Source organism: Xenorhabdus lircayensis, from assembly GCF_016306625.1.
Taxonomy (GTDB): Bacteria; Pseudomonadota; Gammaproteobacteria; order Enterobacterales; family Enterobacteriaceae; genus Xenorhabdus; species Xenorhabdus lircayensis.
On the sequence record NZ_JACOII010000065.1, the window covers coordinates 57,672 to 109,789 of the forward strand.

The 52,118-nt window shown below is 43.2% G+C and carries 52 protein-coding genes and 4 pseudogenes (1 of these 56 only partly in view); 26 read left to right on the top strand and 30 right to left on the bottom strand.

From position 1 onward, the window contains the following. The 4 genes and pseudogenes from H8A87_RS17705 to H8A87_RS17720 all read left to right on the top strand — a co-directional run. Positions 1–913, top strand: partial view of a glycosyltransferase gene (locus H8A87_RS17705; RefSeq protein WP_198691233.1) — the 3' portion only. 83 nt of this gene lie to the left of the window's left edge; only the last 913 of its 996 coding nucleotides appear in the window; its start codon lies beyond the left edge, outside the window; its stop codon occupies positions 911–913. A 236-nt stretch (positions 914–1,149) separates the two neighbouring features. Next, a pseudogene (locus tag H8A87_RS17710) lies at positions 1,150–1,683 on the top strand (DUF4291 family protein). 203 nt (positions 1,684–1,886) lie between these two features. Next, positions 1,887–2,108 (top strand): SEL1-like repeat protein, encoded by a 222-nt coding sequence (locus H8A87_RS20560; protein WP_408646946.1) that lies wholly within the window; start codon positions 1,887–1,889, stop codon positions 2,106–2,108. A gap of 500 nt (positions 2,109–2,608) precedes the next feature. Then, on the top strand, positions 2,609–3,364 hold the full coding sequence (locus tag H8A87_RS17720; RefSeq protein WP_198691234.1) for a hypothetical protein: 756 nt from the start codon (positions 2,609–2,611) through the stop codon (positions 3,362–3,364). 342 nt (positions 3,365–3,706) lie between these two features. Here H8A87_RS17720 and H8A87_RS17725 read toward each other — a convergent pair whose 3' ends face one another. The 3 genes from H8A87_RS17725 to flgA form a co-directional block, all read right to left on the bottom strand. Beyond that, positions 3,707–4,147: a flagella synthesis protein FlgN gene (locus H8A87_RS17725; RefSeq protein WP_198691235.1), complete on the bottom strand. Its 441-nt coding sequence runs from the start codon at positions 4,145–4,147 to the stop codon at positions 3,707–3,709. A 26-nt stretch (positions 4,148–4,173) separates the two neighbouring features. Next, positions 4,174–4,473 carry a flagellar biosynthesis anti-sigma factor FlgM gene (flgM, locus tag H8A87_RS17730; protein ID WP_198691236.1) on the bottom strand — a complete coding sequence of 100 codons (300 nt, stop codon included), beginning with the start codon at positions 4,471–4,473 and terminating at the stop codon, positions 4,174–4,176. 122 nt (positions 4,474–4,595) lie between these two features. Then, complete coding sequence (flgA, locus tag H8A87_RS17735; RefSeq protein ID WP_198691237.1) at positions 4,596–5,267, bottom strand: flagellar basal body P-ring formation chaperone FlgA; 672 nt, start codon at positions 5,265–5,267, stop codon at positions 4,596–4,598. A gap of 216 nt (positions 5,268–5,483) precedes the next feature. On the opposite strand from flgA, the gene flgB reads away from it, so the two are divergent. From flgB to H8A87_RS17795, 12 genes are all read left to right on the top strand, one after another. Beyond that, positions 5,484–5,900 (top strand): flagellar basal body rod protein FlgB, encoded by a 417-nt coding sequence (flgB, locus tag H8A87_RS17740; RefSeq protein ID WP_198691238.1) that lies wholly within the window; start codon positions 5,484–5,486, stop codon positions 5,898–5,900. A 5-nt stretch (positions 5,901–5,905) separates the two neighbouring features. Continuing rightward, a complete protein-coding gene (gene flgC, locus H8A87_RS17745; RefSeq protein ID WP_198691239.1) occupies positions 5,906–6,310 on the top strand; it encodes a flagellar basal body rod protein FlgC in 405 nt (134 codons plus the stop codon). A gap of 13 nt (positions 6,311–6,323) precedes the next feature. After that, positions 6,324–7,019, top strand: coding sequence for a flagellar hook assembly protein FlgD (flgD, locus tag H8A87_RS17750; protein ID WP_198691240.1), 696 nt, complete (start codon positions 6,324–6,326; stop codon positions 7,017–7,019). Between the two features lie 15 nt (positions 7,020–7,034). Continuing rightward, a complete protein-coding gene (flgE, locus tag H8A87_RS17755) occupies positions 7,035–8,255 on the top strand; it encodes a flagellar hook protein FlgE (RefSeq protein ID WP_198691241.1) in 1,221 nt (406 codons plus the stop codon). 21 nt (positions 8,256–8,276) lie between these two features. Next, positions 8,277–9,032, top strand: coding sequence for a flagellar basal body rod protein FlgF (locus tag H8A87_RS17760; protein ID WP_198691242.1), 756 nt, complete (start codon positions 8,277–8,279; stop codon positions 9,030–9,032). A 22-nt stretch (positions 9,033–9,054) separates the two neighbouring features. Then, positions 9,055–9,837 (top strand): flagellar basal-body rod protein FlgG, encoded by a 783-nt coding sequence (gene flgG, locus H8A87_RS17765; RefSeq protein WP_198691243.1) that lies wholly within the window; start codon positions 9,055–9,057, stop codon positions 9,835–9,837. 68 nt (positions 9,838–9,905) lie between these two features. Next, a complete protein-coding gene (locus tag H8A87_RS17770; RefSeq protein WP_232370348.1) occupies positions 9,906–10,673 on the top strand; it encodes a flagellar basal body L-ring protein FlgH in 768 nt (255 codons plus the stop codon). Between the two features lie 14 nt (positions 10,674–10,687). Next, positions 10,688–11,806 carry a flagellar basal body P-ring protein FlgI gene (locus H8A87_RS17775; protein WP_198691244.1) on the top strand — a complete coding sequence of 373 codons (1,119 nt, stop codon included), beginning with the start codon at positions 10,688–10,690 and terminating at the stop codon, positions 11,804–11,806. Continuing rightward, positions 11,806–12,801, top strand: coding sequence for a flagellar assembly peptidoglycan hydrolase FlgJ (flgJ, locus tag H8A87_RS17780; protein WP_198691245.1), 996 nt, complete (start codon positions 11,806–11,808; stop codon positions 12,799–12,801). The genes H8A87_RS17775 and flgJ overlap by 1 nt, the downstream gene beginning before the upstream one ends. Positions 12,802–12,956: 155 nt before the next feature. Further along, positions 12,957–14,597: a flagellar hook-associated protein FlgK gene (gene flgK, locus H8A87_RS17785; RefSeq protein WP_198691246.1), complete on the top strand. Its 1,641-nt coding sequence runs from the start codon at positions 12,957–12,959 to the stop codon at positions 14,595–14,597. A gap of 34 nt (positions 14,598–14,631) precedes the next feature. Continuing rightward, the gene (flgL, locus tag H8A87_RS17790; RefSeq protein WP_198691247.1) at positions 14,632–15,594 is read left to right on the top strand and encodes a flagellar hook-associated protein FlgL; all 963 of its coding nucleotides are present in this window, start codon (positions 14,632–14,634) and stop codon (positions 15,592–15,594) included. A gap of 698 nt (positions 15,595–16,292) precedes the next feature. Next, complete coding sequence (locus H8A87_RS17795) at positions 16,293–16,643, top strand: DUF2645 family protein (protein WP_198691248.1); 351 nt, start codon at positions 16,293–16,295, stop codon at positions 16,641–16,643. A 309-nt stretch (positions 16,644–16,952) separates the two neighbouring features. On the opposite strand, the gene H8A87_RS17800 is transcribed toward H8A87_RS17795, so the two are convergent. After that, entirely contained in the window at positions 16,953–17,282 is a 330-nt protein-coding gene (locus H8A87_RS17800; protein WP_198691249.1) for an antibiotic biosynthesis monooxygenase family protein, read from the bottom strand. A 74-nt stretch (positions 17,283–17,356) separates the two neighbouring features. On the opposite strand from H8A87_RS17800, the gene H8A87_RS17805 reads away from it, so the two are divergent. Further along, on the top strand, positions 17,357–18,067 hold the full coding sequence (locus H8A87_RS17805) for an ArsR/SmtB family transcription factor (RefSeq protein WP_198691250.1): 711 nt from the start codon (positions 17,357–17,359) through the stop codon (positions 18,065–18,067). 18 nt (positions 18,068–18,085) lie between these two features. On the opposite strand, the gene H8A87_RS17810 is transcribed toward H8A87_RS17805, so the two are convergent. Further along, the gene (locus H8A87_RS17810; RefSeq protein ID WP_198691251.1) at positions 18,086–19,012 is read right to left on the bottom strand and encodes a hypothetical protein; all 927 of its coding nucleotides are present in this window, start codon (positions 19,010–19,012) and stop codon (positions 18,086–18,088) included. 249 nt (positions 19,013–19,261) lie between these two features. After that, a complete protein-coding gene (locus H8A87_RS17815) occupies positions 19,262–20,041 on the bottom strand; it encodes a hypothetical protein (RefSeq protein ID WP_198691252.1) in 780 nt (259 codons plus the stop codon). A gap of 415 nt (positions 20,042–20,456) precedes the next feature. Between H8A87_RS17815 and H8A87_RS17820 the strand changes: the two genes are divergently transcribed. Continuing rightward, complete coding sequence (locus H8A87_RS17820; RefSeq protein WP_198691286.1) at positions 20,457–21,212, top strand: SDR family NAD(P)-dependent oxidoreductase; 756 nt, start codon at positions 20,457–20,459, stop codon at positions 21,210–21,212. A gap of 158 nt (positions 21,213–21,370) precedes the next feature. Here H8A87_RS17820 and fliR read toward each other — a convergent pair whose 3' ends face one another. The 13 genes from fliR to fliF all read right to left on the bottom strand — a co-directional run bounded on the left by fliR (position 21,371) and on the right by fliF (position 32,729). Beyond that, a complete protein-coding gene (gene fliR, locus H8A87_RS17825; protein WP_198691253.1) occupies positions 21,371–22,153 on the bottom strand; it encodes a flagellar biosynthetic protein FliR in 783 nt (260 codons plus the stop codon). Positions 22,154–22,155: 2 nt separating this feature from the next. Continuing rightward, positions 22,156–22,425, bottom strand: coding sequence for a flagellar biosynthesis protein FliQ (gene fliQ / locus H8A87_RS17830; RefSeq protein WP_198691254.1), 270 nt, complete (start codon positions 22,423–22,425; stop codon positions 22,156–22,158). A gap of 66 nt (positions 22,426–22,491) precedes the next feature. Further along, positions 22,492–23,208: a flagellar type III secretion system pore protein FliP gene (gene fliP, locus H8A87_RS17835; protein WP_198691287.1), complete on the bottom strand. Its 717-nt coding sequence runs from the start codon at positions 23,206–23,208 to the stop codon at positions 22,492–22,494. Between the two features lie 142 nt (positions 23,209–23,350). After that, complete coding sequence (gene fliO, locus H8A87_RS17840; RefSeq protein ID WP_198691255.1) at positions 23,351–23,878, bottom strand: flagellar biosynthetic protein FliO; 528 nt, start codon at positions 23,876–23,878, stop codon at positions 23,351–23,353. 2 nt (positions 23,879–23,880) lie between these two features. Beyond that, on the bottom strand, positions 23,881–24,288 hold the full coding sequence (gene fliN, locus H8A87_RS17845) for a flagellar motor switch protein FliN (protein ID WP_198691256.1): 408 nt from the start codon (positions 24,286–24,288) through the stop codon (positions 23,881–23,883). Next, complete coding sequence (fliM, locus tag H8A87_RS17850; protein WP_198691257.1) at positions 24,281–25,288, bottom strand: flagellar motor switch protein FliM; 1,008 nt, start codon at positions 25,286–25,288, stop codon at positions 24,281–24,283. Before fliM ends, fliN begins: the two co-directional genes overlap by 8 nt. 5 nt (positions 25,289–25,293) lie before the next feature. Then, positions 25,294–25,770 (bottom strand): flagellar basal body-associated protein FliL, encoded by a 477-nt coding sequence (fliL, locus tag H8A87_RS17855; RefSeq protein WP_198691258.1) that lies wholly within the window; start codon positions 25,768–25,770, stop codon positions 25,294–25,296. 217 nt (positions 25,771–25,987) lie between these two features. After that, positions 25,988–27,376 carry a flagellar hook-length control protein FliK gene (locus tag H8A87_RS17860; RefSeq protein ID WP_198691259.1) on the bottom strand — a complete coding sequence of 463 codons (1,389 nt, stop codon included), beginning with the start codon at positions 27,374–27,376 and terminating at the stop codon, positions 25,988–25,990. After that, the gene (gene fliJ / locus H8A87_RS17865; protein WP_198691260.1) at positions 27,373–27,819 is read right to left on the bottom strand and encodes a flagellar export protein FliJ; all 447 of its coding nucleotides are present in this window, start codon (positions 27,817–27,819) and stop codon (positions 27,373–27,375) included. The genes H8A87_RS17860 and fliJ overlap by 4 nt, the downstream gene beginning before the upstream one ends. 138 nt (positions 27,820–27,957) lie before the next feature. Next, entirely contained in the window at positions 27,958–29,322 is a 1,365-nt protein-coding gene (fliI, locus tag H8A87_RS17870) for a flagellar protein export ATPase FliI (RefSeq protein WP_198691261.1), read from the bottom strand. Next, the gene (gene fliH / locus H8A87_RS17875; RefSeq protein WP_198691262.1) at positions 29,322–30,026 is read right to left on the bottom strand and encodes a flagellar assembly protein FliH; all 705 of its coding nucleotides are present in this window, start codon (positions 30,024–30,026) and stop codon (positions 29,322–29,324) included. The genes fliI and fliH overlap by 1 nt, the downstream gene beginning before the upstream one ends. Next, on the bottom strand, positions 30,019–31,011 hold the full coding sequence (gene fliG / locus H8A87_RS17880) for a flagellar motor switch protein FliG (protein ID WP_198691263.1): 993 nt from the start codon (positions 31,009–31,011) through the stop codon (positions 30,019–30,021). Before fliG ends, fliH begins: the two co-directional genes overlap by 8 nt. Next, positions 31,008–32,729 carry a flagellar basal-body MS-ring/collar protein FliF gene (fliF, locus tag H8A87_RS17885; protein ID WP_198691264.1) on the bottom strand — a complete coding sequence of 574 codons (1,722 nt, stop codon included), beginning with the start codon at positions 32,727–32,729 and terminating at the stop codon, positions 31,008–31,010. Before fliF ends, fliG begins: the two co-directional genes overlap by 4 nt. 283 nt (positions 32,730–33,012) lie before the next feature. On the opposite strand from fliF, the gene fliE reads away from it, so the two are divergent. Next, positions 33,013–33,324 (top strand): flagellar hook-basal body complex protein FliE, encoded by a 312-nt coding sequence (fliE, locus tag H8A87_RS17890; RefSeq protein ID WP_198691265.1) that lies wholly within the window; start codon positions 33,013–33,015, stop codon positions 33,322–33,324. 544 nt (positions 33,325–33,868) lie between these two features. Here the strand turns inward: fliE and H8A87_RS17895 are convergent. The 6 genes from H8A87_RS17895 to fliD form a co-directional block, all read right to left on the bottom strand. Continuing rightward, positions 33,869–34,468 carry a hypothetical protein gene (locus H8A87_RS17895; protein WP_198691266.1) on the bottom strand — a complete coding sequence of 200 codons (600 nt, stop codon included), beginning with the start codon at positions 34,466–34,468 and terminating at the stop codon, positions 33,869–33,871. A gap of 446 nt (positions 34,469–34,914) precedes the next feature. Further along, positions 34,915–35,652 carry a cyclase family protein gene (locus H8A87_RS17900; RefSeq protein WP_198691267.1) on the bottom strand — a complete coding sequence of 246 codons (738 nt, stop codon included), beginning with the start codon at positions 35,650–35,652 and terminating at the stop codon, positions 34,915–34,917. 115 nt (positions 35,653–35,767) lie between these two features. Beyond that, a complete protein-coding gene (locus H8A87_RS17905) occupies positions 35,768–36,190 on the bottom strand; it encodes a hypothetical protein (protein ID WP_198691268.1) in 423 nt (140 codons plus the stop codon). A 267-nt stretch (positions 36,191–36,457) separates the two neighbouring features. After that, the gene (fliT, locus tag H8A87_RS17910; protein WP_198691269.1) at positions 36,458–36,832 is read right to left on the bottom strand and encodes a flagella biosynthesis regulatory protein FliT; all 375 of its coding nucleotides are present in this window, start codon (positions 36,830–36,832) and stop codon (positions 36,458–36,460) included. Continuing rightward, positions 36,832–37,242: a flagellar export chaperone FliS gene (gene fliS, locus H8A87_RS17915; protein ID WP_047964164.1), complete on the bottom strand. Its 411-nt coding sequence runs from the start codon at positions 37,240–37,242 to the stop codon at positions 36,832–36,834. Before fliS ends, fliT begins: the two co-directional genes overlap by 1 nt. A gap of 12 nt (positions 37,243–37,254) precedes the next feature. After that, on the bottom strand, positions 37,255–38,703 hold the full coding sequence (gene fliD / locus H8A87_RS17920) for a flagellar filament capping protein FliD (protein WP_198691270.1): 1,449 nt from the start codon (positions 38,701–38,703) through the stop codon (positions 37,255–37,257). Positions 38,704–38,978: 275 nt separating this feature from the next. On the opposite strand from fliD, the gene H8A87_RS17925 reads away from it, so the two are divergent. The 3 genes from H8A87_RS17925 to fliZ all read left to right on the top strand — a co-directional run bounded on the left by H8A87_RS17925 (position 38,979) and on the right by fliZ (position 41,601). Next, a complete protein-coding gene (locus H8A87_RS17925) occupies positions 38,979–40,061 on the top strand; it encodes a FliC/FljB family flagellin (protein ID WP_198691271.1) in 1,083 nt (360 codons plus the stop codon). Positions 40,062–40,313: 252 nt separating this feature from the next. Continuing rightward, positions 40,314–41,036: an RNA polymerase sigma factor FliA gene (locus H8A87_RS17930; RefSeq protein ID WP_198691272.1), complete on the top strand. Its 723-nt coding sequence runs from the start codon at positions 40,314–40,316 to the stop codon at positions 41,034–41,036. 52 nt (positions 41,037–41,088) lie between these two features. Beyond that, entirely contained in the window at positions 41,089–41,601 is a 513-nt protein-coding gene (gene fliZ, locus H8A87_RS17935) for a flagella biosynthesis regulatory protein FliZ (protein ID WP_198691273.1), read from the top strand. Positions 41,602–41,838: 237 nt separating this feature from the next. On the opposite strand, the gene putA is transcribed toward fliZ, so the two are convergent. Next, a complete protein-coding gene (gene putA, locus H8A87_RS17940) occupies positions 41,839–45,819 on the bottom strand; it encodes a trifunctional transcriptional regulator/proline dehydrogenase/L-glutamate gamma-semialdehyde dehydrogenase (RefSeq protein ID WP_198691274.1) in 3,981 nt (1,326 codons plus the stop codon). Between the two features lie 529 nt (positions 45,820–46,348). On the opposite strand from putA, the gene putP reads away from it, so the two are divergent. Further along, positions 46,349–47,833: a sodium/proline symporter PutP gene (putP, locus tag H8A87_RS17945; protein WP_198691275.1), complete on the top strand. Its 1,485-nt coding sequence runs from the start codon at positions 46,349–46,351 to the stop codon at positions 47,831–47,833. A 115-nt stretch (positions 47,834–47,948) separates the two neighbouring features. Here the strand turns inward: putP and H8A87_RS17950 are convergent, their stop codons facing one another. Further along, positions 47,949–48,107 carry a hypothetical protein gene (locus H8A87_RS17950; protein WP_198691276.1) on the bottom strand — a complete coding sequence of 53 codons (159 nt, stop codon included), beginning with the start codon at positions 48,105–48,107 and terminating at the stop codon, positions 47,949–47,951. A gap of 212 nt (positions 48,108–48,319) precedes the next feature. Between H8A87_RS17950 and H8A87_RS20060 the strand changes: the two are divergent. Both H8A87_RS20060 and H8A87_RS20065 read left to right on the top strand, forming a co-directional pair. Continuing rightward, positions 48,320–48,678, top strand: a pseudogene (locus H8A87_RS20060) (DNA primase); the annotation flags it as partial. Between the two features lie 36 nt (positions 48,679–48,714). Further along, positions 48,715–48,984, top strand: a pseudogene (locus H8A87_RS20065) (transposase); the annotation flags it as partial. A 29-nt stretch (positions 48,985–49,013) separates the two neighbouring features. On the opposite strand, the gene H8A87_RS17960 reads toward H8A87_RS20065, so the two are convergent. The 3 genes and pseudogenes from H8A87_RS17960 to H8A87_RS17970 all read right to left on the bottom strand — a co-directional run. After that, complete coding sequence (locus H8A87_RS17960) at positions 49,014–49,343, bottom strand: type II toxin-antitoxin system RelE/ParE family toxin (RefSeq protein WP_198691278.1); 330 nt, start codon at positions 49,341–49,343, stop codon at positions 49,014–49,016. Beyond that, a complete protein-coding gene (locus tag H8A87_RS17965) occupies positions 49,312–49,548 on the bottom strand; it encodes a ParD-like family protein (protein ID WP_198691279.1) in 237 nt (78 codons plus the stop codon). Before H8A87_RS17965 ends, H8A87_RS17960 begins: the two co-directional genes overlap by 32 nt. A gap of 426 nt (positions 49,549–49,974) precedes the next feature. After that, positions 49,975–50,290, bottom strand: a pseudogene (locus H8A87_RS17970) (antiterminator Q family protein); the annotation flags it as partial. Between the two features lie 330 nt (positions 50,291–50,620). On the opposite strand from H8A87_RS17970, the gene cycA reads away from it, so the two are divergent. Beyond that, complete coding sequence (gene cycA, locus H8A87_RS17975; RefSeq protein WP_198691280.1) at positions 50,621–52,027, top strand: D-serine/D-alanine/glycine transporter; 1,407 nt, start codon at positions 50,621–50,623, stop codon at positions 52,025–52,027. Positions 52,028–52,118 lie beyond the last annotated feature (91 nt).

Sequence of the window (52,118 nt, forward strand, 5' to 3'; positions counted from 1 at the left end):
GGCCGAAAATCCCGATTTTAAAGTTTATTTGTGGGGGACTAAAAAACATTTATTTTTTAATACCATAAATTCTCTGGGTATAGATATTGAACCACAATTAGAAACAGGACTTTCCTTTCATGACTCCAGAGATATTGAAGACGCGTTCCTTTCCTTAAAGCAAAGCCCATATTTTATAGATCAAAAAATCATTTGGCGTTTGCATGCGATATATCACCGACAAATCAACGGATTCTATCATAATTACGCATCAGCCAGTGATATTGTACGTTTAGTTATTCTCTTTGTAGAAGGAGGAATTTATCTTGATGTGGATATAGAGCTTGCTAATGCTGTTCCAAAATTTTCATCAAATAATACGTTTCATAAGATAGACCAACTCCTGAAAAGAAAAGCAATATTTGAAAATATTAATGCTGCTCAGGGGATTGCTTTTGGTGATGTCACAGGTTCTGGATGGACAGTGAATAAGTTTGGTAACGCTATCATTACTGCACCGATTCAATCAAGAAAAATAGCAGAACTTTTGATAGTAATAGATAGAAGGGTGCAAGTGATGTATGAGGGAACATCAAAATTAAAAAATAATGGATGGGAAAATTGGCGTTCAGAACCACAACTTCGCAAGTTAGGTACGCTGTGGACGACAGGGCCTGGACTTTATTGTGGTTGGTTTAACCAAGAAAAAAATCGTCCCAGTGATGCGAAGAGGCCTCGTGTAGTCAATGAGTCAAATAAATATATCCCTTCTGAACATCTGAGGATGGAGAAAGAAGGAGAGATTATGTTTAACAATATTGATGCCAAGGCACAGTGGGGGAAAGTGCGTGAAAAAAATAAGGATCGCCCTGATTATGCCTCCGAAAGCCCTTTTGATTTAAAATCTAGTTATAATGATTTATTTCGTAAGTAGATTATTGTTACTTGTAAAATATAGATTAATTTTTATCAATCTCATCTGCTTGTGTAGTAACGTTATCGTAGATTTTGGAGTTATTTTTTTATCAAAAATCGTTAATGATAGGACATCAATGATATGATTAATATTCCTCAGTCCACTCAGCAATTTTGGGTAGTTGGTCCGATTGCAGAATTGGACTGAGTCTTTCTATAGGATATTATTTATTACGTATAATAAACAAGGATAATATGTTTTCACATAAAAATAACCCAATCAGGGCAAATTACACTGATGAATATATCAGGGTATATCAAGCTTTTTCTGATTCAATTGCTGACAGCGCCATCAAAAATGGCATTTTTGTTTCCCCTCCCTTCAGTATAACCCGCATGACATGGATCAAACCTTCCTTTTTATGGATGATGTATCGCTCTGGTTGGGCAAAGAAGGATGAGGGACAAAAACGAATTCTGGCAATTGACCTGACACATAAAGGATTTAAATAAATTATCCAGAAAGGTGTGATCAACCATTTTGACCCTGAATTTTTCGATTCAATGGAGACATGGAAAGAAAAAGTACAGAACAGCGATGTTGTGATTCAGTGGGACCCTGAACGGGATATTTCATTGAATAAATTAGAGCCGATATACCCGCTCTTCTCTGCTCCTATAGCCAGAAGTTCCAGCAGGGTGGCGACTGCATATAATATCAATATAAATAATATAAATAATATAAATAATATAAAATATATTCTTCCAGTTGTGCTCCCGCATGATTGATATTGTGTGGATACCTCGTTGAGTCATCGACAATGAAGACAACTTTGATCAAAATACTGTAATTTTTTTTCTGGGCACCATTTTGATAGGTTCTAAAAAACTCAAACTACAATGTTAATTTTTCATTATTTGAGATAGCCATTAATATTAATGGTGAGGATTTATCGATAGGCTTTATTTTAAATGCTACCAATCAAGACCATATAAAAGCACAAAACAATATTGGTTATTTTTATAGTAATGGGTTAGGTGTTAAACAAGATAGACAAAACGCACTGGAGTGGTACAAAAAATCGGTAGAAGCAGATCAAAGTCTTACTGAGGCCAAATTTTCTGTGAAAAAATTGACGAAAAAACTTAATCGAGGAAAAGAGACTGAATGCATATTGGCGAGCGAATGCACGTTGTGGAAGCAAATGCGATGATTATGGATGCGATGGAAGAATTGACCCGTACTGGCATGGGGCTGGTTATCGTATGTGATTAGAATGGCAAAGCGGCCAGAATTTTCACTGAGGGTGATTTACGTTGTTCACTGTTGAAAGGTAAAATTCTTCAAGATCAATTAAGTCCGTTACTAATCCGACCGGTATAGCAATTGCTAGAATATTGGAAAGCAACTATGGTGATTAAGAAACTGTATGACTTGCATATCAGCTCTGATTATGTTGTGTATATTAATGGTTATTTTGTGGGTCGATTAATTTCCATGAAATTTATTTGGAAAGTAAATGACTTATATTAATCTATGTAATTTATTTATTCGCTCCTTAATATAAAATATATTTTCTCCATTTTCTATATTTGGTATTGAAAATTATATAAATATAGAGTATATAAATTTTTAAAGGTCAGGTGGGATTGAATTCATAGCTTTTTTAAAGGTGCAGGGTGTGGATTAATAAATTGTCTCAGGAGGATTTCTATGAATCAGAAAATTTTTAGATTTGATCAATTTCTTTGCAGACATAGTCATCACGGACTGACTGAATGTAATCCAATAATTCCTTGTGGATGTGGTAAATGTATAGGTATATCTTTATATATCTTAGCAAATTTATATGAATGTGAATCAGAGAATTTGTCACCTGAAAAGGCATTTGAGTTAACAGAGATGTATGTGAAAATGCTTAAAATGTCAAGAGACCCAATGACTTTAGGGCCGACAGCAATGGGCAATTTTAGTCATCTAGAGCAAATTATTTCAACTCTTCAAATGAAATATCAATCATACGAAAAATACCCTTTTGGTGATTTTATTTATTCTTTTGATAGTGCAGGTGATAGATCAGGTTTTGCTTTGACTTATGTTTATTCATGTTTTTCGAATAAAAGTCTACCGTATAATCATTTATTTTTAAGAAGTTTTAACGATAAACAGGATGCAATAAATACTAATAGATATGTTGGCCCTAATCATGTGGGATTTATTGTTTGGAGAGATTCTAGTTTATTTATTTTTGATCCTAATATTGGTGGTGGGATATTTAAATTTAGTATGGATAAACTTACGCCATTTTTCATCGAAGGGCATATTAATCTGTTGAGTGTTCAATTAAAAAATCCTCAAAGAGTTAGGCTTATATCTATATTTAAACCACGCTTTGATCTTGAAAATAAAAATAAGCATATAATTAATAATGCATTAAAAGATATTTATTCTTTCAAGGGTTTTATGTGAATTAATTTTATATGTTTTTTAATTTGTGATTAAAAACTTTTATTCTATCTACAAATAGAGATACATACTTGTTTTCAAGATAATTATATATACTCAATAAAGTCTTTCTATAACTCAGTATAAATGTACTATATTCGAGCATTTATTTTTATCTATAATTTTGTGAATATAATCACAATATAATTCCTAACAAAGCACTCAAACAAAAATGCTCAATAGTGTAATGAGAATTGTTTTCTTTTGAGCGAGAAGAGAAAATACGAGCATACAGAAACAGACCTCTTATTATTTTTGATAAACCAAGAGGTCTGTAGATATTACTGCTTATCGCAGTATGAACAATCAAACGCTAATCTTGTGACCTGACAGTGCTGAATTATGACGAGCTTGTCCATCAGAACCATAGAGAGAAGGACTATGGTGATTTTTCAGAAAAGTAATTGCTTGACTGTTTAACTCAATATGCTGATCCAGCAAAAATCCATTATGCGCATTCAAATCACGGATACGTTCAACAGTCTGGCTAATTTGGTTCCATAATACAGCCAGTATTTCATGGTCAGCATAAGGTGCCTTTATTTTCAGCGTTTCATTTAATTGCTGACGCTTTCGTTCTGCGTGATCGAGTGCCGAAAGTAAAAATGTTTTTTGTTCCGTCACTCGATGTAAATGATTCGCTTCAATAAAGCCTTCGCTCAATATACGCTGTTCTTCTGCTATAGTTCGCGAAAGCGAATTTAAGTGCGCGCTTTGCTGTTCAAGCAAGAGTTGAAGTTCTTCCATTTATGGCTCTTTATGATCTTGATGGTTTATTTATCATATTCCATGTTTTCAAGGGCTTCTCTGAATAGGGCATCGGCAATTTTACCGCTGTCCATCGCCAGTGTTCCCTTTGCAATGGCTTCTTTCAATTGTTGTACTTTTTGGATATTAATATCCTGGCTGCTTGGCTGAACGAGCTTTTTCTGCGCTTCGCTCAGTTTGACTTGCGTATCGGCGCTTTTTTCTGCGACAGCCACAGTTCTGCGAGTGCTCTGAGCACCTTCATTGGCATTGCGTTGCTGTAAAGCAGCAATGGCCAGTAGAGGTTGAGTGCGTTCAATACTCATAATCGTAATCCTTTAATCAGGCATTATTTATTTGTCTTAGGTAGCAGGCGATATACCGCTGGCATGCCTGTAAATCATGGTCTGTTGGTTATATCGGCTTGAAGAAATAAAACTTTAGCCATTTATAACATCATTTTTACACTGCCATTTTCTTGAGCTTCACCAGTAATAACCTGTCCGGAGTCCAGACGAACACGGATATTATCAAAACTCGCGGCATTGTTAATCGCTTTTCCTTCGTAACGCACCTGAAAATGGTGTCCATCTACGGTGACGACCACATTCTGTCCAGCTTTAATTGCCCATGGACGCCGGATCATATTGCGTGTGATGAATTGTCCGGCAGGTATGTTGCGGATAGCAATACCATTTTGTATGGCCTTTCTGTTACGGATTATGTTGTTTGGCAGCTTATCTAAAGATCCCGTTTTTACTTGAAAATCTTTTTCTGTCAGTACGGCATTGCGGTTAATGGCTTGCTTAGAAACCAAGTATGGGCCGATGACGTTGACGTTGACCTGAATAAAACGGCGTTGCTGACCACAAGTCACAGGGATGGACAGATTGCCCCAGTTTCTGTTGCCAATTGACGGCTGTATCTCAGGAAATTCACAGACCGGCCATTGCTGTTCAGGTGTTTTGATTTTCACAGAGACTTTGTGACCCGCAGTATGATGAATCTGCCTGAAATAATCATTTATCGATTGCGGTAAATTGCTCCCCCAAGCCAAGGACGTGCCAAAAAATAGATTAAAGAAAAAGGCAAGGGATCCGATAAATTTTAATGCAGGCATGTCACCACCTTAACTCCGTTAGCGAACCATGATTTCAAAAAATATTCAGTACCTGTTGGATGTTAATAGTGTAACGCGATTGATTATTCGTTAATGGGATAAATAGCAATCCAATTTGTTTCTATTCTTCGAATCACCTTTTTCTTCTACGTTTATTCTGTTAGCTGCTTAGAGCTTATACCCAGCAAATTTCACGAACAAAACCGAGGGAGGAATATGCTCGATAAATTAGATGCCGCCTTTCAATTTCGACAAGAAGCGCTGGTACTCCGCAACCAGCGGCAGGAAATTTTGTCTGCCAACATTGCCAATGCGGATACCCCTGGCTATCAGGCGCGTGATATCGATTTTGCTGCTCAACTGAAAAAGGTGATGGCACATGGTCGTGTAACGGGGAATGGAATTGGGCTAACTCTGACTTCCGAGCGACATATTCCCGTTCAACCTCAAAAACGTCTGGAGATGGATCTGCTGTATCGGGTGCCATACCAGACGGCAATGGATGGAAATACTGTTGACATGGATATAGAACGCAGCAATTTCGCAGATAACAGCTTGAAATATCAGGCCGAACTTACTATGACGAATGCACAGATCAAAAGCATGATGTCAGTTCTACAGTCACAAGGATAATGGGAATGTCTCTACTCAGTATTTTTGATATTGCCAGCTCTGCGCTTTCCGCTCAGTCTCAGCGGCTGAATGTCAGCGCTAGCAATATGGCGAATGCCGATAGTGTTGCAGGGCCGGATGGCGAGCCTTATCGCGCCAAACAAGTTGTATTTCGTGTCGCCGCGCCAGCAGGTCAGGAGATCGGTGGTGTGCGTGTCAGCGAAGTGGTGGATGATCCCACACCTTTCCGCCTTGAATATCAGCCGGGTCATCCACTGGCCGATGAAAAAGGTTATGTGCGTATGCCAAATGTGGATGTGGTCGGGGAAATGGTGAATACCATCTCAGCTTCCCGCAGTTATCAGGCAAACATTGAAGTGCTCAATACCACCAAATCCATCATGTTGAAAACGCTGACGCTGGGCCAGTAACAGGAATTTCGTTATGGGAATTACCACTTCAATCAATGATTCATTGGATAACACCACCGTAGGCGAGCTCGCTTCCGCAGCGAAGGCAAAGCCACAAAGCAGCGGCGAAATCAAAGATAACTTCTTGAACTTGCTGATTACACAGCTCAAGAATCAAGATCCAACCAACCCAATGCAAAACAACGAACTGGCTACACAGTTTGCACAGATCAGTACCGTTGAAGGCATTGAAAAACTCAATAAAACACTGGGAGCCGTTGTCGGACAGATGGACAACAATCAGGCAATGCAAACGACATTGCTGCTTGATCGAGGCGTCATGATACCTGGCGATAAGATTTTAGTCGGTTCCAGTAAAGAAAAAGACACTAGCGTAACGCCACTTGGCTTTGAGCTGACCCGACCTGTTGATAGCGTCAAAGTCACTATCAAAGATAAAAATGGTGCGGTAGTTCGGGAGGCGGATATCGGTAGATTTAGTGCGGGTGTCCATAGTTTCAAGTGGGATGGCAAAGACGCAGATGGCAAGGAAGTGGCAGACGGTGCTTATAATTTCACTGTTTCCGCAAGCTATCAAAAACAAGCGGTAGTGGCACATCCGCTGATGTATGCCGAGGTAAACGGCGTCACACGGGGTGAGGATGGCACTAAATTAGATTTAGGGCTGGCGGGTACGGTAACCATGGATAAAGTTCGTCAGATTCTTTAATTAAACGGAGGACATATGGCTTTTTCACAAGCGGTCAGTGGCTTGAATGCTGCAGCGAGCAACTTAGACGTTATTGGTAATAATATCGCAAACTCAGCGACATATGGATTTAAATCCAGTTCAGCTGCTTTTGCGGATGTATTCAGTGGTTCAGATGTAGGTTTGGGCGTTAAGGTTTCTGGTATGATCCAGAACTTTAAGGATGGTTCAGTCACTAAAACCAACGAACAATTGAATATGGCGATCACGCAGGGCGGTTTTTTCCGTATGCAGGATACCAACGGCAATGTTTTCTATTCCCGTAATGGCCAATTTAAAATGGATGCTGATCGTAATGTGATCAACATGCAGGGGATGAAATTAACGGGGTATCCAGCAGTACAAGGGGCTAATGGGCCTGAAATCCAACAGGGCGCAGCGCCAGGGCCGATTTCGATTCCAACCGATATGTTGCCTGCCAAGGCGACGGAAAAAGTCTCTATGACGGCTAACCTGAATTCTATGCACGACAAGGTCGATACAACAGCCAACCCATTTGATCCAGATAAGAAAGATACTTTCAGCTACAGTTCCGGTATCTCGATATATGATAGTCTCGGCAATGAGCACAATATCAATGTGTTCTTTGTTAAAACAGCAAATAACAAGTGGGATATTCATGCTCGAGATACTTCTGTTGTCGGCTCAGAACATAAGTCATTGGGCAGCGTGGAATTTGATGGCAATGGTCGAATTATAGGAAATAACAACGCATTCAATTTCGATATGCCAGCGTTGAATGGCTCTATTGCGGCAGAAGTCAATTTTGATTTTAGCAGCAGCAAACAGCAGAGATTGAAAGAAGACGCCATTTCTAATCAGAAGCAAGACGGTTATGCAGCAGGCAGCTTCACTAACTACCAAGTTGAGAGTGATGGCAAAATTTTCGGCCTTTATTCTAATGAGCAAAAACAAGTTCTGGGTCAGGTCGTACTGGCGAATTTTTCCAACCCAGTAGGTTTGGCTTCACAGGGCGATAACGTTTGGATAGAAACAGGTGCATCGGGTAGTCCGGTAGTTGGCACTGCGGGTTCAGGTAATTTCGGTAAGCTGATTAGCAGCTCATTGGAAGCCTCTAACGTGGACATGAGCCAAGAGCTGGTCAATATGATTGTCGCCCAGCGTAACTATCAATCCAACGCCCAGACCATCAAGACGCAGGATCAAATTCTGCAAACTCTGGTCAGCATGCGTTAATAAGCTCAGGCGGATAGTTTTATGGATCACGTCATTTATACCGCGATGGGCGCAGCGCGACAAACACTGGAGCATCAGGCTGTCACAGCCAACAACTTGGCCAATGCGTCAACACCGGGCTTCAAGGCTCAGCTTGCTGCACTGCGTGCCGTGCCGATTGAAGGTGAAACCTTGCCGACCCGTTCGTTGGTCGTTGCTTCCACCCCTGGCATGGATAGCCGTCAGGGGCCAATGAATTATACCTCCCGTCCGTTGGATGTGGCTGTCGGACAAGGCGGCTACTTGGCTGTCCAGCTCGAAGATGGGACAGAAGCCTATACCCGCAACGGTGGCATCCAAATTTCACCCGAAGGGCAACTGATGGTGCAGGGGCGCATGTTGATGGGCGAAAACGGACCGATTGATGTTCCGCCGCAGGCTGAACTGACCATTGCGGGCGATGGTGCCATTTCTGCTTTGATTGCCAGCGATCCGCCAACATTGTTGGGTCAGATTGGCAAATTGAAAATCGTCAAACCAGAAGCCAATCAAGTGGTGCGGGGCGATGATGGTCTGTTCCACTTAACGCCACAGGCGCGGGAACAGCAAGGCAATGAACTGGCGGCCAGCACTGAGGTGAAAGTCATGCCGGGTGTACTGGAAGGCAGCAATGTCAATCCAGTGGAAAGCATGGTGAACATGATTGCCAACGCGCGTCGTTTTGAGATGCAGATGAAAGTCATACACAGTTCCGATGAAAATGCACAGCGGGCTAACCAAATTCTCGCCATGAGCTGAATCGGGAACAGGGGATAAATTCATGATCCGATCTTTATGGATTGCCAAGACTGGGCTGGATGCTCAGCAAACAAATATGGATGTCATTGCTAACAACTTGGCAAACGTCAGCACCAACGGTTTTAAACGCCAACGTGCGGTATTTGAAGATTTGCTCTATCAAACTGAACGTCAGCCGGGCGCGATGTCGTCTGAACAGACTAACCTGCCATCGGGTTTACAGATTGGTACAGGTGTGCGTCCGGTAGCGACTGAACGTTTGCATAGTCAAGGTAACTTGGCGCAGACCAATAACAGCAAGGATGTGGCAGTCAAGGGACAGGGCTTCTTCCAGATCCAAATGCCTGATGGTACAACGGGCTATACCCGTGATGGTTCATTCCAAGTGGATCAAAATGGTCAGTTGGTGACAGCCGGCGGTTTTCAGGTCGTGCCAGCGATTATCATTCCTGACAATGCCACCAAAATCAGCATTGCCCGCGATGGGATCGTCAGCGTGAATGTGCAGGGGCAAAACGCGCCTCAGCAAGTTGGACAATTGACACTGACCACGTTCATCAACGAAAGCGGCTTGGAAAGCGTCGGTGAAAACCTGTATCTGGAAACCAACAGTTCCGGGGTTCCAGTGGAAAACGCACCGGGCATCAATGGCGCTGGATTGCTCTATCAAGGCTACGTTGAAACTTCTAACGTGAATGTGGCGGAAGAGTTGGTCAATATGATTCAGGTTCAGAGAGCCTACGAAATCAACAGTAAAGCAGTATCAACGTCTGATCAAATGCTGCAAAAACTGACTCAGTTATAACCTAATCATTAATAGTGGGGGGAACATATTCCTCCACTATTTCTGCAATAAATTTAAGAGCATAGAAGATGGATACAATGCCCGTTGCCAAGAACAACGTAGCTTATGACTCTGCTGGTTTACGGAAAAACCGGGGAAATAAGTGGCGTATCAGCATATCTGTGGCGGTACTAACATTGTCGGCACTGACATTGGGGGGATGTGCTTACATGCCGCACAAACCGCTGGTAAAAGGGCAGACAACCGCAAAACCCGCCGAAGCACCTGCTCCAACGCCAAATGGTTCTATTTTTCAAGTTGTCCAGCCGGTCTATTACGGTTATCAACCGTTGTTTGAAGACCGTCGTCCCCGCAATATCGGTGATACGCTGACCATTATCTTGCAAGAAAACGTCAGTGCGAGCAAAAACTCCTCAGCCAATGCCAGCCGTAATGGAAAAACGGGTTTCGCGGCTGCCTTGACCCCTCGTTTCTTGCAGGGATTGATAGGTAGCGATAAAACCGATTTGGGCATGGAAGGCAACAGCGAGTTTGGAGGCAAAGGTGGGGCGAATGCCAACAATACATTCAAGGGTACGATTACCGTGACTGTGGATAAACTGCTGGCAAACGGCAACCTGCATGTGGTGGGGGAAAAACAGATCGCCATCAATCAGGGAACGGAGTTCATTCGTTTCTCTGGTGTTGTGAACCCGCGCACTATCACTGGCAACAATACGGTGAGCTCCAACCAAGTTGCAGATGCCCGCATTGAGTATGTTGGCGATGGTTATATCAACGAAGCGCAGCATATGGGCTGGTTGCAACGTTTCTTTATGAATATCTCACCGTTTTAAAGAGGATGGTCAGGATGAAAAAATTAGTCACCAGCCTTTTTACGCTTTTGCTGGTATTGTCCAATACGTTCGCGTCTACCAGCGCTTTTGCGGAACGCATTCGTGATTTGACGACCATTGAGGGCGTCAGGGATAACGCACTGATTGGTTATGGTTTGGTGGTTGGGCTGGATGGCACGGGCGACCAAACCATGCAAACACCTTTCACCACCCAAAGTTTGAGTAATATGCTGTCGCAGTTGGGGATCACCGTGCCGCCCGGTACGAATATGCAGCTTAAAAACGTAGCTGCTGTAATGGTGACAGCAAAGCTGCCACCTTTTGCGCGTTCAGGGCAGAATATTGACGTTGTGGTGTCTTCGCTGGGTAATGCCAAGAGCTTGCGTGGTGGTACATTGCTGATGACACCGTTGAAAGGAATAGATAATCAGCTCTACGCGCTGGCTCAGGGGAATATCCTGGTGGGTGGTGCAGGTGCGAGTGCCGGTGGTAACAGTATCAAAATCAATCAGCTCGCTGGTGGACGTATCTCTAATGGTGCGGTGATTGAGCGAGAATTGCCAACGCAATTCGGCCAGAAAGGCACGTTGAACCTGCAACTGAATGATGATGATTTTGGACTGGCTCAGAAAATCAGTGATGCGATTAACCGACTGAAAGGTACGGGAACAGCGACACCACTGGATTCCCGTACTGTGCAGTTGCGTCTGCCGATTGAGAACAGCGAACAGGTGAAGTTTCTGGCTCAGGTACAGAACTTGGCTATTCGCGTGGATACCGGTGATGCCAAAGTGATTTTCAACTCCCGTACAGGATCGGTAGTCATGAACCGCAATGTCACGCTGGATAGCTGTGCAATTGCTCACGGTAGCCTGTCAGTGACTGTTGAACGCCAGACCGCGGTCAATCAGCCTGATACGCCATTGGCGGGAGGCAGTACCGTTGTGACCCGTAATACAGGTATTGGCATTCAGGAACAAGGCGGCGCTTTGCAGCAAGTCAACGCCAGTGCGAATCTGACACAAGTTGTGCGTGCATTGAATGTACTGGGTGCAACGCCAACGGATTTAATGTCGATTTTACAGGCGATGGAGAGCGCAGGTTGTCTGCGTGCGAAATTGGAGATTATCTGATGAATGATTTTCTGACGATGCCCAACAACGCTGCTTACGATGTTAACTCACTGCATTCATTGAAAGCCAAGCTGTCACAGGAACCACAACAAGGGCTACGGCAAGTAGCCCAACAACTGGAAGGTGTCTTCGTTCAGATGATGCTGAAAAGTATGCGTACCTCACTGCCGCAGGATGGCATTTTGAGCAGTGACCAGACACGTTTTTATACTTCGATGTACGATCAGCAAATTGCCCAAGACCTTTCTCAAAAGGGGTTGGGCTTTGCTGATATGATCGTCAAACAGCTCTCCAACGCTAATCATGTTCCTAGTGAGTTGGCTGGAACCATACCCATGCCGTTGGGTAATGACATTCTGCAAACATTACCGAAACAGGCATTGGAGCAGTTTATGCGCCGAGTTATGCCTGATTCTATGTCTGAAAACGATATGTCTAAAAACTCGTCGTCGGCCTCCTCCAATGGTGCAGTTCAATCGAAGTTATTGCCCATGAACAGCGCCAATTTTGTTTCCATGCTTTCCTTGCCTGCACAGTTGGCAAGCCAGCAAAGTGGTATTCCTCATTTATTGATCATTGCACAGGCGGCACTGGAATCCGGTTGGGGACAACGAGAAATTCTGACGGCAGAAGGCAAATCGAGCCATAACCTGTTTGGTATCAAAGCTGGCAAGTATTGGAAAGGGCCTGTCACCAATATCATGACCACGGAATACATTGGTGGTGAACCGAAGAAAATGCAGGACAGCTTCCGTGTGTATGGCTCTTACGTGGAGGCAATAACGGATTACGTCAAACTGCTGACGGAAAACCCCCGTTACGCCAAGGTGGCCGAATCAACGACGGCCGAGCAGGGGGCGTATTCTTTGCAGGATGCGGGGTATGCCACCGATCCCGGCTATGCCAAAAAATTAGTGTCACTGATCCAGCAATTAAAGAATACCGGCAATCAAATGGCAAAAGCCTATGCCTATGATTTCGATAACTTGTTTTAAGGGAATCAATGTCAGGTGCTTTTTTTAAAGGAATCATCCAAAGAAAACGGTCTTAGTGCCGTTTTCACTCAAGAATCAGGGTACCTTGCCGATAACTGTAGCAGTGAATTACCTCCCATGATGGAGGCATAACGAAAACGTAAAAGGATCTACACATGTCCAATAGTCTTATGAATACTGCCATGAGTGGTATTAATGCTGCGCAGGTGGCAATGAGTGTAGTGGGTAATAACATTGCCAACTCTAAAGTCGAAGGATATAACCGACAGACAACTGAAATGTCGCAGAATAATGGCAGCATGTCGCCGGTTGGTTTTATTGGCAACGGTGTGAATGTGAATACCATTAACCGTCAATATAATGAGTTTATCAGCGAGCAACATAACTCCGCACAAGCTAAATATGCTTCATTAGACATATACAATAATCAGCTTTCTAGAGTTGACAATCTGCTGGCGGATAAGGCAACCAGTCTTTCCAGTTCTATGGAAGATTTGTTTACTAGTCTGAGTACGCTTGAAAATAATGCAGAAGACAGTGCGGCAAGAACCACGGTACGGGGCAAAGCTGAAGGTCTGGTTAACCGATTTAAAGAAGCTGATCAATTTATCCGTAAGTTGGACAGTGGTATCAATACCCAAATTGAGCAAAATGTAAAAGAAATCAACAAGTACGCGGAAGAAATCGCCTTTCTGAACGATGAAATTTCTCGTATGCGTGGCGCGGGGACGGGTGAACCTCTCGCCTTACTGGATAAACGTGATGATGCGCTTAATAAGTTAAATCAATTTGTTGAAGTAGAAATGACTCAGCAAGACGGTGGCGTTTACAACGTCTCGTTTGGTGGAGGAATGTCACTGGTATCGGGTAGTAAATCCTATCGGTTGGAAGCGATCCCATCCAGTGCAGATAGCAGCCGTATCACGCTGGGCTATAACAATGGAACGGTAGGTACGAAAGAAATTGATGAGCGTTTTATCTCGCAAGGAAAGTTGGGTGGCGCATTGCGTGTGCGCAGTGAAGTGATAGACCCAACCCGCAATCAATTAAACCAATTGGGATTGGTGATGGCGGATCAATTCAATCAGGTCCAGCAAGGTGGCTTCGATCTGAACGGTAAACCAGGCATTGATTTCTTTAACTTTTCCAAGCCAGATAGCATTTCTAACAGCGACAACAAAGGTACGGCTGAAATTAAAGTGGAATACGCAGATACCACTAAAGTAAAAGCCAGTGACTACACCATCAAGTACAAAGATGGGGATTGGAAAGTACAACGTGTTGCTGATAGGGAAATGATCTCTGTGATTAAAAATGGTGATACGCTGGAATTCGACGGGTTGAAAGTCGAAATCACAGCGACCAATCCACAGGACAATGATCAGTACACACTGAAAACGGTCAGTAGTGTAGTAGCAACACTGGAAGTCAATATTAAAGATTCCTCCCAACTGGCAATGGCTGGCGCCAAGGGTTCAGGCCCAAGTGATAACAACAATGCGAAGAAATTCACTGCCCTGCAAAAAGGGAAGCTGATTAATGGTAAAGATACCTTTACTGATGCTTATGCTTCGCTGGTCAGTACTGTGGGTAGTAAAGCCAATAGTTCTCAACGCAGTATGGATGCCCAGAAGATCAATGTAGATGCGCTTCATAAAGCTCGCGAATCTATTTCTGGGGTTAATATGGACGAAGAGTACGGAGACCTGCAACGTTTGCAGCAATACTATTTGGCAAATGCCCGTGTTATCCAGACTGCGTCGACGCTGTTCAATGCCATTTTGGACATCCGTTAATTACTTATGGCTGAAGAAAAAAGGAAGTAATATTGTGCGTGTAAGTACGAATCTTTTATACAGTCAAAAAATGAATGGGGTTTTGGGCGCTCAATCCAAATGGATGCAATATGGTGAGCAGTTATCCAGTGGGAAACGTGTCATCAATCCATCTGATGATCCGTTGGCTGCTTCGCAGAGTATTCTGGTTGCTCAATCTGAGTCGCAGAATCAGCAATTTGTGATGGCTCGTATCTTTGCCAAGAACACTATGTCAACCCAATTGAGCACTATCTCCAGTGTTGTTTCGGTAACAAATAATGTTTTTGAAACATTAGTCGCGGCGGCTGATGAGCAGAGCGAGCACGATCGTGAATCTTATGCACAGCAGTTGGATGGGCTTAAACAGCAATTGCTGAACCTCGGAAATAAAACCGATGGCAATGGCCGTTATATTTTTGCTGGTTATAAGACGGATGTTCCACCTTTTGAAGTTGATGGAAATGGAAAAGTGCATTACAAAGGTGGAAATGAAGCCATAACCCAAAGAGTGGATGACAATCGTTCCATGATTATCGCCCATACAGGGCAGAAAGTTTTTTTATCGGCGACTTCCAATCCGATTAAAGAACCTGATGTCAGTCCAAGTGAATCAGATATTTTTGCCTCCATTGATTTGGCGATCGATGCACTTAGAAAACCGTTTAGTAATGCCAGCGAAGAAGAAAAAGCGGAATCACTGGAGTTGATTAACAGAGCTAACCGAGGTGTACGTAATAGCTTGAACAATTTGTCTTCAGCAGAAGCCGTGCTGGGGCTACAGCTTCAAGAAATGGAGCAACTGGATGCACTAGCCAGTGAACGCAGCATTGCCAATAAAGTTCGTATGGGTGAATTGGTGGATGTGGATTGGCTCTCCACCATTTCCGGCTATTATCAGGAACAGGCTGCATTGCAGGCTTCCTATAAAGCTTTCTCTGACTTAAAAGGCATGTCTCTGTTTGAGATGTATCGCTGATTAAGATTGGTATGGCATTTTTCATTTCAGGCCCTTATTTTCTTTTCCTGTGGAATGGGATAGCAAACGGGATAGTAGATAAGGGCTTATTGATCCCCTTCATCTTTTAATGTCAGTTTTACTGGCTATGCAATCATTTCTGTTTTTCCTCCATCACTAAAGAATCATCACATTACCGAAGGGTCTGTCTGACTTTGCTGTCATCGGGTTTAACCATTTTTCCATATTTCAAATATGTCTTCTTCATGAAAAAATTAACAATTTTAAAAATATCAAAGAGTAATTATTAAACAATTTTTGTATAAATAATGGCGTAAAAATAAATGGTCATTAATTAGAAATTAAAAGGAGATAAATTTTAAAAATTGTTGTTACAGGAAATGTTTGGGCTTTTTGTTATAGTTTTCATGAATGATACAGGGAAAAATGTAGCAGTAAATAGAGCAAAAATAGGGTTATCGGCTATAGTTTCAAATGAGATTGATGATAAACGGTATAAGGGAGTAAAACTGTCCTTACCCAGATAAATCCCGATTTTTCTATTTATTATATTATTTTATCTTGTGATCAAGATCTTATCTTTGATAGGAAAGAGGAATATCACATTAGATTTTTTGATATAAAGCATTGGGTGGGTTTTGATATTTTTGGGATAGGGTTAAATCTTGTCTTACTATAGATGATAAGAATAAATAAACATGAAAACTATAAATTTACTCTTTTGTATTATCTTTATTTTGTTCAGCGCGATATTGATTGGATGTTTTTCAACAATCGATCGTGACTGGATGATTGGAGAAGAAGGGATCAACACGGTTTGCGATGTGGTGAATAATTTTGTTATTAATGATGATAGAAAATTGACAGCTCCCTTGTGCTTTGTCTTTTTGTTGCCCTTTATAATTTTTTTTATGGTGAAGGGAGTGAAAGGATTTTCAGAAAATAGATTACAATCGATTGCCTATTTGTTGACAGTTGTGCTTTCATTGGGGTACTGGTATTGGATGTTTTTTGGTCGGTTTGTAGAGTGCCCATTTCCGCCACATTGACCTTATAAATACTGAATAGAATCAAAAATATGAAAGTTACAGATGGAGTATCCTGTTTATTTTCCTGTGGTATTTTTTTTGAAATCTTTTAAGTCTTTTAAAAAAGATAAATCAATTTCCATTATTTACCTTTTTACTGCTATTTTTTCAGCAGGATACTGATATTGGATGTTTTTTGGCGTATATAGAGATTGTTCATTTGCTACGTATTAATTTCATGGACTTGAAGGATAATTATTGGGAGATAATGTTCAAACCAATTATCCCCAATAATTATGCAGAAAAAGTCATTAATAATGCTTTGTCAGTTTACATTTCTGTTGGTACTTCCTCCCGTATATACATTCCATAATCGCGGATAACGGCAGCGACTTTCAGACGATAATCTGCAAACACGCCATTGCGTCCTAACGCTTGTGCTTCCTGGTGTTGATAAGTATTTCGCCATTGTTTTATAGATTCTTCATCTCGCCAGTAAGAGAGTGAAAGGTATTTATTGTTATGATTGAGGCTTTGAAAACGCTCCACGGAAATAAAACCTGGGATTGTGTTCAATAATGGTCTGATTGCAGCAGCAGTATCAAAATAACGTTTACTTTGGTTTTCTGCGATTTCGACTTCAAATATGACAGCTAACATTGTTGTCCCCTTGAAGGATAGAAAAGCCTAAGATATCTTGCTGAATTCATTGTCACTTCGATGGTTATCAAAACATGAATGAATTTAATCTTGAAGAAAGAGTCGCTGCTATTGCAGCGGTACTGGCGGATCGCACTCGTGCCCGTATGTTATTTTTGATGATGGATGGACGCGCCTATACAGCGACAGAATTAAGTGCTGCTTCCGATGTTGTTCCGTCAACAACCAGTGCTCATCTGAATCGCTTGATAGAAGAAAACTTGGTTAGCTGCATTAAACAGGGGCGATATCGTTATTTTAAGATCCATAACGCAGAATTGGCTCAATTACTGGAAAATATGATGCACTTTGCTAATGGTAGTAATAAGGATATCGCCAAAATTTCCACGCCCAAATCGCTGCGTTTTTTCCGAACGTGTTATGACCATATGGCAGGAGAAGTTGCGGTAAAAATTCATGATAGTTTGCTGGTGAATCATTGGATGACTGATAATTATGAGTTAACGTCAACCGGCAAAGATTTTCTACTTTTTCTTGATATATGTTGTGATACGGAATCTTCCTCACGGCGAAAATTTGCCTGTTCCTGTCTTGATTGGAGTGAACGACATTTTCATCTTGGCGGATTTTTAGGGGCATCGTTACTTGATACTTTTTTAAAGAAAAAGTGGGCGTTCAGGCAGTTGGATAGCCGAGAATTGGTATTAACAGAATCAGGAAAGCGAGTACTTAAGCTGAGGTTTGGCGTGGAAATAGATGGCGGCATCAACCGCCACACTATATGATCTATACTTTAACGTGATCTATACTTTAACGCCTCGATAACCGGATAAAATCTGTTCCCATTCATGTTGGGCGAACCAGGTTTGGGTATCGCCATCGTAATGCATTTCATCGGGCAGGAAGACGCCGTACTCAGGCGCGATGCCCGTGTAATTTGGCGAATTCCTAGCATCAATCAGCGTACGATATTTGGGATCGGCGGCAATGACATCGTTAATTGCTTCATTCACATAACTGGTATTGATGGGATCAAAGGCAACCGAAAGCGGGTAATATAATCGCCACGGAATCTTATGGGAACCTATAGCTTCACTAATATCCGTAGTAATGCGGGTAAAATTCATCTCGGATGCCTTGGCAGCAGCTAAACTTTCAGTTTCTGCTTCCCATTGGTTCCAATGAACAGCCAAAATGCGCGGATTTTTGCCCATCTTACACAGTGATTGAACTGCCATGCGCAAGGTTCTAATTGCACGGGGATAGAGGGATTCGACATCTTTGGGATCACGTTCTGGCGCCCAACGGTTATCGGGAGGATTATCCAGATACATTCCCTGTCCGCCCCAGCCTATTAGAATCACGTAAAGGTCTGGTAAATGCAGTGCGTTACCCCGATTGATATGCTCTTGCCAGAATTGAGCGAAACGATTGGCGGCGTTGTAAGGATGATCTTGATTACCCCGTGGCAAACCGACGGGAGTACCAATATTGGCATTGCCAAGGCTGGTTAACCCTGTCCAGTTAATGGTAGGAAAGTTAATGCTGTAGACTTCTGGCAGGGACAGGGTAAATACGTTGTTTAAACCTTGGATGATCCTTTCATCCGGCGGCAATTGTGTTCTGTGGCCATAGCTGTTGGATTGCCCAAGAACGATAAATAGTGGGGCATCGTTGGCCTCCCATGGCGGATGTTTTATTTCGGGAGAATGAGGCGGTTTGTATGTCATCAGTCTCTCCTTAAAATAGGTTAATTACTGGACATCGCACTCCTTGCGGGAAAATTATTTATATAAGATAAAATATACATGGTTAATCAATCTAGTTTATTTTTATGAATTTAAAACAGGAGCCAAAATAGTCCTTGTGTTTCTGATTATATGTGAAAATATTAAATTTTACTTGCATTCACATAATAAGAGCATCATAACGTGGTTTGCTATTTAAGTATGATTTACTCACATCCATTCTTTGGGGTGTTAAAGTAAGGTACATCTTCTGAATGAATGACTGGTTTTTATTTTACTATCTCCATTGGGATATATGGTGATTAATTCATTAATAGAAGTATAGCTCATTTGCACCATCGTATAAGAATATTTTCCTAATGGAGATTGATTTAAATCATTGTCTTGCTGAACACCAGAACGTTCTAGATAAAGAGCCTTTCCTTTAAAATTCCATTCTTTCATTTTAAGTTTCCATTTATCATTATAACCTCTGGCAGGACAGACAATATTAGACCAAGGATCACAAACCCAAGAGCTATCTGGAAATTGATTTGGCATATATATTTTTCCGACTTTGTGCTTTGGTTCGGTATAACTTGGAGGGCAAATAAGTGCAAAAGCATGGTTATAGGGTCTGATAGTAACAATTAATTGCAGGCTTAATAGTGATGTTAGTTCTGGATAATTAATTTCTGGATGATAGAATAACTGACAAAGTGTTTTCTTATGTCTTTTTTCCAAATGTTGTAAAACAAAAATAGCCAAGAGCATACAGTTTCCGACTAAAAATGAATTTTGTTTTGATATCAAATGGTTGTATATTTTATTGCTGGGTGATCTTATGTTTAATAACTTGTCACGTAACTCTTCGAAAACATTGTATCTATGTTCCAATCCTTCATCTGTGTAAAATGATTTTTTTTCTTCTGGCAAGATATTTACATCATAATATTTGATATTATGTGATTTCCCTTGAAATATCGATTGTGCTGTTTGCATAGTATCATGCAAAATTTCTTCAATTGTCATATTGATATCCTTAGTTAATTTACTAATTTTATTTAACATTCAAGATATAAAAAAGTATCCAAGAGTATTAGTGGTTAATTTTAATAGTAAATCATGTAAATTAATACGCTATTTTTTTATATTAAACAAGTAATATTTTTTCTTGTAATTAACGGGTTGATTCATATTTAACAACCATAAGTTATGTTGCAATAGTTATATGGCATTATCCAGAGGATATATTAGTTTTTATAATGTTAAATTAAGTGGGGGAACGGAGATTTAGCTTTTCGTGTTTGTTAAGCAATATTAAAATAAGAAACTATAATAAAAATTAATAAATTATTGGATTTTATTATCTTGTTAAAATAAATGTTTCGTACCATGATCTATTGTAATGGTTATGGGTTCTTATATGAATGAGGGTATCAGTATGATGAGATTTGAAAATAAAGTCGTCATTATTACCGGCGCAGGAAGCGGTATTGGGGAGGCTACAGCAAAGCGTTTTTCACAAGAGGGGGCCATTGTTGTATTGGCAGGGCGGGATACTGATAAACTTAATCGTGTATTCAGTGAGTTGTCTTCGAATAAGGCGTTGGTGATCCAGACAGATGTTGTTGATCGGGAATCGGTCAAGAATATGGTTGATGAAACGGTCAGGCATTTTAGCCGGATAGATATTCTGGTGAATAATGCGGGTTTGTATGCAGTGGGTGATTTATTGAGTATCTCACCAGAAGAGGGTAATGCAGTATTGGCTACGAATCTTAATAGTGTGCTCAACTGTAGCTATTTTGCTTTGCCGCATTTGCTGAAAAGCAAAGGGTGTATTGTCAATAACGCCTCTGTATCAGGGCTGGGAGCTGATTGGGGTGGTGCTCACTACTGTGCATCAAAAGGCGCAGTGGTTAATTTGACACGCGCTATGGCATTGGATTATGGCTCACAGGGTATTCGCGTCAACTCTGTTTGCCCAAGTTTAGTGCTGACTCCAATGGTCGCTCGTTTTGACGATGAAACCCTGAAACATTTCGATAGCCGAATTTCGTTAAAAAGAGCGGGTAAACCCTCCGAAGTTGCAGCAGCCATTGCATTTTTGGCGAGTGAAGATGCCAGTTTCATTAATGGTGTGAACTTGCCGATAGATGGCGGAGTAACCGCATCCAATGGTCAACCTAATTTTAATTAATTGGCTAGGAATTTAGGAATTAATGAAAGAGAAATTAAGGATATAGGAATTAAAGATATACAATTGAAGGCAGACTCCCGTCTCAATATAAGGCGGGAGTAAATTTTGGCAGAAATCAGCTAAATGCGGCTATTTTACGGCTCGCGAGAGAATGCTGTTTACAGCACCATTTCATTAATAATCACCGCCAATCGGTCGAACATTTCCCCAAATAACCGCTCTGTGAATGGCACCATCATTGGGATCAGCAGAGAAAGCGTGAAGATTCCCACGGTCAGGGTCAGGGGGAAACCGACTACGAACACAGAAAGTTGTGGGGTCATACGGTTGAGCATTCCCAAGGCAAAGTTCAAAACCAGCAGTAGGGTAATCATTGGCATGGCCAGCATCATGCCGTTGACAAAAATCAGGCTGGCACTTTGGGCTAATAATAGAAAGCCTTTCGAATTCAATTGAGTCGATTGAATGGGAATGGAATAAAACGTATCTGCCAGAATGGATATCAACCATAAATGCCCATCAAAAGCCAGAAATAGCAACATCATCAACATATTCAGAATACGGGATAAAATGGGCATATTCGGGCCACCGGTAGGATCAAAAAATGTGGCGAATGAAAGCCCCATCTGTAAGCCGAGTACTTCACCAGCATGACGTACTACAGCAAAGGCGATTTGCATGGTCAATCCCAATGCCATTCCGATTAATATTTGTTGTATCAAGACCCAAATTCCAGCAGCGGAAAAGATCGGAATTTGTGGAGAAGGGATGCTCGGAACCAATAAGGCTGTGATCACTAATGCCAAGCCAATTCTGACTTTTATCGGCATCTGCTTTTCACTGAAAATCGGTGCTATGCTAAATAATGCCAATAGGCGCACCAGTGGCCAGAAAAAATCACTGACGAGGTGTGAGAGTGTTTCGCTATCAAACGGGATCATGATTAACCGATAATAGCAGGAATGCTGCTAAATAACGTGCGCATGTAATCCAGCAGCAAGTTCAGCATCCACGGTCCAGCGACGACGATAGTAACGAAAACGGCCAAAATTTTCGGAATAAACGATAAGGTCATCTCGTTTACCTGAGTTGCCGCTTGCAATAAGCTGATGATCAAGCCACAGATCAAGGCAGATAAAAGGAGTGGGGCGGCTAATGCCAGCGCCACTTTCATTGCCTCAACACCGAGGGCCATTACCGATTCTGGAGTCATAATTTTCTCAAACCGCTTTTTTGATCTTTTTCCAATAAGATTTCATGCTAGACATGCGACTGTTTACTAGACATAAAAACTTTGCGCCAGTGAGCCAAGCAACAATTGCCAGCCATCCACCAAGACAAACAGCATAAGTTTGAACGGTAGTGATATGGTGGCAGGTGGAACCATCATCATCCCCAAGGCCATCAGGACACTGGCTACCACCAGATCGATGATCAAGAACGGAATGAAGAGTGTAAAGCCAATCTGGAACGCGGTTTTCAATTCGCTGGTAATAAATGCGGGAATGAGTACGCGAATTGGGACGGAATCCGCGGTTTCAAATGCTTCTTGGTCTGCAAGGCGGGCAAACAGTGCCAGATCATTTTCCCGTGTCTGACGCAACATGAATTGGCGCAAGGGCTTGGAACCTTTGTCCAGTGCGGCTTCCAGCGTGATTTTATCCTCACTGTAAGGCAAATAAGCATCTTGGTAAACTTTATCGAATACTGGTGCCATGATGAAAAACGTCATGAACAGCGCCAAACCTAACATAACTTGGTTAGGGGGAGCTGAAGGGGTTCCCAATGCGTTGCGCAGCAGGCCGAGTACGATGATAATGCGGGTAAAGCTGGTCATCATCAGCAAGGCCACAGGGATAAACCCCAGTGCGGTGATGAATATCAGGGTTTGAACTGGCAATGACCAACTTTGTCCGCCATTGGGTAAAGGTTGGCTGATGATGCCAGGCAATTCGGCAGCGACGTTCATTGGGAACAGCGGCAGCAAGAGTGCCATAAGCAGGGTTGCCAAACGTATTGAACTCCAACGTATTGAACTCCAACGTATTGAACTCCAACGTATTGAACCTAAGCGCATTTGATAAAGCCGTGAGACAAGTTTTTTGCCTGTTATTCGGTTGCCTGTCATAAAGAAAACTCTACTTTTCATCATCGTCCTTGTCGTTCTTGCTTTTTCGCTGGAGCGTATTTTTCAACATCTGGCCGAATGGCAGCGATTTGAGCACGGCATCCTTTTCCGCGTTATCAGGCGGCGCAGGTATCTGATACAACATATTGATCTGTTGGGAAGTGACACCTAATACCAGCCAGTTGTCTTCGATTTCTACCACAACGACCCGCTCTTTAGGCCCGAGGGAGCAACTTGCCTTAACATTCAGCAATCGATGATTTTTGTTTTTGGCGGGAGCAAGACCCAGACGGCGAACTAGCCATGTCAAGAAGAATATCAACAATAAAACACCGCCCAGAGCACTGCTGATTTGCATCAACGTTTGGCTGGCAGGGAGGGGGGGATTATTGTCTGTCTGTTTGATTGTATTGGTTGAGATTGTATTGGTTGAAATAACATTCGCAGAAGCATTGCTGGCTGTTGCGTTAACGGGTGCGGCATCTGATGCCGCACCACGTTGAGAAGAAGCATAAAGGGAAGGCTGGTTCGCCATCATGGTTAACGACTCAAGCGACGCATGCGTTCAGAAGGAGTGATGATATCCGTGATGCGGATACCGTATTTATCAGATACAACCACCACCTCTCCCTGTGCGATCAAATAGCCATTGATTAGAATATCCAATGGTTCGCCCGCCAAACCATCAAGAGGAACCACTGAGCCTTGTGACAGCCTCAGCAGTTGTTTGATGGTCATTTTAGTGCGACCCAACTCGACAGAAAGTTTAACGGGAATATCCATGATCAGATCAATATCGGAGAGTTGGGCCAATGCATCCTGCGGCTCCAAGTTCTCAAATATTGACGCGCCGCCGTCAGAGGTTTGCTGTGCGGCCTGTTGTTCCAGCGCTTCTGCCCACATATCTTCAGTCAATCTGGTATCTGTGGGTTGTTTAGCATCACTCATTGGGCTTTTCCTCATCCAGAGCAGTTAAAACAGGATTAATCAGGTGTTCAACACGCAGGGCATATTGCCCATTCAGTGTTCCATATTGGCTGGTGAGCACAGGCACACCATCAACGTGAACGATTAGGCGTTCAGGTTTTTCAATCGGCAAAACGTCGCCGCTTTTCAGTTCGAGGATCTTTGACAGCCGCAGGGGGATATCAACAAAGTTCGCCACCAATTCTAATTCTGAGAGCTGAACTTGTTTCACCAGACTTTCACGCCACTGGCTATCTTCCTGACGCGCATTTTCCACAGGTGGATTGGTCAGGCGTTCACGCAGGGGCTCGATCATGGCGAATGGAATACAAATGTTGAATTCGCCGGTCAATGCACCGATCTCCACTTGGAACGGTGTGGTAACCACGATGTCGTTCGGTGAGGTGGTGATATTGGTGAATTTCACCTGCATCTCGGAACGCACGTATTCCACATCAATTTTAAAGATGGAATCCCACGCGTCACGGTAGGCATCCAGCGCCAGTTTCAGCATCCGGTTGATGATCCGCTGTTCGGTATGGGTGAATTCACGGCCTTCCACTTTGGTTGGAAAACGGCCATCACCCCCAAACAAGTTATCAACGGCGATATAAACCAAGCTGGGTTCAAAAGCGAATAGTGCGGTTCCCCTCAATGGTTTCAGATGAACCAAGTTGAGGTTGGTTGGCACGGCTAAATTGCGGGCAAATTCATGATAAGGCTGGATTTTTATGGCGCCGACCGTAATATCCGGACTGCGGCGCAGCATGTTAAACAGCCCCATCCTAAACTGGCGGGCAAAACGTTCATTGATGATTTCCAGTGACTGCAAACGTTCGCGTACAACACGGCGTTGCGTATTGGGATCGTAAGGACGAACCTCATTTTCGCCAGACGCAGTTTGTTCTACGTCATCAGCAGAGGCACTGTCACCATTGAGCAGAGCATCAATCTCTGCCTGTGAAAGAATATTGTCACTCATCGTGATTATCGCAGAATAAACGTGGTAAACAACACATCGGTGATTTCCTGATCAGGTTCACCGGGTATCAGTGTCGGGTGTAATATCTTTTTGATATCTGCCACCAAATGCATCTTACCGTCATCTTTTGCCAGATCAGTGGCTTTCTGGCGGGATAATAACAGCAACATACGGCTACGAATTTCTGGCAGATAATCATGGAAGCGCTGACGGGTTTTTTCGTCAGACAGACGCAATGTGACGCCAACATATAGTACCCGATCGAAGTGGTCTTCGTTGTCGATCAAATTGACGGTAAAAGGTTCCAAACTCATAAATACAGGTGTCTCGATGACTTTGGCTTTCGCTGTACTATTATTGGCTGACTGGTTCATTGTCCACCAGCTATACCCTCCGATGGCGGCACCAAGAACAGCAGTCAGTACTAACAGTATTATCCAAATTGGATTTGTGCGTTTATGCTCGTAGCTATAATCAGACATGGACAGACAAATTCCTGTTTTTCGTTGCGGATAAGTCTCCGCGCATTCCGTGGCGGATCTCCTTACCCATCAAAATCGATATCAATTATCCCGCGTCTTTGTTCCGGCAATAGCGGGAACAAACGGGGAAAAAACCATTAACTCACACGTTTGTTATCGGCCCTTTTTCGTTTTATTACAGTGCATCATGAAATTAGGCGAATAATCAGGTGGATAATTAGGCAAAAGTATCAACACCTCCTCGAGTCGAGGCGAGTTGTTGAGGTGTCATCCTGATAGCTGATGCATGGGAGGTCGTGACTTCTGTTGCAGCCGCTGAACCATGATCTTGAGTATCGGCATGGGAGTTGGAATGGTTATTGGTTTGGTTATTATTGGCATGGTGCCCTTGCTGCCAGTTCCCCTGGGCATCACTGTTTACACTGCTTTGGGCCAGTTGAATACCACTTTCAGCCAATGTATGACGAAGCCCTGGCAATGCCGCTTCCAGAGCAGCACGAACATTCTGATGCGCAGAGATAAAATGCAATTGTGCTTGATTGTCTTCAACACTCATGCGGATATGCAGTGCGCCTAATTCCTGAGGGTGTAAGCGCAGTTCAGCCTGTTTCAGTCCATTACGGTTAAAAAACAACACGTGTTGATTGAGCTGTTGCTGCCACTCTTCGCTGCCAAGATGAGCGTTCAGTAAAGGTGCAGTTGTACTGCCCAACTGAAATTGACCTGCTGGTTGCTGCTGTCCGGCTGAAAGTAGGGGAGATGCCGCCAATACCGCAGGTGAGTCGATGGAAGCTGTTTCTACCGTAGCGGCTGTCAAGGCAGGGGAACCCTGAATGGCCGCTTGGAGCAGATTTAAATCTTTACTATTGTTTAAGGCTCCATTTTTTGGGATGGCATTACTTTGAAGGGTATTGCCATACTCTGCCTTATTATTAGTGGCAAGTTTTACTTGCCCGGCGATTGGAGCCAATGCCGGGCGAGTGTTGGCGGAATCCTCTATTTTATTATTCAACGCAGTATCCTGTGCAACAGAAAGCTGGGTGCCTTCGTCTCGATCACCCTCTTTAGGTTGTTCAGCGAGATCTGTGTGGGTAAGTCTGGCATCTTTGGCACTTTTACCCAGTAACACATTAGCAATGCTGTTTTCGCTATCCAGCAATTCATTTTCCACTAATCCATCTGCGTTTTCAGTAAAAGCCCCAGAGCTTGCGGGAGAGCTGACCAACCCGGCAATCTGGATCGGAATCACTGCACTTAACGCTTCAGCTGACAAAAGATCTTCATCTTTCAATACAGCAAATTCGGCACTGTTTTTTTGCAGGGCAACTTCCACCTGCAATTTATCTCCGGCCACGATTTTGTCTGACACAGCCTGTAACTGCGACCATTGGCCTTCTGCTGTTTTGTCAGCGGCAGACTTTTCCTCTTTCAGGCTATTTTTATCCGCCTGAGCAGTGGGCTTCCGCATAGCGGCTGTTTCTGCATTGAGAAGTTGCCCAAATTGAGAAGAATGGTTACCGATCACGGGATCATTCAAAGTCGATTGACTTTTTTCCGTGTCTTTGTCCGTGAGTTTTAAATCAGTAGGCAAAAGAGTGAGATTCATTGTTTCATTCTCCGTTGTGCACCACGTTGTGCGTACTCGTCCATTTGTTTTTGCTCCATGCGATTTTGGTGTAACTTCAAATTATGCTCTGCCCGCTGTTGCAGTGTGTTGAAGGCGTTCAGACGCTGCTGTTTTTCCTGCCATTGTGACATGGCTTGCTCAAGTCGTTTTTTCCATTGATTGAGCTGTAATCTGTGCTGTTCAATTGCCATTTCCAGCGTTTTCATGAATTGCTGATAATTTTGCCAAGTTGAGCACGACATGCCGCTGCTGAGAGTGTCATTTAAACGAGTACGATATTCATCCTGATAATTCATTAACGCCGTGAGTTGTTGCTCCATTTGCTGGTGACTTTGCCGAATCTGTGCAAGTTGCGATGCCGCTTTTTCCGCAGCATCTTGGGCAAGTTCACGCAAAGTCACGAGAGGGGAGTGTTGTTGCATGTATTTCCTCGTTTTAATCACCAAACAGACATAAGCGTTACTGAATTACATCAATAGCAAAGTTATATCGGCACCTTATCGGCAAACGTTATACCCGCTGGCAAAATATACCTCGGCGAACTTCCTATAGGCAAAACGTTATATCGGCAATAATTGTTGAAGCTGAGTACAGGCCACATCGTATTCACTGCGTTCATCAATTTCTTGTTGTAAGAATTGAGACATGTGGGGATAAAGCTCAATCGCTCTATCCAGTAAGGGATCACTACCCGCAGCATAGGCACCAACGTTGATTAAATCTCGGTTGCGTTGGTAACTGGAAAGTAACTGTTTGAAATGCTGCACCCGACGATAATGGGTATTGTCGATCAGTGCGGTCATGGCACGGCTGATGGAGGCTTCAATATCAATAGCAGGATAGTGACCAGACTCTGCCAATGAGCGTGATAGTACGATATGACCATCCAAGATGGCACGGGCAGCATCGGCAATCGGGTCTTGCTGGTCATCGCCTTCTGTCAGTACGGTATAAAATGCGGTAATTGAGCCACCGTCACTGACGCCATTGCCAGCCCTTTCCACCAGCGCTGGCAATTTAGCAAATACGGAAGGGGGATAACCCTTGGTCGCCGGTGGTTCACCGATAGCCAATGCAATTTCGCGCTGTGCCATGCTGTAACGGGTCAGGGAATCCATGATCAGCAGGACATGTTGACCGCGATCGCGGAAATCTTCGGCGATGCGGGTCGCATAAGAGGCGCCTTGCATCCGCAGCAATGGAGAAATGTCAGCGGGAGCGGCGACGACAACTGAGCGTGACAATCCTTCCACACCTAAGATGTTTTCAATAAAATCTTTGACTTCTCGCCCACGTTCACCAATCAACCCCACGACGATCACATCAGCTTGGGTATAGCGCGCCATCATGCCGAGCAGCACACTTTTACCGACCCCCGAGCCAGCAAATAGCCCCATACGTTGTCCACGACCCACTGTCAGTAGGGAGTTGATGGCACGAACACCAACATCCAGTACATTGTTGATGGGAGTTCGTTGCAGGGGGTTGAGTGGAGTTGTCGTTAGGGGGGCGCGATAGCCTGTATCAGGGGCAGGTAAACCATCAAGGGGACGGCCTGCACCATCCAGAACCCTGCCAAGTAATTCAATCCCCAGAGGCAGGCGGCGTCCACCTCCCGCATCTTCTCCATAAGAACGGGCATAGACGCGGGCGCCCGGCACAATACCTTCCAGTTCTTCCAGTGGCATCAATAATAGTTTTTCGCCATTGAAGCCAACGACTTCGCTTTCGACTTCTTCAATGGTGTTGCCATTCTGACGTTCGATCAGACAGGTAGTGCCGAGGGGCATGTGTAAGCCAGTGGCTTCCAGCACCAAGCCAGTGGCGCGGGTTAGGCGCCCGTAACGGCGCACTTTTGGCGTTTTTTCCAGGCGCTTTTCCAATGAATCCAATGTTGCCAGCCAGCGCCCAAGTCTTGCCGTCATCACAATTCTCCCGGTGCCGCCAGACGGCACATTTCGTGCCAGCGTGTTGCCAAACTGGCGTCCATATCTCCTTCACTTGCACTGATTTTACAGCCGCCTGGATGCAGTTTATTGTCTGCGATCAAACGCCAGCCATGCAGTGCCAAGACTTCCCCCAGTTGTTGCTCAACCAGAGGAATGTTTTGTGGATGGACTCGCAATTGTGGTTTTCCGCTGAGTATGGGTTCTTGTTGGATAAATTCACGGATCTGATTCAGCAGGGCAGTGCCGTCACAAACAGCGGGCTGTCCCAGAATATGGCGAGCAGCCGTCAGTGAAAGCTGCATCAAACGCGAAGCAATAACGGTATCCAGCCCATCCAGTGAATGGTTAAAATCCGTCAGCAGGGTTTTCCATTGCTCAATAACAACTTGCTGTTGCTGTTTGGCTTCCTGCAAGCCTTGTTCCAGTCCCGCTTGTCGGCCTTCCTGCATTCCTTGTTCATAGCCTTGAACCTGACCTTCAGCAAAGCCTTGCGCATGGCCAGCCTGACGAGCCTGTTCTTTCAGCTCGTCCAGTATTTTTACCTGTTCCAGTAGTCGGTCTTGTTCGCTGGGCTCCTGTACCTTATTCATTGGTTCCAGTTTTGCCCGCAGAGTTTCCCACAGATTCAATTCACCCGGTTGCCACGGCTGCCAGTTTCCATTATTCGACTTATCAGACATAGGTATCGTCACCACCATTCAGGAGCATTTCGCCGCTTTCTGCCAGACGACGAACCACCAGCAGGATGGATTTCTGTTCGGCTTCCACTTGGGACATACGAACTGGGCCACGACTTGCCAAATCATCACGCATGATTTCAGCAGCACGTTGCGACATATTGTTGAGGAAGTGATCGCGCAATGCTTGATCGCAACCTTTTAATGCCACAAGCAGGGAATCGGTCGAAATTTCCTGCAACAGGCGCTGGATACTGCGATCGTCCACGCTGATAAGATTTTCGAACAGGAACATTTCATCAATAATTTTCTGTGCCAGTTCGCCATCATAGGTACGAACTGCATCAATGACGCTTTCTTCTTGCTGGCTCTTCATCAAGTTGATGATTTCTGCTGCAGTACGAACACCACCCATTTTACTGCGTTTCAGATTTTGACCATCTAGCAGGTTATTCAGCACTTCAGTCAATTCTGCCAGTGCAGATGGCTGTACACCGCCAAAGGTGGCGATACGCAGCATCACGTCGTTGCGTAGGCGATCCTCAAACAAGGCAAGGATATCGGCGGCTTGACCACGGCTTAGGTGAACCAGAATGGTGGCAATGATCTGCGGATGTTCATCGCGGATCATATCGGCTGCCATCTGTGGTTCCATAAAGTTGAGGGTTTCGATGCCCGTTGTGGTATCGCGGGATTCAAGGATATCCTCAAGCAGGCTGGAAGCCCGTTCTTCGCCCAGTGCCTTTATCAGAACGCTGCGAAGGTAGTCGTTGGCGTTGATGCTGAGGGCAGCATACTGCCCCGCATCTTCTTCAAACTCCGCCAGCACTTCAACCAGTTGTTGGTTGGAGACTTGTCTCATCCCCGCCATCGCAATACTCAGTTGTTGTACTTCCCGGGAATTCAGGTGCTTGAACACCTCGGCCGCCTGATCTTCTCCCAGGGTCATTAACATGACGGCACTTCTTTCTGTTCCGGTCAGGCTCATTGTTCGTTACTCATCCATTGACGGATCACCAGCGCGACGACGCGAGGATCTTTTTCTGCAAGTTCACGGATACGCTGGCTTTGAAGTTCAGCATTGACACGTTGGCGAGACAGCTTACGGCGCGTTTTTTCATCCATTTCAGCATTCGTTTCTGTTTGCTGTTTTTGCTGATTTTTCTGCGCTTCCAGTGCAGCTTTTTCTGAAGCTCGTTTTTTGGCGATTTGCGGCATGATCATCTTGCGCCACAGCAGCCATGCAACCAGTACTAACAGCAACCAACGACCAGCATCCAATAATTTTTCCAACAGGGCAGGGTGCTGCCAGAATGGCAGGGTTTCTATCATTTCGGCTGTGTCATTGAACGGCGTGTTGACCACGTTCAGGCTATCGCCACGGTCAGTCGTGAATCCCATTGCTTCACGGGTCAGCGATTCGATCTGCGATAATTGCTCTGGTGTCAGCGCTTTTGTTTCAGGGCCGTTTTCTCCCTGAACAGTGGCATAGTTGATTACAACAGCAACAGAAAGACGTTCTACTGCGCCAGCTTGTAATTGAGTATGGCGAATGGTGCGATCCACTTCATAATTGGTGGTTTCGTCATGACGGTTATTACGGTTGTTGCCCACCATGCGCTCATAGCTATTATTTCGGTTATTACTATTCGTATTACTGCGCTGCTGATCAGATTTTTCGTCACCGTTGCCTTTGGCATTTGCGTTTGGTTTTTCAATCGGTGCGTTTGGCGCTGCACTTGGCTGATTAGACAATGCACCCGGTACACCGCCCACCAATGACCCGCCGCTTTGCTCGCTGGAACTGCTCTGCTTGGAGCGAACAGCAGACTGATTCGGTGGCTGATTCGGTTTATATTCTTCCGCCGTTTCTTCGCGGCGAGAGAAATCAATTTGTGCCGTTACCTGTGCGTGTACATTGCCACGACCGACCACGGGGGCCAGAATGGTTTCAATGCGGTGCTGGAAACGATTCTCTACTTCCTGCGTATATTTCAACTGAGTGGTATTCAAATCACGGCCAGTGGCATCGGCTTGTGTTAGCAGACGTCCTGATTGATCTACAATCGTGACATTTCCTGCTGGCAGACCGGCAACACTGCTTGAAACCATATGCACGATGGCATTGATTTGTCCTTCATCCAGAACACGGCCTTGCAGCAATCCGACTGTCACGGAAGCTGACGGCGATTTCTGTTCACGAACGAACAAGGAAGGTTTTGGCAGAGCCAAATGGACGCGGGCGCTCTGGACTGGGCCGAGTGATTCAACGGTACGAGCCAACTCACCTTCCAGTGCGCGCTGGTAATTTACCTGCTCGCTGAACTGGCTGATGCCGAATTTTTCTTTATCCAATAGTTCAAAACCCGCCGCTCCCCCTTTGGGCAGTCCTTGCTGCGCCAGTTTCAGGCGAGTCTCATGCACTTTGTCGGCAGGGATCATGAGCGCAACACCATTTTCGGCAAAACGGTAAGGGACATTCATTTGCGTTAATTGCGTAACGATTTCGCCGCCATCCTTATCACTCAGATTACTGTAAAGCACCCGATAATCGGGGCTGCGCAACCAGAGAAACAGGGCGACGATGATAGCGATGGCGGCGGAGCCAGCAACTAATAAAGGAACTTTTGGATCAGCTTTTATCCTGCTGATGATAGCGCTGAAACCTTTATTCTGGTTTTCAACGTCGGTTGTTGCTGCACTCATAGACGATCCTTGCCTTGCTGGTCAACATGAATACTAAAAGCGTGGCGTAACAAAACAGACTCCCCATACGCAAGCGAAAAGACTCTTCCTATTATTAATTCCATCATTATTCGCTGTTCACACCTCTTTTAATGGCACAATAAGCTTTGAATTTTTACTTCAATTACCCGCTTTAGTTTGAAAGGGCTATGTTACGGTGACAGTGTGGAAAACTGCCAACCAGCCCACGGCTAATATGGCACTTAATCACGTAATCAATAGGGTGATTTAACGCGAGGTTTTTATGTCAATTCAGGCAATTGAAGGTGTATTGCAACAGATGCAGACTCAGGCATTACAGGCAGCAAACATTGCCAAGCCCATGCCAGTGCAGGGTGGTTTTGCCAGCCAGCTTACCGCAGCAGTAGAAAAAATAAACCAGACCCGCTTGGGCGCGGACAAGCTGACGAAAGATTTCACACTGGGAGTACCGGGCGTGGAGCTAAATGATGTGATGGTTAATATGCAGAAATCGGGTATCTCGCTGCAAATGGGGATTCAGGTGAGGAATAAACTGGTTAGTGCGTATCACGAGATAATGAATATGCAGGTTTGATTAACTAACTAATGAATAGTTCATAATATCAATGCCTTTCATTGATTGCGTGGGGTATAGATAGGCATTAATTGCCAACTCATCATTAGCCGGAAGCATCTAGCAAGTGCAGATATGCCTTATTTGAGATGCTTTTCGTCTTTCACACCAGATCTTTTAATCAATGAATATCATATCTGACACTGATTAAAGTCTTTCGATAAATAAATCGGCATTATAAAACCCATAAAATAATGCCATACGCCAAATTAGCTATTACTCGTGAACTTATCAAAAGTAATGAAGTAACAATTAACCAAACCATCTTTGATAATAATTACTCTGGTCACTTATAAATGCAACTGTGGGATTTAGAATTAGCTTTTGAGTATAATGCACTGAATTTAAAGGAATCCCAAGTTGATAATTAATTGTGGTTACAACTTGAAAGATGAAAAATACGGTCTGTTACAGATGATTAGTTATGCTAATCATCTGTAACTAATTGAACTATGTGTACCTTTTGGCTTTTTTGCACAGTTCATGTTAAAGAATTTAAATTTAGTTATGACCATAATCCCTCTTTGGCAAGAGATGACAACAAACCGATTATACTAATTTCAGGATCTTTAGGCAATTTTGTTAATTTAAGCGGTGCTAATAAAATAACTTCTTTCACACTATTTTCGATACAGAAGTATGAATAATTATTAGTCGGTTCTACATACTGGCCTGTTCGTGTTCTAACCTTTTTCCCTTCGCTATGCCATTTTTGCATTTTTGGTCTCCACTCAAGATGGTAAGATCTAACTGGGCAAGCTATATTTGACCACGAGTCACATACCCATGAATCAGGCGAGATTTGGTCTAAAATAATCGTCTGTCCTATAGAACAGTATACATTATCTAAGACACTCTCAACAGGCTCAATTAGGATAAAAGAGTGATCGTATGGGGCTAAACATGCAATATATTCTATAAAACAAGATGAATATAGAACTCTTATAATATCTGCATAACTATTTTCCATTAAATAAGCTAAAGTTATAAGTGCATATTTATGACAATTTCCAATAACTACATTATTTTCTTGACCCAAAAGTTGGGAGTAATTGTTTTGTGGTGAAGCAAAATTTAATGCATCTCGTGAGAGTTGTAATAACATTCTTCTTTCTGAAAAATTTTCTTTTGAATTTAAAAATAGCCCATTATTTTGTGAATTTGGATGAAGTATACTATTTGTTCCTAACGTAATTTTATTTCGCGAAAATTTTATTGCATTGTTTAAAATAGTTTAAATGGACACAGTCTTTACCTAAATAAAAAGTAATTTTTTCATTCTCAACTTGCAACCATTCTCGCAGGACATGGTCATCAATTTGGTTTTGGCTCTGCCTGTATTTTTTGATTATTGCGATGACAAATCAGACTGAATACGGGAGGTCTTTAAGGATTTTTTAGTACGCCCCTCTGGGGCGAAATCAATGCTCTTTTCTATGAAGAGGGATTTGTTACTAATAACATATATGTTAATTATATAAATTACATAAACGAAATATTAATTAATGGATTTATTCAACGAATTTTTCGAAGTCAAGGCTATGATATCAATCACGGCAATATCGCAAATGAACGTACCGGAAAACCCGTTGCGTTTTTAGGTTTAGCAGGGATATTGAATATCACCGCTCCATGCGTAGGCACTTGATCCAGATTAGCCAAAAGTTCTATTTGGTAGGTGTCTTGTGCCAATACATAATATTCACTAAATAAGGCATTATTTCGCCTAAATTCTTTAGCTGAATCAGTATCAAAGGTTTCATGCCCGATTGCTTTGATTTCCCGCTCTTCAAATAAAAACTTCAAGACATTTGTTCCCCATCCGGGGATTTGGTTATTTCCCTGTTGATCTTTATTATTCATCTTTTCCTGAGATGGCCAACGTTTACTCCAGTCTGTTCTTAAGGCAACGAAAGTACCAGCTTCAATGGTGCCATGTTCGGCTTCAAATCTCAGAATATCATTTTTAGACAATGAGAAGTTAGGATCTTGTTTGGCTCTTTCTGACTGATCAATAACGATTAAGGGTAACACCAATTCTTTTAATTCCAGTTCATCAAGGGTACGGGCATCAGGAACGAAATGGCTGGGGGCATCAATATGGGTGCCGTATTGACCAGGGAAAGTAAATTGTTGCGTAAAAAATCCATCCTTATAGTCAAAAAGTATTTCGAATTCAGCAGGCTTAAACATAAAAAAATGAGGAGAATCTTTGTCAAAACTGTGTGTCAGATCAACCCATTTTTTTGATTTCAGTAAAGTGAGAGCTTGCAGAATATCGTTTGTCATAACCACCTCATTTAGGTTTTTTAATGATTAAACATTCATCATTTTATTACTGCAACTTGCTTATCAATAATCCCGCTGAGTTTGAGGGGGGCTTCACAAAATTTAGTTTATGTATTCAATCATCAATTAAGGGAACGAGGGTAACCCAACTTTCAGGCGTAATATTAATATAAGAGGGTTCGGTTAATGAACACTCTTTCGCTAAGATAATTGAAGTGGCAATAAAAGTCACAGGAGGTTTTGGTTTATCGATAAAAGGAATCAATATCTCTATCGTTTGGGTATATAACTGTCCCCAATCTAAAAGTGTTATCGGTAACTTGTCTTTTGCCAGTGGATGTCTGGCGATGAATGTTGATACCGCGTTATACGAATCAAGTTGTTTATTTTTTTCAACAGCATGTTGTATGACTTTTTGTGCCACCCATGATTCCGTTGTAGCACAATAATTCAGATTCTCATTTACTGAAGAAAATCCGATTTTAGGTATTGATAATATCGTAATAATAACGATTTTATTTATATTTTTTATTAACATAATGTATTCTTTGGTTAAAAATAATACGTAATGATTATACCTCCTGTTAATTGCCTGAAAAAGTCTCTATTATCATTTATTGGTTAATTTTTTGTTAAAAAATATATAAGTTCTCTTGATTGCTTGAAAATTATGAATAAAATAAAATGCCGAATTAGATTACCCAAAAAACGATGGTGACGAATTGACACCACCTGAAATGAAAACAAATGAATGACACCATTAATCAGTGTTATTATAAAAAAATCACTGGGGTCGCTGTTATATTTATTTGGGTTCCGTCGTAGTCAACTCCATTTCATAGTCGCTGACAGGGAACTGTCCGTAAGTATCATGTAAGAGTTGTTTACAGCTTTCCTGTTTTATCAGGTCGCTGAGTTCATTTAACCGTTTTTGCAACAATCTCTTAGTTTCTTTTTCATTATCCAAGACAGTTTGCAAAATTTTGGTCAATTGCTGCTGCAATGAAATTGGTGCGTTTGAGTTTTCTGATATTAAAGTAACCACTTCTACTGCCTTCAGATAAGTGATTTCCATATCAACAAGCTCATCCCACTTTTCATTTTTAGCTAAATCAATCATTTGCTCACTTAAACTAAGGATCCGCTGGTAAGCTGACAAAAGATCCATATCATTTTTCATTAAACAATATCCTGACTGGCGTTGTAATGAGGACCTATTTGCCGCCAAGAATCTGAAATCTCGGTAAGTAAATCAATCACTTCGGTAATAGCCTTCTCATCATTGCGTAAATTGGCATGGAGTAAACGGCGACTCATATAATCATATAAAGCAAAAAGATTCTGAGCAATCTCGCCGCCTTTCTCGAAATCTAATCCCTCTTTGAGACCATTATCAATGATATTGATCGCCTTTGAAATAGCTAAACCTTTTTCTGGGATATTACCCTGTTGCATCAGAATGATTGCACGACGTAGGGCGCTTAGCGCCCCATTGAACAATATCTGAATCAACTGGTAGGGAGAGGCATTCATGATTTCGCTCTCAAGATCTACTTGAGCGTATAATTGGCTTGCCGAACGTTGATACATAATGTCCTTTTATTATCTTAAAAGCTGGAATAGAGATGAACCTGTGTTATTCAGTGAGTTAACAAGCTTATCCAGTTGTGTAAATTGACGCTTATAGCGTTCCATCGTGGCATCAATGTTTTTATTTGTCTGTTCCACTTGTTTTTCAATGGTTTTCAGACGCTTGTTGATGCCTTCGGTTGCCGTGGCGATAGTCCCTTCGTGACTATCCAGCGTTTTCTTCAATATATTAAAAGTTTGGGTAGCAAAACCGGTTTTTTCACCATCACCCATAAAGAAAGCCTTAACGTTAGCTGGTTTTTCTTTCAGGTTTTTTTCTAATTTTTCATTACTGATTTCGAGTGTGCCATCTAATTTCTGTTTAATGCCCAATTTGTTCAAGGTGACAATATCAGCAACATCTTGTGCAGCAAAGATTTGGTGCCTTAGCTGATTTTGAATACTTTTTAATGTACTGTCACCGAGTAGGGCCCCATTGTCTTTTGAAGCGGCTTCACCTTTTCCAACAGGTTTGAATTTGGTCAGTGAGCCGAAAGTGGTCTGTAATTCATTATAAGCATCAACCCACTTTTTAATCGCCTCTTTCATTGGCTCGATATCGCGGGAAACCACCAGTGTTTCTGGTTTTATCTTTTTTTCGACTTTGTTTTTGTCTTCGCCTTCGACTTCTTCTTTTTCTGAAACCTTTTTCAGATTCAGAGTAACGCCTTCCGGTGCATCTTTTATTTCATTGGCCTGACGTTCAATGGGGATACCGTTAACTGTTAATTTCGCGTTGGTAGCTCCCACTGTTTGTGTCATTGCACCAGAGCCGCCACCTTTGTCGTCAGATGTATAGTTCAGCAAATTACCCAGCTCATTATCACCTTGAACTTCGATGGTCATGACGGATTTTGTGCCGGCTTTTTTCGAGGTCAGGATCAGATAGTTTTTATCATCAGTTGCTTTGATGATGCTGGCGTTAACGTTGCCTTCTTTTTTATTGATAGCATCACGAATTTCAACCAGAGAAGTTTCATCATCTTTCAGGGAAATGCGCATTGGCTCTTTTTCACCTGGTTGCTTGATGATAATGGTACGGGTACCTTTACCTGGTTCTCCTAGTTGAGTTTTTACATCAGAAACTTCCTTAGATTGCAGAGACTGAGACCTTGCAAGCTGTTGGACCTCAATAACGTAGTTACCCGGGCTGGCTTTGGAATCCGTGCTTGGTGTAAATGTTTTATGATCTTCACTTGTTTTGGTGGTATTGAGTTTATCGAATTTTTTTAGTTCTTCGGATGCACTCTTTAGTTTTTCCAAACTACCTTTTAATGAACCAAAACCGGTCAGCTTTGCTTTATAACCGGTTTGCTGCTGTGTTAGTGGTTCTAAACGTTTTCTTTCTACTGCCTGAAGTTTATCCAGTATAGAACCCATATCCATCCCGGACCCGGCTCCTAATGAGGAAATGCTAGCCATGTTGACTCCTTTATTAGTAAAGCATCACTGGACATGTTATCGGACTAATTTGCGAAAAGTTTACTGACAAAATGATTTTTTTGATGGACAGAATAATTGATGAGAATAGGCGCTGTTTGGGTTATCGGGGAAAATAGAGAAAAAAATAAAAAAGTTTTTTCAAGAAATATTAAAGGTTCTTTTTAAGGAGCCGATAAAACTGTTGGCGGTGATGAACACCGTGAGCAAAAAGCTCAAACTAATTATATCGACTTGATTTTAAAAGGAACTCTACTATGGCATCAGTCATCAATACTAACTATTCATCTCTGTTGGCTCAGAACAACCTGACCAAATCTCAAGGCACTTTAAGTACTGCTATTGAGCGCCTGTCCTCTGGTTTACGTATTAACAGCGCGAAGGATGATGCTGCTGGTCAAGCGATCGCTAACCGTTTCACTGCTAACGTTAAAGGTCTGACTCAGGCTTCTCGTAACGCAAACGACGGTATCTCCATTGCTCAGACTACTGAAGGTGCTCTGAACGAAATCAATAACAACCTGCAACGTATCCGTGAACTGACTGTTCAGTCACAAAACGGTAGCAACTCTAAGAGCGATATCACCTCTATTCAGGACGAAGTTAAACAACGTCTGAACGAAATTGACCGTATCTCTGAACAAACTCAGTTCAATGGTGTGAAAGTACTGAGCAAAGATAGCAAAATGACTGTTCAGGTTGGTGCAAACGACAACGAAACTATCGCTATCGATCTGAAAAAAATCGACAGTTCTGTTTTGAAACTGGATAAATTCGATGCAACTAAAGGTTCTGCTTTTGGTGAGGAAAAAACTATTGTTAAAGGTAAAGTAGATAATCCTGCTAAAGCTGGTGAAAAAATTGACGGAGATGTGAAAGTTGACGCCACTGCTCTTACAGATGTCTCTGACGTCAAAGTTTTCCAGCAAATGAAAGATGGTGTCGCTATAGATAACAAATACTTGATGTCTTATAAAGATAACGCAGGCGAAGTCAAATACGCCGAAGCAAAAATTGCTGACGATGGTAAAGTGACTATCGGTGATGCACATAAATTAGATGTCAATGATCGCCCTCTGGATGCTCTGGACAGCGCCCTGTCACAAGTCGACAGCCTGCGCAGCTCTCTGGGTGCAGTACAAAACCGTCTGGAATCCACTGTTAACAACCTGAACAACACTGTTAACAACCTGAGTGCAGCGAAGAGCCGTATCGAAGACGCTGACTACGCAACTGAAGTTTCCAACATGAGCCGTGGTCAGATCCTGCAACAAGCAGGTACTTCTGTTCTGGCTCAGGCGAACCAAGTTCCACAATCCGTTCTGTCTCTGCTGCGTTAATTTTTATTTTCCAGTTGGGAATTTATGCAGGACAACCTGCATAAACAACGCTTATAAAATAAGGATCGGTTCGCCGATCCTTATTTTTTGGTCATCGTCAGGGACAGCCTGAAACTTGCTATGCATTTGGGCGGACATCAAAAATTTCGCATAGGTGAAAAAGAAGTGCTTTTACTTCATTGTTCAAACGATTGTACCTGTTAGGGGATTGGATAATGGTATCCAGTCTCTTATCCAAAGGTGTCTGTTGTTGTGAGCGATTTGTATACCGCCGAAGGCGTGATGGACAAAAATAGCCTCTGGAAGCGCTATGTACCACTAGTTCGCCATGAAGCATTGAGGCTACAGGTAAGATTACCTGCCAGCGTAGAACTCGATGACTTGCTTCAGGCCGGTGGCATAGGCTTACTTAATGCGGTGGAGCGTTTTGATTCCATGCAGGGAACCGCGTTTACCACCTATGCGGTACAGCGCATCAGAGGTGCAATGTTGGATGAGTTGAGGAGCCGTGATTGGGCTCCGCGTAGTGTGCGGCGTAACGCACGTGAAGTTACGCAGACCATCCGTAAACTTGAGCAAGAGTTAGGCCGTCCAGCCAGTGAGCAGGAAGTTGCTAAAGAATTAAAGATTAATCTGATAGAATATCGGCAAATACTGTTAGACACAAATAACAGTCAACTGTTTTCTTATGACGAATGGCACGAAATTTACGGTGAAAGCTGTGAGCCAGTTATTGAGGAAGAGCATGAGACAAATCCTCTCCAACAATTACTGGAAGGCGATCTTCGTCAGCGGGTAATCAATGTCATTGAGTCGTTGCCTGAACGGGAAAAGATGGTTCTTACGCTGTACTATCAGGAAGAACTGAATCTTAAAGAGATCGGCGCAGTGCTTAACGTGGGGGAATCCCGCGTAAGTCAGCTTCACAGCCAGGCGATAAAAAGGCTGAGAGCGCGTTTGAATCCAAAGAAGTAACTTTTTGCTTATTTGTTTTTTTGTTAAGACTATACACAGGGCTTTATCTCTTATGTCTGTTACAACACAAAAGAAGCGGCCTCTCAGCCGTTATATCAAAGACTATAAACATAGTCAGACTCATTGCTTGCATTGTCATAAAACACTTGACCGTATTTCGCTTGTATTTAACGGTCAGGTCATCAATAAAGAAGCTATTTCTGAGATGACTGAATTGGTGGATGATAAAACTTGGAATGAGCTACAGGGTAAATTTGTGGCGTTGTGCCGCTTTTGTAGTGAAATTTATTGCAATAGCCAAACTGATTATTTTGACATTATGTCATTTAAACAGTATCTGTTTGAACAAACGGAGATGAGTCATAGTACTGTGCGTGAGTATGTGGTTCGTTTAAGGCGTTTGGATGAATTACTGACTTCAAGTAATTACCCGACTAATGAGTTTACGCCAGAAAAAATCCAGGAAAAACTCAGCGAGAAATTGTCTCAGTCTGCTTTCAGCAATTACAATATCGCTCTGCGTAAATATGAACAATATCTGAGCTGGCAACAGCGCGGTCATTGATTAATTACGCCGATATATAACGTTAGTTGGATTGAAAAGATTCTAGAGGGGAATGCGATTGTCACGCATTCCCCTCTATACTTCCATATTATTTTTACTGCTATATTTAAAATGGTTATATATTTATAAGAAATTAATCTTAATTAGCTCTTTTTAACTAATTCACTTTAAACTATTTATTTTAGCTAGCGTATTTTAACCCACGTACTTTAACTCACATGCCTTAACCCACGTACTTTAACCAATAGTCATCAAGCTAGCATTACCGCCTGCCGCCGCCGTATTAACACTTAATGAACGTTCGTGCAGTAAGCGTTCCAGCAGCAGATTGGTTTCACCACGGGCAAATCCCTGTACGGAGATAATTGGCCCTTTACGCTGCGCAATCACACCACAAACGTGGCGCAATTGATCGCAATCGCCGTGATAAATAACCGCTTCCATTGCAGTTTCTTCGTTCTGCCAATCGTTGACCCAATGAATATGATGACGAACCTCATCCGGTAATTGGCGTTGCAATCCTTGATGCAATTCGTCTTTTTCCCAGATAGCCTGACAGCCGACGGAAAGTACCGCTGCTAATTGCACCAGCGCATCTTGCTCGTTATCGGCAAGGCACAGGACATGACCGCGTGGCAGCAGAGTATAAGTATTGCGTTCTCCGGTTGGCCCTGGTAGTAAGCGGATCGTTCCCCCTTGTGCCAACAAGCTGTATTCCTGAATGACTTGGCTCAATGCTTCATTATTCTGCGCGGTTGACCAATCAGTCAGTTTGTAGAGAGGAGCGTGTAGCGCGATGCGCGCTTTGGCATTAAGCTCATATTCTTCATCCTGACGTTCCAGAGTTTGGCTCGCCGCATTGACAGGGCGCTGTGATAATAAGCGATACAAATACAGTGGCCCACCAGCTTTCGGCCCTGTACCTGATAGACCTTCGCCACCAAATGGCTGCACGCCGACAACTGCACCAACCATATTGCGGTTGACATATAAGTTGCCGACTTTAGCTTTGCCAGTGACTTGCGCGATGGTTTCATCGATACGCGTGTGAACACCCAACGTTAAGCCATAACCGGAAGCATTGATCTGATCCAGCAGCTTATCCAACTCATTGCGCTTGAAACGCACGACATGCAGAACAGGGCCGAAAATTTCTTTCTTCATCTCGTCAAAACTTTCCAGCTCGATCAGAGTCGGTTTGACGAAAGTGCCCTGTGACCATTCCTGACTGTCTGTGGTATTTTCATGTGCTGCCTGATAAACCGTCCGGCCTTTGGTACGCATGGTCTGGATATGACGCTCAATGCCTGCTTTCGCTTCAGCATCAATCACTGGGCCAATATCCGTAGATAAGCGTTCAGGATTACCCATCCGGCATTCGGCCATTGCTCCTTTCAGCATGGAGAGCGTTCTTTCGGCAATATCTTCCTGAATACACAGGATACGCAGGGCAGAACAACGTTGACCGGCACTGTCAAAGGCGGAAGCAACTACATCGGTGACGACTTGTTCAGTCAACGCGGAGGAATCGACGATCATGGCATTCAAGCCACCGGTTTCTGCGATCAACGGTGTTGGGCGACCCTGTGCGTCAAGGCGACCGGCAATATTGCGCTGCAACAAGCTGGCAACTTCGGTAGAACCAGTAAACATCACGCCACGTACACGCTCATCACCGACCAGCAATGCCCCTACCGCTTCCCCTTGTCCGGGCAGTAATTGCAGCACATCACGGGGAATGCCTGCCTGATGCAGCATTTTCACTGCAACGGCGGCAATTAATGGAGTTTGTTCTGCGGGTTTTGCCAAGACACTATTGCCTGCTGCCAATGCGGCGGCGATTTGGCCGGTGAAAATTGCTAGAGGGAAGTTCCATGGGCTGATACAAACCACAGGCCCCAGAGGGCGATGGGTATCATTGGCAAAATCTTGACGCACTTGACTGGCGTAATAATGGAGAAAATCCACCGCTTCGCGTACTTCGGAAATTGCGTTATTGAAAGTCTTACCTGCTTCACGGACTAAAATACCGAGCAGAGATTGCAGGTTATTTTCCATCAACTCCGCCGCACGCACTAAAATCGCCGCACGCTCTGATGGTGGGGTTGCAAACCAAATTGCCCCCGCATCGGTGGCTGCATCCAGCGCATGATGGACTTCTTGTTCAGTGGATTCACGAACATAACCCACTCGGTCAGAAGGTTTGGCTGGATTACTTACAGGCTTGGCCGCAGGCAATTCTCCCGTATGCTGATAATCACTGCCCAGCAGTGGTTCGCTGCTCCATGTTTCCATTGATGTGCTGAGTAGGGCACTGGAAAGGGAAGCCAAACGGTGTTCATTGGAGAGATCCAGCCCTGATGAATTGACGCGATTTTTGCCATATAAATCGTAAGGCAGAGGAATTTTGGGATGCGGCAGGCCGATTTGTCCTTCGGTTTGCGCCAATTCCTGTACAACTTTCACCGGATCTGCGACCAGCTCATCAATCGGTAGGGAAGTATCTGCAATGCGATTGACGAATGATGTATTGGCGCCATTTTCCAGCAGACGTCGTACCAGATAAGCCAATAGCGTTTCGTGCGTTCCCACTGGCGCATAAATACGACATGGGCGATTGAGCTTGCCGTCTGAGATCTTGCCGACCACTTGATCATAAAGCGGTTCACCCATACCATGCAGGCATTGGAACTCATATTGCCCCGGATAATAGTTCTGTCCGGCCAGATGATAAATCGCAGACAAAGTATGGGCGTTGTGGGTGGCAAATTGTGGGTAGATCAAATTTGGCACGGAAAGCAGCTTGCGGGCGCAGGCGAGGTAAGACACATCGGTATAAACCTTGCGGGTATACACCGGATAGCCTTCCAGACCATCGATTTGGGCGCGTTTGATTTCACTATCCCAATAAGCGCCTTTCACCAGACGAATCATTAACCTGTGGCGACTGCGCTGTGCCAAATCAATAATGCTGTCAATTACGAAAGGACAGCGCTTCTGGTAAGCCTGAATCACAAAACCAATACCGCTCCAGCCTTCTAATTTTGGCTCGAAGCATAGTTTTTCCAGCAAATCGAGGGAAATTTCCAGACGATCGGCTTCTTCCGCATCAATATTGATACCGATGTCATATTGACGCGCCTGTAAAGTCAGGGAGAGCAGACGTGGATAGAGTTCATCCATAACACGCTCATATTGAGCACGACTATAACGTGGATGCAGGGCAGAAAGTTTGATGGAAATACCTGGCCCTTCATAAATACCGCGACCGTTTGATGCCTTGCCAATGGCGTGGATCGCCTGCTGATAGGAAACCATGTAGGCTTGTGCATCTTCTTCGGCCAGCGCAGCTTCACCCAGCATGTCATAAGAGTAGCGGAAGCCTTTCTCTTCTAGCTTGCGGGCGTTGGCAAGGGCTTGAGCGATGGTTTCTCCCGTAACAAATTGCTCTCCCATCAGGCGCATTGCCATATCCACACCCTTGCGCACCAATGGCTCACCACTCTTGCTGATGATGCGGTTCAGTGATTTGGATAACTTGGCTTCATTGTGGGTAGATACCAGCTTGCCGGTGAACAGCAATCCCCACGTTGCAGCATTGATAAACATGGAGGGGCTTTGACCCAAATGGGAGTGCCAATTGCCGTTGCTGATCTTATCGCGGATCAGGGCATCACGGGTTGCTTTGTCGGGAATGCGTAGCAAGGCTTCGGCAAGACACATCAGCGCCACACCTTCCTGTGAAGAAAGCGAAAACTCCTGCAACAATCCCTGCACTAATCCAGCGCGACCGACGCCCTGTTTTTGCTGGCGCAGCTTTTCGGCAATGGAATAAGCGAGCTTGTGAGTTGCCTTGTCTTGTTCTTCTGAAAGCTGTGCGCGTTGCAACAGCATAGGAACCGCTTGTGTTTCAGGCAGACGATAGGCGGAGGTAATTGCGGAACGTTTCACCGATTGGGGCAAAATATGCTCGGCAAAATCCAGAAATGGCTGATAAGGCGCCTCAAGCGGTGATTCTTCTTCGGAAATCTTTTCTTCTTTGTTATCCTGAACCGCTGATATTTCTGGGATCTTTTCCTCATTTTCCAGACGTTCAAGATAATTAAAGATGGCTTGCTTAATCAACCAGTGTGGTGTGCGTTCAATTTGTTGTGCAGCAGCTTTAATACGATTACGGGTTGCTTCATCGAGCTTCACGCCCATAGTGGTACTACCCATTCTCACTCCTTAATAGGTAAGACTTAACCAAGTTGCATAACAATATCTTCCATGTTGTAACTTTGTGCAACTTTGTTAAGGGCGGTCGTTCTGAATTTGTGAAATTAATCTTGTTTTTATTATCCCTTTGGTGAAAGTTATGGACGGAAATTTATTATCTAATTGATATATATGATTTTTATTTTATCCCTCTGAATATGAGGTATAACCGAACATTTAATGAAGAGTGCAACTTCTAGAATGATAAATGTGATTTAGCAAGCGTTTTTCATAAAAATCTTGGTTAATTAGTTGTTAGAAATGTTTTAACTAAACTAGGATAGAATGTAATTTTAAAATAATTGCAAATATAAACAATACGCAATAGAAACTAATTTCATCTTTAGGTACACCTTTTCACAGCCTGACAGGAAAGGTTAGGTACTGAAGAAGTGTACTTTAAGGTACAGAAAGTACAGATAACATTATTTACGCAAATAACACATTTGCAGATACATGATTTATAAAAACACTATGGAGAAGAACCTGCATGACAGTAAATTCACCAATGCTCATTACCTTCACTATCTATATCGCAGGGATGTTGCTGATAGGTTTCATGGCTTATCGCTCCACCAAGAATTTTGATGACTACATATTGGGTGGTCGGCGATTGGGTAGTGTGGTAACAGCATTATCTGCTGGCGCTTCTGATATGAGTGGCTGGTTATTAATGGGATTGCCAGGGGCGATTTTTTTCTCAGGCATATCGGAAAGCTGGATCGCGTTAGGCCTACTGCTAGGCGCGTATCTGAATTGGCGATGGGTTGCTGGTCGATTACGTGTACATACTGAAGTGAATAATAACGCACTGACGTTACCCGATTATTTCACTAACCGCTTTGAAGACAGAAGCAAAATCTTGCGTATTATTTCCGCACTGGTTATCCTGATTTTCTTTACCATTTACTGTGCATCGGGTGTTGTGGCAGGTGGCCTGCTATTTGAGAATACTTTTGGTATCAGCTATGAAAAAGCGATCTGGTTGGGAGCATTGGCAACGATTGCTTATACCTTCCTCGGTGGTTTTCTTGCTGTAAGCTGGACGGATACCGTTCAGGCAACTCTGATGATTTTCGCTTTGATTCTGGTGCCCGTATTGATCCTGTTCAAAGTGGGGGGAGTTGATACCGCCGTCAATATTATTGAGGCAAAAAACTACGCATATCTAGATATGTTTAAGAATCTGAATATCATCGCCGTCGTTTCTTTGCTGGGATGGGGTTTAGGCTATTTTGGTCAGCCACACATTCTGGCTCGTTTTATGGCGGCAGATTCTCACCAGACTATTCATAAAGCTCGTCGTATCAGCATGATATGGATGCTCTTGTGCCTTGTGGGCACGGTGGCTGTTGGTTTCTTTGGTATTGCATATTTTGAAATATATCCAGATCAGGCAGGGCCAGTATTACAAAACCGTGAACGTATTTTCATGGAGTTGGGCGTGCTCTTGTTCAATCCGTGGATCACGGGGATATTGTTGTCTGCGGTGCTAGCTGCGGTTATGAGTACGTTGAGCTGCCAGTTGTTGGTTTGTTCTAGTGCGCTGACCGAAGATTTCTATAAAGCATTTATACGCACTAAAGCCACCCAGAAAGAATTGGTATGGGTTGGTCGTATGATGGTCTTACTGGTGGCAATCATTGCGATTGTGATCGCAACTAACCCGAACAATAAAGTATTGTCACTAGTCAGTAATGCTTGGGCAGGATTTGGAGCAGCGTTTGGCCCAGTGGTTCTGATATCCGTACTTTGGAAACGCATGACCCGTAATGGCGCGTTGGCAGGTATGTTGGTGGGAGCTATCACCGTACTGGTATGGATGGAATTCCATTGGTTCTCTTTGTATGAAATCATTCCGGGCTTTATTTTCGCGACTATCGCTATTGTGGTGGTGAGCCTGTTAGGGAAAGTACCAAGCCAAGTGACACAACAGCGTTTTGCTGAAGCGGAAGCGCATTATAAAACCAAATAAGTTAACGGTAATAAAAGCCTCTGATTATTCAGGGGCTTTTAATTTCATAATAAATAACTAGATTAATACCAATATGTCCAATCATGAGGATTACCAGCATTTTTAAGAGTAGCTTCTACAGGAGATCGGTAGAGAGTAATAGCCCATCCTCTGGAATCCCCCCAGAACTGGAACTGTGCTCCATGTGAACAGCAACATGCCCGTTTGTTACTTCAATGTACTTGGGAAGAATATGTTCCCCTGTTAATTGAGCGCGGTTATTCTTTTTTGCCACACAGATCCATTTCAAAAAACAAAAAACAAAAAACAAAACACATCACTAGCAAGTTCATAGAGCATAGTAAGCCCACGAAATAAAAGTAAACCAGTCGTAAAACGTACTGCACTGCACCTGCCTGCACGTTTTGGATCAAAAAATTATTTCAGTTTTTGGATCAAAGTAGGATCACGATAAAAATCACAATACAATGATAATAAAGGAAAAATTATTTCGTGACTTTATTAGAGGGTGAACACAATCCGCCAGTGGCAATATGAAAGCATTCGATGAAACGAGAGGGCGTTATCAATGTGTCGGGAAGAGCCTGATTACCTTGCCCGATCAGGTTAAATATGTCGGTAAGGGCGCAGGTATCAAAGCTATTACAGGCGGTGACCTGATTGAAGTTGACGGGAAATACGAAAAACAGTTTTCGACGATCATTAAAGTCGTGGTATTAGCGACCAATGATGAACCGATGAGCTTTACAGAACGTAATGGCGGTATAGCAAGACGGCGGGGGATTTTCCCGTTTAATATTCCGGTGAAAGAATCAGAGAAAGATCCGTTATTGTCTGAGAACCTGTTTACGATCTCTAGAAACTGGCTGATAATACAAGGCATGAGAAAAATATACCCCAGCGATATCACTCACGAACAATTTGCCGCCGTCCAATTTCTTTTGGAAAACGTACGTAAGATTACCAAGCCATGCACAGTTGAGCTGTATGATGTGTTTTGTGGCGTACTTTATGCACTTAAGACGGGCTGTCAGTGGCGCGCACTGCCCAGCGACTACCCGAAATGGGAAACGGTCTATTCCTATTTCGCTAAGTGGAAAAAGCCCGATGCTGATGGCGTCAGTGTTCTTGAGCTGGCTTTAAAAAAAGCAGATATTACGCCGGAGCGCAGCCTTATGTGTTATTTAATAAACTTTAAATCGTCTTTCCTGTGTCGCTTTTGTTCCTGATAGAAATTTTCATGAGAACCAAAATTTAACAGGTATAGCTCTATCTTTTCTTCAACCCAATGATATCCCAACAATGTTAGCTGGTTATTTAGTTGAAACTTGTGAACACGAAGAAAACTTAAATCTCCTTTCTTCTGTTCTCCAATTTCAGGGTTGTCGATAATTTTTTCTATCTCATCTTCTACTACTGCAAGAAGATTTTCAGGTAATTTAGACAACGCTTTAGAGAAACGCCTTGTTTCATAAACATCAATCTTGGGACTTTTTTGTCCTTCTGACATAACGCGACACCTTACCATTGTCGACTTCGCTTTTCGCTAGTAACGAATCAAGGATAAAGGAGTACGGCAAATCAGGGTTATCTTCGGCAATGCGACCTATTTTCGCCCAATGCTCGATCTGCTTTGGCACACTCCTGCTTGACGCTTCTGCGTGGACTTTTACGTCACTCACGAAGTCATCATCTAAACGGATACTAATAGCCATTGTTTAACCCTCTCGGCGGTGTTGTACTACATGCGGTACTAAACGCATACGCCTGCGGAAGCGCACTTATAATATGCGCTATTTTGTCTAATAACGCAATCTTTTGTCGCATCAAATAATTAAATACATGCCATGCCAGCCATTAACCAGAGGGTAACTATTGTCTGAGAATGGGGAGCATAGGCTTGTTTATGGCGATCAAGGTGTTGATCAAATAGTCAGAAAACAGCATTAATGTTTTGATTTATAAATATTATATGATGTTGATCGACCCTGATGGAGTTGTCAACTCATAGTTGACTACTGACAGATACGAAAAAACCCCGCGAGTGCGAGGCCTTAGATTCTGGTTAGACCACCTAAGAAACACTTACGGCAATCTTACTCTATAATTGTTTTCCATTTGGTCATTAATATCAACACGTTCTAAGCGATTTTTTTAATTTTTTCTACACGTTTACGTCTTTTAAACGCATTTTGCAGAGGTTGATACAACAGATAGACACTTGCATTCAAAATATCATCCACTTCACGGCGACAAGTTCTGTGAGATGGTTTCTTCAACCGTCCCCAGATCGAGTCATCATTTTGCGTGGATTTGCGACTCGGTGATAGTAAGATGCGATTGACAGTTTCGAGGCTAGTAACTCAGTAAAATACCGTAGGCTTTCTGGTCAATGCACATGACGGAATCGACGACCTGAGAAATCAACATTCCATCATCATCATTGCATATCGGCCTATCTTGACCTTTACGGGGTTAACCGCCTTTCCCTTTCCGACGATGAAGTGCATCTGGTTGATGCCAATATCATGCTGGAGTTGTCAGCCTGTGGCCGTGCTCTTTTCAGCACCCGACCTTGCGCCAGATTGTTGAATGGACTATACCTACTTTTTTATTAAATGAATAAAATATGCACAATGTGCTATCTGTTGATAGGTCGAATTGTAATCGGCCCATTTTTCATGTGAAATCCTTCTGTTAATACCGCTGTGGTCTATGTCACAATATTCCCTTAAGCACAGCTTGAGGGTATTAAATCCATGCTGTGAGAATAAATTGGATACAACTATGGAAGAAAAAATACAACCCACTCACGCTCCTGAAACTGAGGGTTCGCATCTACAGCGAAGTCTCACTAACCGACATATACAGCTAATTGCGATCGGCGGCGCTATCGGTACTGGCCTGTTTATGGGATCAGGCAAAACTATCAATCTTGCGGGGCCGTCGATCATTTTTGTTTATATGATCATCGGATTTATGCTGTTTTTTGTTATGCGTGCAATGGGAGAGTTATTGCTTTCCAATTTGCACTATAAGTCGTTCAGTGATTTCGCAGCCGATTTACTGGGGCCATGGGCCGGTTTTTTTGTGGGCTGGACTTATTGGTTCTGCTGGGTTATTACCGGCGTCGCGGATATTGTCGCCATCACTGCCTATGTTGGGTATTGGGTGCCAAACTTTCCAGAGTGGGGGACTTCGCTCCTGTGTGTTTTGGTATTGCTGACTCTGAATCTCGCAACGGTAAAACTGTTCGGGGAACTGGAGTTCTGGTTTGCTATGATCAAAATTATTGCCATTGTGGCTCTGATTGTCACGGGAGGCATCTTGATTGGCATTCACTTTCAATCTCCAGCAGGGCATATTGCTGCACTTTCCAATGTCTGGAATGATGGTGGTATGTTCCCTATGGGGTTGAGTGGCTTTTTTGCCGGGTTCCAGATAGCGATATTTGCTTTTGTCGGTATTGAATTGGTGGGAACCGCCGCCGCGGAAACTAAAAATCCGATGAAATCTTTGCCAAAAGCGATTAATGCCATTCCAATTCGCATTATCACGTTTTATGTTTTGGCTCTGATTGTGATTATGTCGGTCACACCGTGGCGGGCCATCATTGCGGATAAAAGTCCTTTTGTGGAATTGTTTGTCCTGATTGGGTTACCTGCCGCTGCCAGCATTGTTAACTTTGTGGTTCTGACTTCTGCGGCATCGTCGGCAAACAGTGGGGTTTTCTCTACTAGCCGGATGTTGTTTGGTCTGGCGAAAGAAGGGGATGCACCAACGCAGTTTAGTCGTCTTTCCCGCCGTTCGGTTCCTGCATCGGGATTGATTTTCACTTGCCTATGCCTCTCTTTTGGTGTCATTCTGATCTACTTTATTCCTGATGTGATGCGGGTTTTTACCTTGGTGACAACCATTTCTGCGATCCTATTTATGTTTATTTGGAGTATGATCTTATGCTCTTATCTGGTTTACAGAAAACGTCGTCCAGCTTTGCATCAGGCTTCGGTGTATAAAATGCCGTTTGGCATTGTGATGTCTTGGGTATGTTTGGCTTTCTTTGCTTTTGTCTTGGTATTGCTTACCTTGCAACCGGATACCCGTCAGGCATTAATAGCCACACCAGTTTGGTTCATTATTTTAGTGATCGGGTTCCAAGTGGTGAAAAAACGCAAAGCCCGCATCACTCAGTGAGTGATGAAAAATCCCATTAATTAATTCTCAATGGCCCAAATGCAGGGCCATTTTTTTGTGCGCCCGGCACGGGCGCACTCCTGGAGGTGTA

Excerpts from the sequence above, each read along its gene's own strand:
- flgJ (WP_198691245.1), top strand. The coding sequence starts at position 11,806 with ATGAATGATTTTCTGACGATGCCCAACAACGCTGCTTACGATGTTAAC.
- fliS (WP_047964164.1), bottom strand. The coding sequence starts at position 37,242 with ATGTATCAACGTTCGGCAAGCCAATTATACGCTCAAGTAGATCTTGAG.
- fliN (WP_198691256.1), bottom strand. The coding sequence starts at position 24,288 with ATGAGTGATGCTAAACAACCCACAGATACCAGATTGACTGAAGATATG.
- fliH (WP_198691262.1), bottom strand. The coding sequence starts at position 30,026 with ATGTCTGATAAGTCGAATAATGGAAACTGGCAGCCGTGGCAACCGGGT.
- fliO (WP_198691255.1), bottom strand. The coding sequence starts at position 23,878 with ATGATGGCGAACCAGCCTTCCCTTTATGCTTCTTCTCAACGTGGTGCG.
- H8A87_RS17725 (WP_198691235.1), bottom strand. The coding sequence starts at position 4,147 with ATGGAAGAACTTCAACTCTTGCTTGAACAGCAAAGCGCGCACTTAAAT.
- H8A87_RS17905 (WP_198691268.1), bottom strand. The coding sequence starts at position 36,190 with ATGTTAATAAAAAATATAAATAAAATCGTTATTATTACGATATTATCA.
- fliF (WP_198691264.1), bottom strand. The coding sequence starts at position 32,729 with ATGAGTGCAGCAACAACCGACGTTGAAAACCAGAATAAAGGTTTCAGC.
- putP (WP_198691275.1), top strand. The coding sequence starts at position 46,349 with ATGACAGTAAATTCACCAATGCTCATTACCTTCACTATCTATATCGCA.
- fliP (WP_198691287.1), bottom strand. The coding sequence starts at position 23,208 with ATGGCACTCTTGCTGCCGCTGTTCCCAATGAACGTCGCTGCCGAATTG.
- flgD (WP_198691240.1), top strand. The coding sequence starts at position 6,324 with ATGGGAATTACCACTTCAATCAATGATTCATTGGATAACACCACCGTA.
- H8A87_RS17760 (WP_198691242.1), top strand. The coding sequence starts at position 8,277 with ATGGATCACGTCATTTATACCGCGATGGGCGCAGCGCGACAAACACTG.
- flgM (WP_198691236.1), bottom strand. The coding sequence starts at position 4,473 with ATGAGTATTGAACGCACTCAACCTCTACTGGCCATTGCTGCTTTACAG.
- fliR (WP_198691253.1), bottom strand. The coding sequence starts at position 22,153 with ATGATCCCGTTTGATAGCGAAACACTCTCACACCTCGTCAGTGATTTT.
- cycA (WP_198691280.1), top strand. The coding sequence starts at position 50,621 with ATGGAAGAAAAAATACAACCCACTCACGCTCCTGAAACTGAGGGTTCG.
- fliG (WP_198691263.1), bottom strand. The coding sequence starts at position 31,011 with ATGAGCCTGACCGGAACAGAAAGAAGTGCCGTCATGTTAATGACCCTG.
- flgA (WP_198691237.1), bottom strand. The coding sequence starts at position 5,267 with ATGCCTGCATTAAAATTTATCGGATCCCTTGCCTTTTTCTTTAATCTA.
- H8A87_RS17810 (WP_198691251.1), bottom strand. The coding sequence starts at position 19,012 with ATGACATACAAACCGCCTCATTCTCCCGAAATAAAACATCCGCCATGG.
- H8A87_RS17895 (WP_198691266.1), bottom strand. The coding sequence starts at position 34,468 with ATGTTATTACAACTCTCACGAGATGCATTAAATTTTGCTTCACCACAA.
- H8A87_RS17775 (WP_198691244.1), top strand. The coding sequence starts at position 10,688 with ATGAAAAAATTAGTCACCAGCCTTTTTACGCTTTTGCTGGTATTGTCC.
- fliT (WP_198691269.1), bottom strand. The coding sequence starts at position 36,832 with ATGAAAAATGATATGGATCTTTTGTCAGCTTACCAGCGGATCCTTAGT.
- H8A87_RS17820 (WP_198691286.1), top strand. The coding sequence starts at position 20,457 with ATGAGATTTGAAAATAAAGTCGTCATTATTACCGGCGCAGGAAGCGGT.
- flgG (WP_198691243.1), top strand. The coding sequence starts at position 9,055 with ATGATCCGATCTTTATGGATTGCCAAGACTGGGCTGGATGCTCAGCAA.
- fliL (WP_198691258.1), bottom strand. The coding sequence starts at position 25,770 with ATGTCTGATTATAGCTACGAGCATAAACGCACAAATCCAATTTGGATA.
- fliI (WP_198691261.1), bottom strand. The coding sequence starts at position 29,322 with ATGACGGCAAGACTTGGGCGCTGGCTGGCAACATTGGATTCATTGGAA.
- fliD (WP_198691270.1), bottom strand. The coding sequence starts at position 38,703 with ATGGCTAGCATTTCCTCATTAGGAGCCGGGTCCGGGATGGATATGGGT.
- flgK (WP_198691246.1), top strand. The coding sequence starts at position 12,957 with ATGTCCAATAGTCTTATGAATACTGCCATGAGTGGTATTAATGCTGCG.
- H8A87_RS17900 (WP_198691267.1), bottom strand. The coding sequence starts at position 35,652 with ATGACAAACGATATTCTGCAAGCTCTCACTTTACTGAAATCAAAAAAA.
- H8A87_RS17815 (WP_198691252.1), bottom strand. The coding sequence starts at position 20,041 with ATGACAATTGAAGAAATTTTGCATGATACTATGCAAACAGCACAATCG.
- fliE (WP_198691265.1), top strand. The coding sequence starts at position 33,013 with ATGTCAATTCAGGCAATTGAAGGTGTATTGCAACAGATGCAGACTCAG.
- putA (WP_198691274.1), bottom strand. The coding sequence starts at position 45,819 with ATGGGTAGTACCACTATGGGCGTGAAGCTCGATGAAGCAACCCGTAAT.
- H8A87_RS17925 (WP_198691271.1), top strand. The coding sequence starts at position 38,979 with ATGGCATCAGTCATCAATACTAACTATTCATCTCTGTTGGCTCAGAAC.
- fliZ (WP_198691273.1), top strand. The coding sequence starts at position 41,089 with ATGTCTGTTACAACACAAAAGAAGCGGCCTCTCAGCCGTTATATCAAA.
- H8A87_RS17720 (WP_198691234.1), top strand. The coding sequence starts at position 2,609 with ATGAATCAGAAAATTTTTAGATTTGATCAATTTCTTTGCAGACATAGT.
- fliQ (WP_198691254.1), bottom strand. The coding sequence starts at position 22,425 with ATGACTCCAGAATCGGTAATGGCCCTCGGTGTTGAGGCAATGAAAGTG.
- H8A87_RS17965 (WP_198691279.1), bottom strand. The coding sequence starts at position 49,548 with ATGGCTATTAGTATCCGTTTAGATGATGACTTCGTGAGTGACGTAAAA.
- H8A87_RS17770 (WP_232370348.1), top strand. The coding sequence starts at position 9,906 with ATGGATACAATGCCCGTTGCCAAGAACAACGTAGCTTATGACTCTGCT.
- H8A87_RS17960 (WP_198691278.1), bottom strand. The coding sequence starts at position 49,343 with ATGTCAGAAGGACAAAAAAGTCCCAAGATTGATGTTTATGAAACAAGG.
- fliJ (WP_198691260.1), bottom strand. The coding sequence starts at position 27,819 with ATGCAACAACACTCCCCTCTCGTGACTTTGCGTGAACTTGCCCAAGAT.
- flgE (WP_198691241.1), top strand. The coding sequence starts at position 7,035 with ATGGCTTTTTCACAAGCGGTCAGTGGCTTGAATGCTGCAGCGAGCAAC.
- H8A87_RS17795 (WP_198691248.1), top strand. The coding sequence starts at position 16,293 with ATGAAAACTATAAATTTACTCTTTTGTATTATCTTTATTTTGTTCAGC.
- H8A87_RS17805 (WP_198691250.1), top strand. The coding sequence starts at position 17,357 with ATGAATGAATTTAATCTTGAAGAAAGAGTCGCTGCTATTGCAGCGGTA.
- fliM (WP_198691257.1), bottom strand. The coding sequence starts at position 25,288 with ATGAGTGACAATATTCTTTCACAGGCAGAGATTGATGCTCTGCTCAAT.
- flgC (WP_198691239.1), top strand. The coding sequence starts at position 5,906 with ATGTCTCTACTCAGTATTTTTGATATTGCCAGCTCTGCGCTTTCCGCT.
- H8A87_RS17800 (WP_198691249.1), bottom strand. The coding sequence starts at position 17,282 with ATGTTAGCTGTCATATTTGAAGTCGAAATCGCAGAAAACCAAAGTAAA.
- H8A87_RS17860 (WP_198691259.1), bottom strand. The coding sequence starts at position 27,376 with ATGAATCTCACTCTTTTGCCTACTGATTTAAAACTCACGGACAAAGAC.
- flgB (WP_198691238.1), top strand. The coding sequence starts at position 5,484 with ATGCTCGATAAATTAGATGCCGCCTTTCAATTTCGACAAGAAGCGCTG.